The 57,671-nt window shown below is 67.0% G+C and carries 40 protein-coding genes and 1 pseudogene (2 of these 41 running past the window's edge); 20 read left to right on the top strand and 21 right to left on the bottom strand.

Annotated features, from left to right (window positions below; all coding sequences use genetic code 11):
* Nucleotides 1-591, top strand: partial view of an alkene reductase gene (locus MT347_RS12930; protein ID WP_243501595.1) — the 3' portion only. Its footprint begins 486 nt before the window's first position; the window shows 591 of its 1,077 coding nt (coding positions 487-1,077); its start codon lies off the left edge, out of view; the stop codon is at nucleotides 589-591.
* A gap of 84 nt (nucleotides 592-675) precedes the next feature.
* Here MT347_RS12930 and MT347_RS12925 read toward each other — a convergent pair whose 3' ends face one another.
* From MT347_RS12925 to MT347_RS12910, 4 genes are all read right to left on the bottom strand, one after another.
* Complete coding sequence (locus tag MT347_RS12925) at nucleotides 676-1,302, bottom strand: methyltransferase (RefSeq protein WP_243501594.1); 627 nt, start codon at nucleotides 1,300-1,302, stop codon at nucleotides 676-678.
* Nucleotides 1,299-2,315, bottom strand: a complete 1,017-nt coding sequence (locus MT347_RS12920; protein ID WP_243501593.1) for a tripartite tricarboxylate transporter substrate binding protein — start codon at nucleotides 2,313-2,315, stop codon at nucleotides 1,299-1,301. Before MT347_RS12920 ends, MT347_RS12925 begins: the two co-directional genes overlap by 4 nt.
* A gap of 80 nt (nucleotides 2,316-2,395) precedes the next feature.
* Nucleotides 2,396-3,913 (bottom strand): tripartite tricarboxylate transporter permease, encoded by a 1,518-nt coding sequence (locus tag MT347_RS12915; protein WP_243501592.1) that lies wholly within the window; start codon nucleotides 3,911-3,913, stop codon nucleotides 2,396-2,398.
* A gap of 1 nt (nucleotide 3,914) precedes the next feature.
* The gene (locus MT347_RS12910) at nucleotides 3,915-4,556 is read right to left on the bottom strand and encodes a tripartite tricarboxylate transporter TctB family protein (RefSeq protein WP_243501591.1); all 642 of its coding nucleotides are present in this window, start codon (nucleotides 4,554-4,556) and stop codon (nucleotides 3,915-3,917) included.
* Between the two features lie 139 nt (nucleotides 4,557-4,695).
* Between MT347_RS12910 and MT347_RS12905 the strand changes: the two genes are divergently transcribed.
* From MT347_RS12905 to MT347_RS12890, 4 genes are all read left to right on the top strand, one after another.
* Nucleotides 4,696-5,535, top strand: coding sequence for a MurR/RpiR family transcriptional regulator (locus MT347_RS12905; protein ID WP_055952498.1), 840 nt, complete (start codon nucleotides 4,696-4,698; stop codon nucleotides 5,533-5,535).
* The gene (locus tag MT347_RS12900) at nucleotides 5,532-6,719 is read left to right on the top strand and encodes an MFS transporter (protein ID WP_243501590.1); all 1,188 of its coding nucleotides are present in this window, start codon (nucleotides 5,532-5,534) and stop codon (nucleotides 6,717-6,719) included. The genes MT347_RS12905 and MT347_RS12900 overlap by 4 nt, the downstream gene beginning before the upstream one ends.
* A gap of 309 nt (nucleotides 6,720-7,028) precedes the next feature.
* The gene (locus tag MT347_RS12895) at nucleotides 7,029-7,313 is read left to right on the top strand and encodes a helix-turn-helix domain-containing protein (RefSeq protein WP_243501589.1); all 285 of its coding nucleotides are present in this window, start codon (nucleotides 7,029-7,031) and stop codon (nucleotides 7,311-7,313) included.
* On the top strand, nucleotides 7,310-8,635 hold the full coding sequence (locus MT347_RS12890; protein ID WP_243501588.1) for a type II toxin-antitoxin system HipA family toxin: 1,326 nt from the start codon (nucleotides 7,310-7,312) through the stop codon (nucleotides 8,633-8,635). Before MT347_RS12895 ends, MT347_RS12890 begins: the two co-directional genes overlap by 4 nt.
* 370 nt (nucleotides 8,636-9,005) lie before the next feature.
* On the opposite strand, the gene MT347_RS12885 is transcribed toward MT347_RS12890, so the two are convergent.
* The 4 genes from MT347_RS12885 to MT347_RS12870 all read right to left on the bottom strand — a co-directional run bounded on the left by MT347_RS12885 (nucleotide 9,006) and on the right by MT347_RS12870 (nucleotide 12,300).
* Nucleotides 9,006-9,620 carry a hypothetical protein gene (locus MT347_RS12885; protein WP_243501587.1) on the bottom strand — a complete coding sequence of 205 codons (615 nt, stop codon included), beginning with the start codon at nucleotides 9,618-9,620 and terminating at the stop codon, nucleotides 9,006-9,008.
* 314 nt (nucleotides 9,621-9,934) lie between these two features.
* A complete protein-coding gene (locus MT347_RS12880) occupies nucleotides 9,935-10,492 on the bottom strand; it encodes a dihydrofolate reductase family protein (protein ID WP_243501586.1) in 558 nt (185 codons plus the stop codon).
* Nucleotides 10,489-11,838, bottom strand: a complete 1,350-nt coding sequence (locus tag MT347_RS12875; protein ID WP_243501585.1) for a hypothetical protein — start codon at nucleotides 11,836-11,838, stop codon at nucleotides 10,489-10,491. Before MT347_RS12875 ends, MT347_RS12880 begins: the two co-directional genes overlap by 4 nt.
* A 288-nt stretch (nucleotides 11,839-12,126) precedes the next feature.
* The gene (locus MT347_RS12870; protein ID WP_243501584.1) at nucleotides 12,127-12,300 is read right to left on the bottom strand and encodes a hypothetical protein; all 174 of its coding nucleotides are present in this window, start codon (nucleotides 12,298-12,300) and stop codon (nucleotides 12,127-12,129) included.
* A 195-nt stretch (nucleotides 12,301-12,495) separates the two neighbouring features.
* On the opposite strand from MT347_RS12870, the gene MT347_RS12865 reads away from it, so the two are divergent.
* The gene (locus MT347_RS12865; protein ID WP_243501583.1) at nucleotides 12,496-12,966 is read left to right on the top strand and encodes a DUF6416 domain-containing protein; all 471 of its coding nucleotides are present in this window, start codon (nucleotides 12,496-12,498) and stop codon (nucleotides 12,964-12,966) included.
* Nucleotides 12,967-13,104: 138 nt separating this feature from the next.
* On the opposite strand, the gene MT347_RS12860 is transcribed toward MT347_RS12865, so the two are convergent.
* Nucleotides 13,105-15,213: a DUF262 domain-containing protein gene (locus MT347_RS12860; RefSeq protein WP_243501582.1), complete on the bottom strand. Its 2,109-nt coding sequence runs from the start codon at nucleotides 15,211-15,213 to the stop codon at nucleotides 13,105-13,107.
* Between the two features lie 446 nt (nucleotides 15,214-15,659).
* On the opposite strand from MT347_RS12860, the gene drmD reads away from it, so the two are divergent.
* Both drmD and MT347_RS12850 read left to right on the top strand, forming a co-directional pair.
* Nucleotides 15,660-18,791: a DISARM system SNF2-like helicase DrmD gene (drmD, locus tag MT347_RS12855; RefSeq protein WP_243501581.1), complete on the top strand. Its 3,132-nt coding sequence runs from the start codon at nucleotides 15,660-15,662 to the stop codon at nucleotides 18,789-18,791.
* Entirely contained in the window at nucleotides 18,779-22,837 is a 4,059-nt protein-coding gene (locus MT347_RS12850) for a DNA methyltransferase (protein ID WP_243501580.1), read from the top strand. The genes drmD and MT347_RS12850 overlap by 13 nt, the downstream gene beginning before the upstream one ends.
* 8 nt (nucleotides 22,838-22,845) lie before the next feature.
* Here MT347_RS12850 and MT347_RS12845 read toward each other — a convergent pair whose 3' ends face one another.
* Entirely contained in the window at nucleotides 22,846-24,123 is a 1,278-nt protein-coding gene (locus MT347_RS12845; RefSeq protein ID WP_243501579.1) for a type IIL restriction-modification enzyme MmeI, read from the bottom strand.
* Nucleotides 24,124-24,167: 44 nt separating this feature from the next.
* Here MT347_RS12845 and MT347_RS12840 point away from each other — a divergent pair, with 44 nt between their 5' ends.
* From MT347_RS12840 to drmC, 4 genes are read left to right on the top strand one after another with little or no spacing between them, the layout of a single operon-like run.
* Complete coding sequence (locus MT347_RS12840) at nucleotides 24,168-25,433, top strand: recombinase family protein (protein ID WP_243501578.1); 1,266 nt, start codon at nucleotides 24,168-24,170, stop codon at nucleotides 25,431-25,433.
* A 60-nt stretch (nucleotides 25,434-25,493) separates the two neighbouring features.
* The gene (gene drmA / locus MT347_RS12835) at nucleotides 25,494-29,207 is read left to right on the top strand and encodes a DISARM system helicase DrmA (protein WP_243501577.1); all 3,714 of its coding nucleotides are present in this window, start codon (nucleotides 25,494-25,496) and stop codon (nucleotides 29,205-29,207) included.
* On the top strand, nucleotides 29,207-31,237 hold the full coding sequence (gene drmB, locus MT347_RS12830) for a DUF1998 domain-containing protein (RefSeq protein ID WP_243501576.1): 2,031 nt from the start codon (nucleotides 29,207-29,209) through the stop codon (nucleotides 31,235-31,237). The genes drmA and drmB overlap by 1 nt, the downstream gene beginning before the upstream one ends.
* Nucleotides 31,227-31,937 carry a DISARM system phospholipase D-like protein DrmC gene (gene drmC / locus MT347_RS12825; RefSeq protein WP_243501575.1) on the top strand — a complete coding sequence of 237 codons (711 nt, stop codon included), beginning with the start codon at nucleotides 31,227-31,229 and terminating at the stop codon, nucleotides 31,935-31,937. Before drmB ends, drmC begins: the two co-directional genes overlap by 11 nt.
* 39 nt (nucleotides 31,938-31,976) lie before the next feature.
* Here the strand turns inward: drmC and MT347_RS12820 are convergent, their stop codons facing one another.
* Together MT347_RS12820 and MT347_RS12815 are read right to left on the bottom strand one after the other, a co-directional pair.
* Nucleotides 31,977-33,197: an exonuclease domain-containing protein gene (locus MT347_RS12820; protein WP_243501574.1), complete on the bottom strand. Its 1,221-nt coding sequence runs from the start codon at nucleotides 33,195-33,197 to the stop codon at nucleotides 31,977-31,979.
* Nucleotides 33,198-33,259: 62 nt separating this feature from the next.
* Nucleotides 33,260-39,784, bottom strand: coding sequence for a DUF3320 domain-containing protein (locus tag MT347_RS12815; protein ID WP_243501573.1), 6,525 nt, complete (start codon nucleotides 39,782-39,784; stop codon nucleotides 33,260-33,262).
* Between the two features lie 529 nt (nucleotides 39,785-40,313).
* Here MT347_RS12815 and MT347_RS12810 point away from each other — a divergent pair.
* Both MT347_RS12810 and MT347_RS12805 read left to right on the top strand, forming a co-directional pair.
* Nucleotides 40,314-41,375 (top strand): sigma factor-like helix-turn-helix DNA-binding protein, encoded by a 1,062-nt coding sequence (locus MT347_RS12810; protein WP_243501572.1) that lies wholly within the window; start codon nucleotides 40,314-40,316, stop codon nucleotides 41,373-41,375.
* 144 nt (nucleotides 41,376-41,519) lie between these two features.
* Nucleotides 41,520-42,182 (top strand): hypothetical protein, encoded by a 663-nt coding sequence (locus MT347_RS12805; protein ID WP_243501571.1) that lies wholly within the window; start codon nucleotides 41,520-41,522, stop codon nucleotides 42,180-42,182.
* Between the two features lie 175 nt (nucleotides 42,183-42,357).
* Here MT347_RS12805 and MT347_RS12800 read toward each other — a convergent pair.
* A pseudogene (locus tag MT347_RS12800) lies at nucleotides 42,358-42,831 on the bottom strand (DnaB-like helicase C-terminal domain-containing protein); the annotation flags it as partial.
* A gap of 68 nt (nucleotides 42,832-42,899) precedes the next feature.
* Here MT347_RS12800 and MT347_RS12795 point away from each other — a divergent pair.
* A complete protein-coding gene (locus MT347_RS12795; RefSeq protein ID WP_243501570.1) occupies nucleotides 42,900-43,298 on the top strand; it encodes a (deoxy)nucleoside triphosphate pyrophosphohydrolase in 399 nt (132 codons plus the stop codon).
* Here the strand turns inward: MT347_RS12795 and MT347_RS12790 are convergent.
* From MT347_RS12790 to MT347_RS12780, 3 genes are all read right to left on the bottom strand, one after another.
* A complete protein-coding gene (locus MT347_RS12790; RefSeq protein ID WP_243501569.1) occupies nucleotides 43,295-44,398 on the bottom strand; it encodes a hypothetical protein in 1,104 nt (367 codons plus the stop codon). The two genes, MT347_RS12795 and MT347_RS12790, sit on opposite strands and share 4 nt — an antisense overlap.
* A gap of 274 nt (nucleotides 44,399-44,672) precedes the next feature.
* On the bottom strand, nucleotides 44,673-45,242 hold the full coding sequence (locus MT347_RS12785; protein ID WP_243501568.1) for a dihydrofolate reductase family protein: 570 nt from the start codon (nucleotides 45,240-45,242) through the stop codon (nucleotides 44,673-44,675).
* A gap of 206 nt (nucleotides 45,243-45,448) precedes the next feature.
* Nucleotides 45,449-45,709, bottom strand: coding sequence for a hypothetical protein (locus MT347_RS12780; protein ID WP_243501567.1), 261 nt, complete (start codon nucleotides 45,707-45,709; stop codon nucleotides 45,449-45,451).
* A 196-nt stretch (nucleotides 45,710-45,905) separates the two neighbouring features.
* On the opposite strand from MT347_RS12780, the gene MT347_RS12775 reads away from it, so the two are divergent.
* The 3 genes from MT347_RS12775 (at nucleotide 45,906) to MT347_RS12765 (ending at nucleotide 48,809) form a co-directional block, all read left to right on the top strand.
* A complete protein-coding gene (locus MT347_RS12775; RefSeq protein WP_243501566.1) occupies nucleotides 45,906-46,313 on the top strand; it encodes a MarR family winged helix-turn-helix transcriptional regulator in 408 nt (135 codons plus the stop codon).
* Between the two features lie 93 nt (nucleotides 46,314-46,406).
* Nucleotides 46,407-47,690: an MFS transporter gene (locus MT347_RS12770; RefSeq protein WP_243501565.1), complete on the top strand. Its 1,284-nt coding sequence runs from the start codon at nucleotides 46,407-46,409 to the stop codon at nucleotides 47,688-47,690.
* A 132-nt stretch (nucleotides 47,691-47,822) separates the two neighbouring features.
* Nucleotides 47,823-48,809: an aldo/keto reductase gene (locus MT347_RS12765; RefSeq protein WP_243501564.1), complete on the top strand. Its 987-nt coding sequence runs from the start codon at nucleotides 47,823-47,825 to the stop codon at nucleotides 48,807-48,809.
* Nucleotides 48,810-48,843: 34 nt separating this feature from the next.
* On the opposite strand, the gene MT347_RS12760 is transcribed toward MT347_RS12765, so the two are convergent.
* Nucleotides 48,844-49,713: a helix-turn-helix transcriptional regulator gene (locus tag MT347_RS12760; RefSeq protein WP_243501563.1), complete on the bottom strand. Its 870-nt coding sequence runs from the start codon at nucleotides 49,711-49,713 to the stop codon at nucleotides 48,844-48,846.
* A gap of 205 nt (nucleotides 49,714-49,918) precedes the next feature.
* Here MT347_RS12760 and MT347_RS12755 point away from each other — a divergent pair, with 205 nt between their 5' ends.
* Nucleotides 49,919-50,899 (top strand): aldo/keto reductase, encoded by a 981-nt coding sequence (locus MT347_RS12755; RefSeq protein ID WP_243501562.1) that lies wholly within the window; start codon nucleotides 49,919-49,921, stop codon nucleotides 50,897-50,899.
* A 16-nt stretch (nucleotides 50,900-50,915) separates the two neighbouring features.
* Here MT347_RS12755 and MT347_RS18420 read toward each other — a convergent pair whose 3' ends face one another.
* A complete protein-coding gene (locus MT347_RS18420; RefSeq protein WP_243501561.1) occupies nucleotides 50,916-51,575 on the bottom strand; it encodes a 4'-phosphopantetheinyl transferase superfamily protein in 660 nt (219 codons plus the stop codon).
* A gap of 185 nt (nucleotides 51,576-51,760) precedes the next feature.
* Between MT347_RS18420 and MT347_RS12745 the strand changes: the two genes are divergently transcribed.
* Nucleotides 51,761-52,570, top strand: a complete 810-nt coding sequence (locus MT347_RS12745; protein WP_243501560.1) for a sugar phosphate isomerase/epimerase — start codon at nucleotides 51,761-51,763, stop codon at nucleotides 52,568-52,570.
* 94 nt (nucleotides 52,571-52,664) lie between these two features.
* Here MT347_RS12745 and MT347_RS12740 read toward each other — a convergent pair whose 3' ends face one another.
* The 3 genes in view from MT347_RS12740 to MT347_RS12730 are tightly spaced (at most 3 nt apart) and all read right to left on the bottom strand, a layout consistent with a single transcriptional unit that may run on beyond the window.
* Nucleotides 52,665-53,480: an alpha/beta fold hydrolase gene (locus MT347_RS12740; RefSeq protein WP_243501559.1), complete on the bottom strand. Its 816-nt coding sequence runs from the start codon at nucleotides 53,478-53,480 to the stop codon at nucleotides 52,665-52,667.
* Nucleotides 53,481-53,483: 3 nt separating this feature from the next.
* Nucleotides 53,484-53,717 carry a phosphopantetheine-binding protein gene (locus MT347_RS12735; protein WP_243501558.1) on the bottom strand — a complete coding sequence of 78 codons (234 nt, stop codon included), beginning with the start codon at nucleotides 53,715-53,717 and terminating at the stop codon, nucleotides 53,484-53,486.
* A protein-coding gene (locus MT347_RS12730) for a non-ribosomal peptide synthase/polyketide synthase (RefSeq protein WP_243501557.1) crosses the window boundary here: on the bottom strand, nucleotides 53,714-57,671 show its 3' portion. The gene runs 21,542 nt beyond the window's last position; 3,958 of the gene's 25,500 nt are visible here — the last part of the coding sequence; its start codon lies beyond the right edge, outside the window; its stop codon occupies nucleotides 53,714-53,716. Before MT347_RS12730 ends, MT347_RS12735 begins: the two co-directional genes overlap by 4 nt.

The following is a 57,671-nucleotide window of genomic DNA, read 5'->3' as shown; positions in this document are numbered from 1 at the left end:
GTGGATGCCGGCTTCGACGGCGTCGAGCTGCACGGCGCCAACGGATACCTCCTCCACGAGTTCCTCTCCCCCGCCTCCAACCAGCGCACCGACGGCTACGGCGGATCGCCCGAGGCCCGCGCCCGCTTCGTCATCGAGGTCGCCGAAGCCGTCGTCGCCGAGATCGGCGCCGGACGCGTCGGCATCCGGATCTCGCCCGCCCACAACATCCAGGACGTCTGGGAAAAGGACGAGGCTGAGACCCGCGCCACCTATGAAGCGCTCATCGGCGGCCTCGCCCCGCTGGGCCTCGCCTACCTGAGCGTGCTGCACGCCGACCCCGCCGGCGAGTTCATCCAGGACCTCCGCCGCGCGTTCGGCGGCACGGTCATCGTCAACACCGGCTTCTCGAGCATCACCACGCGCGACGAGGCCGTGTCGGCTGTCGACGAGGGCATCGCCGACCTGGTCGCCGTCGGTCGCCCCGCGATCGCGAACCCCGACCTCGTGACCCGCTGGCAGAAGGGCGCCGACGAGAATCAGGTCGACCAGCCCACCGTCTACGGCGGCGATGAGCGCGGCTACACGGACTACCCGTTCCTCCAGGGCTGACTGACGTTGAAGGGCCTCGCACGGACGGTGGATGCCGTTCGCGCGAGGCCCTTCCTCGTGTCCGGTGACGCTGGCTCGGTGGGGTCAGATCACCGACGCCCGGATGCTCGCCCGCTTCCGGGCTTCGCTCTCGAGCTTCTGCTCGGCGAGGTCGACGATCGTGTCGAGCTGTGCGCGCGGGATGAACACGACGCCGTCGGCGTCGGCGACCACGACGTCGCCGGTGAGCACGGCCACTCCCCCGATCGCGACCGCGCCGCCGATCACTCCGGGGCCGTTCTTGTACGGACCGGCGGGGGTCACCCCGCGGGCGAAGACGGGGAGCCCGAGCTCGCGGATGGCGTCGACGTCGCGCACGCAGCCGTCGACGACGAAGCCGGCCACCCCGAGGCTCAGCGCCCGCTCGGCGATGAGGTCACCGATCAGCGCCCTCGTCGTGTCGCCGAAGCCGTTGAGCACGATGACCTCGCCCGGCTGCACGACGTCGAGCGCCGCGTGGACGATCTGGTTGTCGCCCGCCGCCGTGAGCACGGTCAGCGCCGGTCCCACCAGGCGCGCACCCGCCCACGTCGGTGAGATGCCGGCATCCGGAGACCCAAGGCGCTGCATCGAGTCGACGACCGCCGAGGCGGCCAAGGGCGCGAGGCGCTCGCGCTCGGAGGCGCTGAGGGGAGCGCGCTCGATGACGGCTGTCGCCACGGCCGAGGTCACGGCGACACCTGCAGCAGTTCGTCGATGATGGGCGAGATCGTGGCTTCGCGCTCTTCCCAGAGCTTCGCGACCTCGGCTCCCGGCATCCAGGATGCGACGGTGGCGGCGTTGGTGAGCTTCTCGATGACCGCGGGGTCTGCCGCGGCGACCTCGAGGGCGGCCTCCAGCGAGGAGCGGATGTTCTCGGGCGTCTCCGCCGGCACAGACAGGGTGAAGCGGCTGTTCATCGGCGCCACCTCGAAGCCCTCGCCGGACAGCGTGGGCACGTCGGGCATGAGTTCGCTCTGCTCGTCCTCGACGATCGCCAACAGGCGGATGTCGCCGGACTTGTACGGGCCGTAGAAGCTCGACACCCCGCCGAGGGCGAAGTTCACCTCGCCCGACATGACAGCGGCCACCTTGTCGGCACCGCTGTTGTAGTGGACGATGTTGAACTCCAGGTCGAGTTCGTTCTCGAGGATCCGCAGGTTGACGTGGTCGTCGCCGGCGCGCGAGTCGGTGCCCGCCGTGATGGTGCCGGGGTCGTCTTCGACGGCGGCGAACAGGTCGTCGATGGTCTTGTACGGGCTGTTCGCGGCCACGCCGATCACGACCGAGTTCGTGGCGAACGAACCGACCGGCAAGAAACTCTCGCGATCGAAGGTGGCGTTCTTGGAGGGGTCGAGGTAGCGACCGAGGATGGACGGGATGTTCGTGTAGCCGAACGTCGTGCCGTCGGGTGCCGAGGTGGCGAGCTTGCTGAGGCCGACGACCTGGCTGCCGCCCTCGAGGTTCACGACCTGGATGTTGGCGTCGAGGGATTCCTGCATAGCCGGCGCGACGATGCGGGCCAGGATGTCGTTGCCGGCACCGGCGGCCGAGGGGACGATCCATTCGATGTCGGTTCCGGCGGCGGGCCAGGCCTCGTCGGCGCCGTCGCCGCTCGAGGTCGATCCGGTGGCGGATGAGCATCCGACGAGGGCCACGGCAGCCAGGGCTGCAACGGCGCCGAGGGTCAGGGAGCGGATTCGCATGCTGTTTTCTCCTTCTGGTGGGGATGACGAATGTGCGGGGATGCTGAATGTGTCGGGATGACGAGGGTGCGGGGACGGGGCTAGGCGTCGACACGTGCACGGGAACGGGACCGCGACCGCACGAAGGCGGCGAGCGCGGGGCGGCTCGCTCCGAGCGCGACGGCGAGGGCGCAGACCACGAGGAGGCCGGTGGCGATCGGGCTGCTCGTGAACACTCCCCAGTCACCGCGCGACAGGGCGAGCGAGCGCTGGAAGTTCTCCTCGAGCATCGGGCCGAGGATGATCGCGAGCACGAGCGGCGTCAGCGGCACGCGCAGCAGGTGGAAGACGTAGCCGATCACGCCCGCGGCGACCATGACGAAGATCTCGAAGGTGCTGCCGTTGATCGAGTAGGTGCCGAGGAACATGAACGCGAGGATCGCGGCCATCAGGTAGGCGAACGGCAGGCGGAGTACGGCGATCCAGACGCGCACGAGGGGCACGTTGAGGATCAACAGGATGACGTTGCCCACGAGGAAGCTGGCGATGATGGCCCAGGCGACCTCGGGGTTGTCGCGGAACAGCAGCGGTCCCGGGATGAGCCCGTTGACGGTGAACGCACCCGCCATGATGGCGACCGTCGCCGACGTCGGGATGCCAAGGGTGAACAGCGGGATCATCGACGACACTGCGAGGGCGTTGTTGGCGGATTCGGGTCCGGCGACGCCCTCCATCGCGCCCCGGCCGAACTCCGCGCGGTGCTTCTTCGAGAAGCGCTTCTCGGCGGCGTACGAGGCCAGCGAGGTCGCGGCTCCGGGCGAGCCGGGGAGCAGGCCCATGAAGAAGCCGATGATCGAGCCGCGGAAGAAGGGTTTCCACGAGCGGCGGAAGTCGTCGCGGGTGGGGTAGAGCCGTCCGATCGAGAGGGGCTTGGCGATGCCTGCGGGGCCGCGTTGGGCCTGGGCGAGGATCTCGCTGAGGCCGAACGCGCCCATGACGATCGCGACGAGGCCGATGCCGTCGAAGAGCTGCGGCATGTCGAATCCGAAGCGCACGATGCCGACGCCCGGGTCGAGGCCGACCGTCGCGATCGCGAGGCCGACGCCGGCGCTGATGAGCGCCTTGGCGGGGTTGCTGCCCGCGAAGCTCGTGATGAGCAGCAGTCCGAGGAACGACACGAGGAACAGCTCGGGGGCGCCGAACTCCAGCGCGATCCGCGCGAAGGGGGCGACGAGCACGAACCCGACGACGCCGACCAGCCCGCCGATGAACGACCCCACCGCCGCGATGACGAGCGCCGGGCCGCCGCGCCCGCGCTTGGCGAGCTCGTATCCGTCGAGGGTCGTCGCCACCGACGACGCCTCACCGGGGATCCGCAGCAGGACGGCGGTGATCGTGCCGCCGAAGGCCGCTCCGTAGAGGATGGCGGCGAGCATGATGATCGCGGTCGTGGGCGAGAGCCCGAAGGTGACCGGGATGAGCAGCGAGACGGCTGCTGCGGGCCCGAAGCCGGGCAGCACGCCGACGAGCATGCCGAGCACGCAGCCGAGGAGGGCGAAGAGCAGGTTCTCGGGAGTCAGGACGGTGAGGAGTCCTTGGAAGAGAGCGCCGAATTCCATGTCAGAGGCCGATCATCCGGAGCACGGTGATGCTCGAGTGCGGGAGGGCGGTGCCGAGCAGGTCGGCGAAGACGAACCGGCTGATGACGGCGACGCCGACCGCGATGAGAAGGGCGACCCACCAGCGGCGAGCGCTCACGAGGGTCATCACGCTGAAGAGCAGCAGCGTCATGGTGAGGAGGTACCCGAGCACCGGCAAAAGGATCGCGGCGAGCACGAGCGATCCCGCCACGATGGCGACGCGCAGGATGCCACGACGGTCGGGGAGGGCGATGTCGTCGTCTTCCTCATCGATGCCATCGACGACGAGCACGCCGATCGCGGTGTCGGTGGGCGGGTCGACGCGGTTGCCCTCGAAGGGCGTCCGTGCGTCGTGTTCCGACCGGTTCGCCTCGCGCCGCTGCGCCGCAGCCGCACCGAGCAGCTGCAGCGCCCAGAGCACCGCGCCGAGGGCGATCGTGGCTCCCGCGACGACCGGGAAGAACCCGGCGCCCACCCCGGTCACGTTGGTCAAGCCGTAGCCGAAGCCCGACACCATGACCGCGATACCGGCGACGGCACCGATCGCCACGACAGACCACTCCAGGTACTGCCGTGCCCTCGTCGGGGACGAGGTTTGCACCACATCAGACGCCATCGTCATCCGCCTCTCTGCGGGTTTCGTGCTAGGTGTGTGTGCAAGACCGTTGTCGCAACTTGCGCACTTGCACAGGATTGCAGGATGGTCCAGACTTGTCAACAACCGACCCGCTCGATCGGCGTCGTGCCTCGAAGGAGAGAACATGAGCTTCCGCGCCGTCGCGACTCGTAACACCGCCGCCCTGAGCACCACGGAGCAGAAGGTCATGACGGTGCTGTTGAGCGCCGCGACGTCGTCGACGACGGCGGCCGACGTGGCAGCCCAGGCCGGTACGCACGAGTCGACCGTGGTGCGTCTCGCGCAGAAGCTGGGCTATCGCGGATACCCCGACCTGCGCCGCGACCTCCGCGCCGACGAGGTGAACCCCGCGCTCTCCGGGGCGCCGATGCGGCAGGAGTCCGGGGCCGACCTGGCATCCTTCGTCGCCGACGAGCGGGCCGGTCTCGAGCGGCTGTCGGAGTTCGTCCCCCAGTCCGCGATCGACGCCGCCGCCCGCGACATCGCCGGCGCCGGGGTCGTCTACATCTTCGCGAACGGCGACGCCCGATCGCTGCAGGAATTGCTCGCCCGCCGCTTCCGCCGGTTGGGGATGGTCGTGGTCACCCTCTCGCCCCAGGCGAAGGACCTCGCCGAGCGCTTCGTGCCGTTCGACTCCACCAGCATCCTGATCGGCTTCGCGTTGCGCGAGACCCCGCGGATGCTTCCCGCCCTCATCGCCGAGGCGCAGCGCCGACGCGGACGCAGCCTGCTCATCACCGACGTGCCGGGCGCGCAGTTCCGGCCTGCGCCCGACCACCTGATCGCGGCCCTCCGCAGTGCCGACAGCGAGTACCGCACCCTCTTCGTGCCGATGGCCATCTGCTACGCGCTCCAGCTCGCGGTCTACCACCTCGACTCCGAGCGGTATCACGCCGTGCGCGAAGACATCGACGGACTCACCCGCATGCTCGGCGGCACCGACGAGATCCCCCTCCGGCCGTGACCGGCCCCGCCTGGCGGGCTGCGCTCAGCACCCAGGCGGCGCTGTCGCAGGCCTCGTGGGTCGGTGTCCGGCTGATGGTCGGCTACCGGGCGCTCGAGCTGGGCGGGGATCCGCTGCTGCTCGCCGCGCTCGCGGCATCCTTCGCCGTTCCGACGATCGTCGCGGCGCTTCCCGCGGGCCGCATCTGCGACCGGGTCGGCGGCAGCACCGTCGCCTTCGCCGGCCTTCTCATCGCCTCGGCCGGCGCGGTCGTCGTGCTCGCCCTGCCGTCGACCGTCCTTCTGCTGTTCGCCGCGACCCTGACGATCGGCTTGGGCCACCTCTTCGTGATGATCGGCCAGCAGACCTTCGTCGCGCACGCGAGCCGTGGGGGCTCGATGGACAGCGGCTTCGGCACCCTCAGCGCCGCGGCATCCATCGGTCAGCTGATCGGTCCCCCGGCCGTGACCATCGCCGCGACCCTCGCCGCGCGCGATGAGCCCGACACGACCGCGGGCTTCGCCGTCTGCCTCGCCTTCACGGTGCTCGCTCTACCGCTGATCCTCTTCCTGCGCCGCGGCGATACGCACCGCCGAACTACCGCCGCGAAGGCCCCGCGCGTTCCGCTCTCAGCGGTGATGAAAGCGCCCGAGCTGTGGCGGGCCCTCGCCGTCAGCGGAGCCGTGCTCGTGACGGTCGACCTGCTCTACACCTTCGTGCCGCTGTGGGCGGTCGAGAAGGGCATCGCCCCGGTCACCGTCGGCCTGCTGCTCGCCCTGCGCGCCATCGTCTCGGTGGTGAGCCGCCTCGGCCTCGCCCGCATCGTCGCGCGATTCGGCCGCCGCACCCTGCTCGTCGTGGCGATGCTCCTGGGCGTCGCGAGCCTCGTCGCCCTGCCCTTCGCGAACCAGTGGGGCGCGATCCCCGTGATGATCGCTCTCGGCATCGCCCTCGGCCTCCCCCAACCCCTCACGATGGCCTGGACCACCGCGATCACCCCGCCCGCGGTGCACGGCGCCGCCCTCGGCCTGCGCCTGACCGCCAACCGCGTGCTGCAGGTGCTGATCCCGGTGAGCGTGGGCCTCGTCGCCGGTCCTCTCGGACTCGTGGCGATCTTCTGGTCTAATGCGGCCGTGCTCGCCGTGGGGGTGGCGATCGTCGCGACGTCGCGTACGAGTGATCGCGATGGGGAGGGTTTGGAATAGCGGGCTGGCGCTACGAGACTGCTCGGTAGCGCCGCATGTTGAACTCCCGGCGCTCGATGAGCTCGAGCCGTACATGATCCCGGATGCCATCGAACAGGCGCGGCTACTGGTCGCCCCTGCGTGATCGATATGCACAGACGGAGAATGGAGGTCGCGAGGTGCGGCGAGCTGGGCCGAGTTGTCGCTCCACGGCATGCCCGGATTTGTCGGTGTACGCGTTGACGTACACGTCGCCGCATGTCAGAGTTCTCGTACATCAAAGGATGTGACTGAGATCTCGTACATGGCGTGAGCAAGGGAGGGCTACTGGTGCTCGTGAACGTCTCGCACGACTGGGGGAACATCGTCCGCGACCGCCGCTCCGACCTGGGACTCACCCAGGCGGAGCTGGCGCGGCGGATCGGGCGTGCCCGCCAGTGGGTGGTCCGGTTCGAGTCCGGTCACACCGGAAGCGCGAGCGTGGACAGCCTGATGGCGGTGCTCAATGCACTTGATCTTTATGCCGAGGTCGACACGGCGGAGGACGAGACCGACTCGGATCCGATATTCATGGATGTCGTCGACCCATGGGACAAGCCGAGGGCGCAGCCGTGAGGCTCACCGCGTATCTGGACGGGCGCCGCGTCGGCTGGTTCACCCAGCGCGACGGTGGCGACGTCTCGCTGGAATTCGATCCCGCCTGGCAGCGTGATGCCGGCCGCCTCGAACTGTCGCTGTCGTTGCCGAAGAGCCGACGCCGACACGAGGGCACCGCGCCCGGCAACTTCCTCTGGAACCTTCTGCCAGACAACGACGACGTGCTGGCGCGGTGGGGTCGGACGTTCGGAGTCTCCCCGCGAAACCCGATGGGGTTGCTTGCCAACGTCGGACGGGATGCGGCGGGCGCCGTGCAGCTCATCGACTCGGCTGAGTGGGACGATTCGGTCCTCGACGGACCGGGCGAAATCGAGTGGGTCGATGACGCGATCATCGCGTCACATCTGCGCGAACTGCGAGCCGACCCTGCCGCGTGGGTGGCGACGGGGTACGAGGGGGGCTACTTCTCGCTCGCCGGAGCACAGTCCAAGTTCACCCTCGTCCGTGGCCCCGACGCCTGGGGGTTCGCGACCGGGAGCGCCGCGTCGACGCACATCGTCAAGCCTGGCGTGGCAGGGCTCCGCAGGGGCGATCTGAATGAGCACCTGACCATGCGCGCTGCGCATCACCTGAACATGGATGTCGCACGCAGCCGACTGGTGAACTTCGACGACGAGAGCGCGATCGTGGTCGAGCGGTTCGACCGGCATCGCCGCGCTGAGCAAGCTAAGGGAACGTCAATCGCCCGCGCGCACCAGGAGGACTTTGCGCAGGCAACGGGCACGCCCCCGACTGCGAAGTATCAGAACGAGGGCGGCCCAGGCATCGCCGCGATCTCACGGCTCATCATCGACAGATTCGGTCCCGCGGGCCCCATGCACGCCCTGGGGTTCTTCGACGCGACGATCTTCAACTGGGTTGCGCTGGGAACCGATGCTCACGCGAAGAACTACGCGTTGCTTTGGCCGGCGGTTCGAACAGGATGGCCTCGCCTTGCGCCTCTCTATGACCTCGGCTCGGCACTGGCGTATCCCGAGATCAACAATCGCAGAGCAAAGCTCGCGATGTCATTCGACGGCCGTTATCGCACCTTCGAGATCGAGCCTCGGCATATCGTGCGCGAGGCGAGTGTCTTCAACGGCATCTTGGGGCAAGAAGCCACTGCGGACTGGGTGTACTCGCGCGCACGGACGTACGTCGATGGGTTGCCGGAGGCGCTGAGCCTTGCCGCCGAGGAGGCCTCCCTGAACGGGGAGGAACGACAGTTTGCTGAGTCTCTGATCGATCGAGCCCGCGAGCGCACACAGCATCTGCGGCGGGAGCTGGACCGGCGGTCGTGACCACTCCACCGCCGACTTCAGGATGCCGGCCGATATTCCCCGATCCGACAAGGTCGTCCTCGGCCTGGGCGCCGCCGCGCTTCGACGTCGCGTCGATGACCCGGCGAACGGGAGGTCACCGGCATCCATCCAGTCGGGCCACGCCCCTGACTCGGGCCGGCGCCACGCGTCCCGCATCATCTTGTAGGTGACGCGCCCGTAGAGCAGGGCGTCGGAGCGTCGGACCTTGTCGGCCCAGGACGTCACGGACTCGGCGTCCGGCGACAGCCCGGCTTCGTGGTGAACGCAGCTGTCGAAGGTAGCGTTGATGTCATGGCGGATCGGGTGAGTCACCGTCAACCAAGGTCCGCCGCCACGACCACATGATGGCTCATGGAGCGGCGGTTGCCTTGTCTGGAGTCGACGCGGGTTGGACGTGCCTGACGGCTTCGCGCCCAAAGGCGATGCGGCTGCCATCGGGGGTGGTGACGTTCCAGTTCTCGGCGCCGCCCTTCCCGAACCGTACTTTCGTGTACGCGGATTCGACGTTGCTGCTCCACGCATCGATCGCGTTGATGACCTCCTGCAGCGTGAATCCGTCCTGCCCGATCCGTTCGGAATACTCATCGAAGACGTAGTGCATGAAATGCGCTGCCATCAACCGCTTCTGATAGCGCGTCGCTTGATCGAGTGCCGCGCGAGCCAGATTCAACATCCCCCAAAACAGTGCCACCAGGGCTCCAGCAAACGCGGTGGCGCGGAGGATGACGAAGACTCCCAGAACGATGTTCCCCTCATTTTCTTTCAGCTCCGCAACGCTGTGGTCCGTGAGCACGGGCAGCTGGAAGAAGCCGACGATGCCTATCGCTGCGGCCATCGCGAACACGACGCCAGCGACGATCCAGTTCGAGATCATCGCGTTGCTCAGCCCAGCTATTACGACACCGAACTCCGCCGACTTCATGGGAGTCGCGTCCGCCTCCGCGGCCTCTCGCTTCTTCTTCATAGCTGGATTCTGTATGACCAAGACCTACTGCTGCACGTTGATGACGTAAACCACTAAAAGCTCAGCAGCACCACGACGATGAGCCCGTCGTGCCTCATCGAGGCCGTCGGAGCGAGCGGAACAGGTGCGGTCGTGGTCATGTTCCGATCCTCGCGTCGCCGCCGCGGTCGCGCCCGACCGTTCATCCCCGGCATCCGACACTTCGTCCGGGGACACGCGGTACCGGGCCACGCAGCGACACGGATCGCCCGTTCCTCCAGGACTGAGATCCGGATGCCAGCGCCTCGCGCAGTTAGCTCGCGCGGGGCCCCGGGCTATGCGACGGGCCGGTAGCGCTGCGCGACGGCACCCGAGCGGAACTCCCGCCGCTCGATCAGCTCGAGCTTCAGGTCCACGCTGTCGAGCAGTCGCGGTCCCCGCCCGGCGATCACGGGATGCACGACGAACGTGTACTCATCGATGAGCCCGTGCCCCGCGAGCATCGCCGGCAGCGCGACGCCCCCCAGCGCGATCCCCCGCCCGGGCCGCTCTTTCACGGCCCGGACAGCCTCGACTACATCGCCGCTGATCAGTTCGGCGTTCCAGTCGACCGCGTCGAGGGTTCCGGATGCCACGACCTTCCGCATCGGGTCCATAACCTCCGAGAACGCGACCTCGCTGGCATCCATCCAGTCCGGCCACTCCCCCGACAACGGTCGACGCCACGCGCCCTCCATCAGCTCGTAGGTGGCCCGCCCATAGAGGAGCGTGTCGGAGCGGCGCAGCTCGTCGGTCCAGAACGCCATGGACTCGGCATCCGGCGGCAGGCCCGCTTCGTGCGAGCAGCAGCCGTCAAGGGTGACGTTGATGGCGTAGCGGAGGGGCTGGGTCATGGAGCTTTGTCCGTTGCGTCACTTACGTCTGGATAAGCGGGCGCGGCGATTTCGGGCTGCGCCGCTGGAGGGCGCTCTCCACGACCTGAGGGGGCGTCATCCTCCCTCTGCAGCCGCCTTGCAAGCTTCTCTGCAAATCTGCCCGCCGTCGACCGCGCGTTCTCGAGAACGTCCTCACTGAAGCGGCTGACAGCCTGCGCACCGTCCGCACCCGCTTCGAAGACGTCATCGCGGACGTCTACCGCGGCAGCGACCCAGCTGCGGGCCTCGACCGAACTCGCATCTTCGACGAGACCGAGACGGATGTGGAATTCGCTGACACCTTCGGCGATCTCGTTTCGCGCGCGGACGACCGCTCCCGCCGAGAAAGGGTTCAGAAGAACCTTGGTGTTTGCGCGCTCCGCGCCGGCATCCATCCTGGACAGCAACGAATGGGTAGCGCGGAAGATGACCTCGCGTCGACGGTTCCGCGCAGTTTGAAGAGCCAAACGGTGGTCGTCGATCTCCGCTGGGCTGGCGGTAAGGACCCGATCGAGTTCGAGCACGCCGAGGGCTTCCTGCAGTTGGAAACACCTCGCGATCACACTCAGCCACTCGTTCACGGAAGACTGCGCGTCCTTCGTAAGATCGGCCAGCTCGCCGATTTTCGCCGTTCGTTCGACCTTCTCTGCGACAGCGTCAAGCTGCCGCAGAGCGTAGGCCTGCGTTCGCGCGATCGTGGACGCCTCCCCCTGGATTTTTGACCACGTGACCGCCGAGACGTGTCCGACCGTGTCTCGGACCACGAGGGCCTCGTCGATGAGCATCTCCACGCCAATCATCTCGGAGAGGATTGCATCCTTCTGAGCACGGAGGACATCGTCGACCTTCGCGTCGATTTTGGCCAGGTAGTCGGTGATCTCGTCCATCGTCTGCTGCATGGCGTACTGCGCCATGAGCCCGCCTACCCCGGAGAGAATCGCGGGGTTGGTGAGGAACGCGCCCGGCTTTGCGACGAATTGCAGGTTCTTTGCGAACTGGCCACTGGGACCGCGGGTGGTCGCGTGCACGAAGTGCGTGGTCGAGTTCTTCACGAGGGGCAGCACTTGAGCAGCGCGAGCCGACTCCTCCGTAAGCTTCATCCAACGGCCCGCATTGGCGGACACACTCGAGGCGGCGTTTAGGACGGCACCTCCCACCGAGGCTGCCGGAGCCAGTTTGCTCACATCGAATGACGTTGACGGCAAACCAACTGACGCCACGAACTTCGCGACCTGCTCGGGATCACCCACGAACACGAGACCCTCGCCGTCGCCGACGACCTCGATCTCGCCGAATTCTTCGTCATCTGCCTCGACGCCGCTCATCGGGCGTACGCCGTGTCGTGTTTCATTGACACCGAGATCTCCACTGGCAGCTCCCCTTGCTCGTTCTAGGTAAATGCGAGCATCTCATAGCCATCTCCGCGCGGCATTGTGTGTGCAACTCGGTGCGACGGATTCGCCGCAGCCTCAGCTTCCTGCCCGCGCAAACCGCCCCGCCTGCACCGCGAACGCCGCTGTCAACTCCGCCGGCCCCACCACCTCCATCGCTACCTCGAACCGCCCGAACGACGCGGCGAGCGCGCCCCACGACCACGACCCGACCTCGAGAGTTCACAGCTCATCGTCGACAGCGGTGACGGTGCCGTCGCCCGCGGAGGGCAGCACGTCGCGGGCAGGGGCGTGCAGGAGCACCGTCCCCCGACAGGGCCACTCGTTCGTGGCCGGTCCCCTGAACCGCGCCGAGACGAACGCGTCGACGTCGCCGCCCGGCACCACTCTCGGCACGAAGGGCGCACCGTGCGGCACGCGAGGGCGCACCCGGTCAGCGGAGAACAGCCGCCAGTCGTCCCGGTCGAGACCTCCAATGACAACCCCGCCGGCCAACTGTCGATCGAGCTGTCTTGTGAGCTACCTTGCGCTTACCACCCACCCGTGCCAAGCTGTGGCGCAAGATACCTCAGAAGCTAGCTGGAGCATCCCATGATCCCAATCACCGTCCACGTCCGCGCGAGCAGAGTCGAGGAGTTCTACGTCCGTTTCGCCGAGTTCATCGTCGAAGCACCCGACGTCGCTGCGCCCCTGATCTTGCCCTCGGGCACCGTTCCGACCTGGATTGAAACCGATGACGCGCCTGCGCTGGCATCCCGACTCATGAGCGAACTGTCGCCGATGGGTTACTTCGTGTTGAGACACCTAATCGACGGCGCTCGCAAGCAGACCGTCCATCTCAGCCCCGATGAACTCGCATCTCTTACGCAACACCCTCACGGTAAGTCGGGCGTCGCGGGCATTCTCGGCGGTGTGGGAAAGTCGATTCGTCGGGCCGGCTTACCGATGTATCGCACACCTAACGGGCGTGACACTTGGCACTACGTCTGGGGCTGGGACGGCGTCCGCTACTCGATGACACCTGAGGTAGCCAAGCTGCTCAAAGCCGCTCGCCCTCGGTAGTTCGTGGCATAGCGACTCGGCCGAGGCCCACATTCATCTCAAGTGGACATGCATCGCTCGGCGTTGAATCCAGGGGCAATTCCTTCGATGCGCCCGCCTCCAATATCGTCAGCCCGCGCCTACGCGGTCCTATCACAATTAGCCGATGTCCGCCGGCATCGAGTTCTGGAACTCCGCCCGTACATCCCGAAGCCGACGCCCGTCCCGCACGGCCCAGAAGTACCACCCGTTTGTGGCCTTCCGACGCAGGGCGAATCCCGCTGCGGACGGCGATGTGTAGCGCTTACCGTCGAGCAGGATCGCGCCGTCAGCAGTGACCGTCGCCTCGCGCCCCTTGAAGTCGCGATGCGTCGCGACGATGCTCTCGTCCGCGGCGAGCATTCCACCCTCGATCAAGTGCTTCAGCTCGACCCAGTCGCCGGCTTTCGTCTGCGGGTCTACCACCTTTCCGTGATGCCCCTCGGGAACCGGCCAGACCCGCAGAAGAGTCTCGATGAGATCGTTTGTCCGCTCATCGATGAGCTCTTCGTCCCAGGGCTCGGTCTCAGTCCGCTTGATGACCCGGCCGGTGAGCGTGATGGTGTTGTGATCCTGCAGAGCTGACCGCTTGGCCGGCCAAGCACTATTCGACACCTTCGAATTGAGGGATCGAGTCAACAGCGTGAGGTTGCCTAACCGGTGCACGTGAGCCTGACGCTCTTCAGCCTCGTCCCGGCCTGCGATTGGCCAGGTCTCCGCCCACGCCCGGGGCAAGAGATGTTCGATCGGATATCCCAGCCGCTCAATCTGCGGCTGACCCGTCGCTCGGCGATACTCGTCCTCCGCCGCCTCAAGGATCATCCGAAGCCGTCCGCGCTGGAAGCGCGTGTACGCGGACTCTGTGGCGAGCGTCTGGCGGATCTCCTCGTCGCCTGGCCAGTAGGTGCTCGTGACATTGAGTCTCGCGAGCTGGCTCACGACGCGATCAACGAGCTCGGTCTCGGATGCCTCGGAGTTGGCGGCTATGACGTCGGTGACTATTCGCCCAAGATCGCTTCCAGTCAGGCGCAGGAGTTGCCGGCGGACCATCCAGCTCTCTGCGGCGTTGAGTATCGCGTCGATCGTCTTCTCCAACAGCCCACGGCTCGGTTCGTGCAACCAGATGAGCAAGGGCTTCAAAACCTCTACGCCTGCCGCCTGCATACGGTAAACCGCCATCTCCGTGCGGGTCAGGCTTCCACCTGGCCGGCCGGCGGCTTCGGTCCAAGACTCGTACTGCGCGGCCTGCGCCTTGATGGCTCGCAAGAGTTCGGCCATCGACGCTGAGCTCTCCAACTCCACATACGACTTGAAGCGGGTGAAGGTCGACTGCGGGCTGACGTCCTCGCCGGTACGTGCGACGAGCCACTGATTCAGGAACACGGAGCTGCGACTCAGCAGGTTGCGACCAACGCTCACCTCCTTGGACCAGAACTTCGTCTCGAATGGCCAGTCCTCGTCGTAGGCCTTCGCCATGTCGTCGCCCTGCTCGCCCAACAGCTGGAAGACGAAGTTGCGCACGAGGTCTGCGGCGGTCAAAGGGGTGCCGCGGGCGTTGAGGGTCTCGAAGATCTCCTGCGAGTTCTCGGATGCCTCGAGCTCGATCGAAACCAATTGCAGACCATCAACGAGCACCGTCGCGAGTTCCTTAGCCTTGGCGGAGAAGTCGTCGGAGTCCGCAGCCCCGAGCCACTGTTCGACCACGCGCGAGAAATATGCGTGCGCGAGAACGATCTGCGATTCGTGGTGGACGAGGCTGCGGTGGTCGACCGGCGGTTCCGCCGTCATCACCTCGTCGAACGCGGCTCTGTCCTTGTTTAGGTGACGCACCTTGAGGCGGCTGCCGCCCTCTTCAACGAAGATGTCGTCGTTATGAGTGAGCCGCTCGAGCTGAGCGGCAAGCCGCAGGTCGCCTGCGTCGGCCAAGATCGCCGAAGTTGCGTCAGCCAGAAGCTGCAGCGTGGTGAGCCGCTGTTGCCCATCGATGACGTTCCACGTGGCAAGACGACCGACGCGCGCTTGGTGGCTCTGCAGCACCACGGCCCCGAGGAAGTGAGTAGCCGTCGACCGCGGATCGTCGATGCGGCGTTCGGCGATCCGGCGAATGTCGCTCCACAGCGGAGCCCACTGCTCCTCCTCGCGCCACACGTAAGGACGTTGGAAGAGCGGGATGAAGAAGTGCTGCGGAAGGTTGAACAGCTGCAACGGCGTCCGTTTGAAGGTCTCCACGTGCCGATACTTGCGCACGAGTCGCCAGGTTCGCGAACTTAGGAAGTTTGCGAAACAGACGGAGCCTTGGTCGGTGTCACGAGACGACTGCGCCTCACGTGGCGCAAGGCACATACGACCATCCCGCGCGCTCGCTACAAGCAGAGCAGACCCTAGCGAATGATGGGCCCCTGCCTCGTCGAGGTGATTAAGCGCCCGCTGACAACTCCAACATCTCAGCCCATGAGATGCCTTGCGCTCGAACAGCGAGAAGTTCTCGGCGTACGGCCCGTCGGGTTCAACAACCCACCAGGCAGAAGAGCGGACAGCTGGATCACTCCGAAGCCCCCGACCACCCGGAACACCCGCAGTGCTGGCAAAGTTGGACCGTATAGCCGTGTGCGCTATGCACATTCCGTCCATGATCACGTCCGTCGGGAGCAACACCAGTGACAGCTAAAGCCGCGATGCCCACGCTTCCTGACCCAGGACAGGTTGTCGAGGTCCGCGGGAGCACATGGGCGGTTTCGAGCGTCCGGGTGCAGGGCCTACCGCGTAGCCCCGCCGACGAAGCAGTCGCGCAGCTCAGCCACGTCGTCGACCTTCAGTCGCTCGATGAGGGGAGTCTCGGCGCACAGCTCAGTGTCGTGTGGGAGTTGGAGGTCGGGCAGACGGTGACGCCTGCTCAAGGGCTCCCCGACGTGATACGCACGGATGGCTTCGATGAACCGAAGACTCTTGCCGGATTCATCGACGCGATGCGATGGGGCGCCGTCACGAGCGCGGATCCGAACCGCTACCAGGCCCCGTTTTGGTCCGGCGCGAACGTGGAGGCGTATCAGCTTGAACCGCTCCGCCGCGCACTCGGGGCTCCGCGTGCGAACTTGCTGCTCGCTGACGACGTGGGCCTCGGCAAGACGATCGAGGCGGGTCTTGTCATCCAGGAGTTGTTTCTGCGGCACCGTGCCCGCACTGCGGTGATCGTGTGTCCGCCTAGCCTTGCGCTGAAATGGCAGGACGAGATGCGGGAGAAGTTCGGCCTGGAGTTCACGATCGTGAACTCTGAGCTGATGGCTGAGGTCCGCCGCACGCACGGGCTTCAGGCGAACCCGTTCCAGATTTTCCCGCGGGTAATCGTGAGCATGGCGTGGTTGCCCCAGGTGCGTGCACAGCGCCTGCTCCGCGACGTGTACGCGCAGGCGAGCAATCCGAAGACCGGCAGTCGGTACGCGTTCGACATCCTGGTGGTCGATGAGGCGCACCATGTCGCTCCGTCGAGCCCATCGGCGATCGCCGGTGGACGAGGGTATGCCGTCGACACCCAACGCACGGTCGCGGTGCGCCAGCTCGCCGAGAGGTGCGAGCACCGGCTGTTCCTGAGTGCGACGCCGCACAACGGCCACCCCGAGTCGTTCACCGCGCTGATGGAGATGATCGACCCCCGTCGCTTCGCCCGTGGCGCGAACCTCGACTCGACTGCGCTCAAGGACGTGACGGTTCGCCGGCTGAAGACCGACTTGACCGGGAAGGGATTCAAGAAGCGCAGGGTCAGCATGATCCCGTTCGATCCGGCTGACGACGAGCAGCGGATGTTTGCCCTGCTCGATGAAGTTGTGACGAGGAGCGCGAAACTGAATGGCACGAAGCCGACCGGCGACATCGTGACGATGCTGTTGAAGAAACGCTTCCTTTCGAGCCCGTTCGCGTTCGGGATGACGCTGAGCAGTTACCTCGCCTCGAAGGCGAGTCGCAGCCTCTCCGAGGACGAGTACGACGACATCTTCGGCGAGGGGCAGTCCGACGAAGAAGAGGGCCTGTGGGAGCAGGGCGAGTCGGAGAAGCTCCGCGAGTCCAAGGAGTCCGATCCGCTCAGCGCCGCCGAACCGGGGCAGCTTGAGACCCTAGCGAACTGGGGCCTGGGCTATGAGAGTCGCGAAGACTCTCGCCTCGACCAGCTGATCAGATTCCTTGATGGCGTCTGCCGCCCCGACGGCAGGCTCTGGTCGAACGAGCGCGTCGTGGTCTTCACCGAGTACGCCCACACCGTCGAGTGGCTCACTCGCGTGTTGCGGCAGAAGGGGTACAGCGAAGATCGACTCGCAGTCATCCAGGGCTTGACCCCACCTGAGGAGCGCGAGTATGTCCGCTCTCGGTTCACCGCCGACCCGTCCAAAGAACAGGTGCGAGTGCTACTCGCCACTGACGCCGCAGGCGAGGGCATCGACCTGCAGACCTACTGTCACCGGCTGGTGAACTTCGACATCCCCTTCAACCCGTCGCGTCTAGAACAGCGCATCGGACGCATCGACCGCTACGGCCAGACTCAGCAGCCCGAGGTCTACCACTTCGTGCCCGAACAGGAGTCCTCGACCTACGATTCGGACCTGAGGTTCATGGAGATCATCGCTCGTAAGATCGCCCAGGTGGAGTACGACCTCGGCTCAGTGAACCAGGTTGTCGGCGCTGAGGTCCAGGGCCACTTCGGCAGGCGCGGCGCGACGAAGGCGACATTGAAAGGCGTGGACACCAACGAGGTGATCAACCAAGCGCTGGCAGGTGGCATGGAACTCAACGCCCGCCTGACGCAGCTGGAGCAGGGCTACGACGCGTCCCGGACCGAGATGCACCTCGATCCAGCGAACCTGCGCCGCGTCGTCGATACCGCACTGCGAATCAACCACCAGTCGCCGCTCGTACCGAACTATGACTTCGCGCAGGACACCGAAGCCGAGGTCTTCACCATCCCGAGCCTCACCGCCGGATGGCGTGACACGCTGCGCGGCCTCGACACCCGACTCGACCCGGGTGTGCTTCGGCCGATCACCTTCGACCCTGACGCTGCCGACGGCCGAGCGGATCTTGTGTACGTGCACCTCGGGCATCCGATCGTTCAGAAGGCGCAGCGTCTGCTGCGGCGCTCCTTGTGGAGCACCGACTCCACGCTGCGCCGTGTGACCGCGGTCGTTGTCGATGACCTCGAGGAGTCCTTCGTCGCTGCCGTAACGCGCATGGTGCTCGTCGGCCGCGGCGGCGTCCGACTCCACGAAGAGGTGTTCCTCGCCGGTGTCCGCCTCCACGGTCGACGCGCGATGGCCGAGGAACGAGCGGAGGCCTCACTCGATACCGCGCTCGACCAGGAAGATCTCGCCCTCGCCGACGACCGCGTGCGTGACCAGCTCTGCGACCTGTGGAATGTGCCCGACGCGCCGCTCCGCCTTCGTTTGGAGGAATCCATGCGAGCGCGCGCGGAACGGAAGCAGGCCCAGGTGACCGAGCAGCTTCAGCGACGCGAGGCCGCCGACGTGCAACGCGCACGGGAGATCTTCGCCGCGTTCCGGGGAAACCTCCGCGACTCCCTCGTGCGGCTGCGCGCCGAGGAGACCGAAGCGCAAGGCCAGCTTTTCACCGACGCCGACCAGGAGCGCCAGTGGCGACGCGACCGGGAAGCTATGCAGCGCCGCCTCGACGAGCTCGATGACGAAGAGGCTCGCGAGATCACTGCGATCAAGGACAGGTACGCCGACGTGAAACCCCACACGACCGCCGCAGCTGTGGTCTTCGCGCTCACCCGGAACGACGCAGACGGGTGGCGCGACTGATGGCGCGCCCATCCGTACGCAACCGACCCGCCAAGAGCGCCGCGGACCTGCACCGCGCCTGGCTCGAACTCGTCGACATCGAGGGCCCGTTCCTTGCCATCCCACCGCTCAAGCGCGTCTGGCCCGAAGGGATGCCGCAGCTCGCCAAGGCTCGCAAGTCTTCCCTTTCCGACGCTCGCAAGGATTTCGAGTCCGCCTGGGAGCGCTACGACCGCAGCCACGGATCCGACACTGCGCTGGACGCCTACCGCTCGGCCCGCGACAAGTGGGTCGAGACCGTGCTGCGCGACGTCGCAGGTTGGGCCGAGTCGCTCACCTGGGGTGACGTCCCCGGCGTCGCCGCGCAGTCGCCAAACCGTGCGGTAACCGTCCGCGCGCAAGCTTCCCTCAATGGAGATGACAGGATCGGCGCGATCGTGCACGTTATCGACCCGGTCGACTCGCTCCGCGAAGTGCCGGGCGACCTGTGGGCGGCCAACCCCGTTGATCGCGTCGAGGCGATGCTGCGCGAGAGCAGGGTGCCAATCGGAATCGTCACCGACGGCCGATGGTGGGGGCTCGTCTGCGCACGCGAGAGCGCGATGGCAGCCTCCGGCATCGTCGATGCGCTCACGTGGACCGAGGAACCGCGCACCCGCGATGCGTTCCTGGCCCTGGTCGGACGCCAATATCTCATCGGAGGTGAGCCCGCCGAGCGGCTCCCCGTGCTCTTCGCGGAATCGGTCGCAGCCGCCGAGGAGATCACCGAGGCGTTGGGTGCCCAGGTGCGCCGCGCGGTGGAGTTGCTCATCCAGTCCTTCTCCGAGTCGGCGGCCGATGCGAAGCGGCGCGGTCTGCCGGACCCTCTCCCGGACCGCGCGCACGACAGCTACGAGGCCGCCGTCACCGTGATGATGCGCGTGGTTTTCCTGCTCTTCGCGGAAGAGCGAGGGCTGTTGCCGCAGGGCGAGCTGTTCGACCAGGGCTACGGCATCGCCCGCGAACTCGCCCAGCTCGTCGCCCGCGAGTCTGCAGAGAGCGAAGAAGCCCTCGACGCCACCTCGCTCGCCTGGCACCGGCTGCTGGCTACCAGCAACGCCCTCTACCGCGGCGCGACCTTCGAGAACCTGCGCATGCCCGCGTACGGTGGCTCGCTGTTCGACCCGGCTCGATTCCCGTTCCTGACCGCGACGAGCGACGTAGGCCCCCTGGGCGTGACCGTCTCAGACCGCGTCATGCTGCACGTCCTCCGGGCCGTGCAGCATGCCGAGATCAAGGGCGAGGCCCGACGCATCTCGTTCCGCGACATCGACGTGGAGCAGATCGGATACATGTACGAGGGCCTGCTCGGCTACACGGCGACAGTCGCCCCCGAAGTCGTGCTTGGCATCCTCGGCACTCGCGGAGAGGAGCCCGAAGTCCCACTGGAGAAGCTGGAGGAACTCGCCAACGCAAACAGCGACCGCAAGAAGCTCGCCAAGGCCATCCGCGCCTGGATCGAGGCCGACCAGCCCTCCGCGAAGCCTTCCTCCGAGGCCGCCATCGCGAAGGCCATCGACTCCGCAGTCGACCCGAGCATCGTCAGCGCCCTCACGCAGGCCGTTGGCGACGACCTGGACCTTCGCGAGCGTGTTAAGCCCTGGCTGGGCCTAGTCCGCCTTGACCTGCGCAACCGCCCCTTCGTCGTCCTTGAAGGTGCGCTCCTGGTCAAAGAGACGCCTTCGCGCAAGAACGCCGGCGCGCACTACACGCCCAGGTCCCTGGCAGAAGACGTCGTCAAATACACCCTCGAACCCCTCGTCTATGCTCCCGGCCCGCACCAGACCGCCAACCGCGACGAGTGGAAGCTGAAGTCACCGGCCGACATCCTCAACCTCAAGGTCGCAGACATCGCCTGCGGCTCAGGAGCATTCCTCGTGGCAGCCGCACGTTTCCTCGCGGACCGCCTCGTCGAGACCTGGGTCGCAGACAACCCCGCATGGGCGGGCCGCAAGGACCTGCGCACCCTCGCGATCCGCGAGATCGTTGCCAAGTGCCTCTACGGCGCAGACATCAACGACATGGCCATCGAGATGTGCAAGCTCTCGCTTTGGCTCGTCTCCCTCGACCGCGACCTGCCGTTCTCCTTCGTTGACGACAAGGTGTTCCTTGGCAACTCTCTGCTCGGCCTCACCGACCTCGCGCAACTTCGGGCCATGCACATTGACCCGGAAAGGTCGAATCGCCAGCAGGGCATGCTCGATATTTTCCAGGTCGACACCGACTCGATCGTCAAGCGCGCGGTCGAGCTCCGGGAAGGCCTCGCGTCCCCGGTCGAGCCGGCCGACAGCCCAGCGCGATCGGCGGCTGCCAAGCGGCGGCAGCTCGCCCAGCTCCATTCAGTGACGGCCGACCTCCGCAAGCTTGCCGACGGGGTTGTCGCCACTGGGCTGGCACTCGGTGGCAAGCCAGGCCGCGCCCTCGACGCCGCCTATGAAGATCTACGTGAGGCGGCGCGCACGGCATACCCCGGAGCGGGAGGTGAAGCCGACCCCACCTGGCTGCAGTCCAAAATCGATCAAGGACTCACGCCGACTGTCGAGACCGACTACACCCGCTGGCAGCCGCTCCACTGGATTATCGAGGCCGCCGACGTCATGGTCGATCACGGAGGCTTCGACGCCATCATCGGCAACCCACCTTTTCTTGGTGGCCAGAAGCTCACCGGCGCAATGGGAACCAACGTCCGCGACTGGTTCGTTAACGTGCTGGCACAGGGACGCCGCGGCAGCGCCGACCTTGTCGCCTACTTCTTCCTGCGTGCGACCTCGCTCTTGCAGACGAACGGCACGCTGGGTCTGATTGCGACGAACACGGTCGCGCAGGGGGACTCGCGCGAGGTGGGGCTGGACGCGATGGTTGCCAACGGATTCACGATCACTCGGGCGATCCAGAGTCGGTCGTGGCCGGCGGCGAGTGCGAACCTCGAGTACGCAGCCGTCTGGGGGACCCTTGGTCTAGTAGTCGAGGGGTCACCGCGATTCGCCGATGAAGTGGTCGTCGGACGCGTCAGCACGTTGCTCGAAGCCGAAGGCCGGACCGAGGGCCACCCCGTGCGATTGCCAGAGAACGTTGGGGTTGCGTTCCAGGGTTGCATCGTCCTGGGGATGGGCTTCGTACTGGAGCCGGAGGAAGCGCAAGAGTGGATTGCCGCCGATGCCCGCAACGCTGAGGTGCTGTTCCCGTACCTCAACGGTGAAGACCTGAACTCGCGCGCGGACGCTTCCGCCTCGCGGTGGGTCATCGACTTCAATGATCGGCCGGAGGCTGAGGCCGCCGGTTATCCACTGCCCTTCGCTCGGTTGAGGGATGAGGTCAAGCCCGAGCGTGCGAGGAAGCCGAAGGCGGTGTCGAGCGCGCCGTGGTGGCAATTTTTGCGAACTCGGCCCGCGATGCGCCATGCCATCGCGGAGTTGTCTGAAGTGTTGGTCCTCGCGCAGGTCAGCAACACTGCGCAGCCGATGCTCATCCCCCGCGGGGTGGTCCCAAGCCACAAGATAGTCGTATTCGCGTCTGATAGTCGCGCGCTATTGGCGTTGCTGTCCTCCACGCTGCACTACTTCTGGGCACGCAAGTATTCGGGCGCGATGAAGAATGATCTCAGCTACTCGCCGTCGGATGTATTCCTCACATTCCCCGTGCCCGCGCTGACCAAGCGACTGCGCGACGCTGGCCTAGCTCTTGAACATGAGCGTCGTGAGATCATGATGAGGCGTGGACTTGGCCTGACGAAGCTGTACAACCTCGTGAATGATCCTGGCACCGTAGATGCCGATGTTGAGAGGATCCGGGAACTTCAGGTAGAGATCGATTACGCAACCGCCGAAGCGTATGGATGGGATCTCCCGCTTCGGCACGGATTCTATTCGTACCGGCAGGTTCGGCGCTGGAGTCCTGACCCTGCGGCTCGAATCGAACTCCTCGACCGGCTCCTCGAGTTGAATCACTCACGAGCGGCCTCGACAAGAGAGACGGCGAGCGTCGGCGCCGAAGCATCGGCAGAGCCGCATGACACGTTGTTTGATTGACCCGTTCGTCAGTCAATCAGCGTGATCTCGTTCCCCGGGCCGCGGTCTGCTACTTCCCCGGGTACCTGCTGGTTGAGGGCACGACGGCGGTTCTCCTCAAGAAGCCGGTCGAGCAGTTCCACGCGTGCTCGAGGACAGACGGTCCATCGAGTAGCTTGCCGGTACTCGTTGAACCCATGGTCGAGATCGAGGTCGGTCCAGCCGTATGCGAACACGACGGCCTCATCGATCGCGACCTGAAGCTCGCGCATGCGCGCAATATCGCGATCGCCGCGAAGAGTGTCGTCATTGACCATGCCGTAGAGCTTCGTCGCGCCAACTCCACGGCGGTTCATGATCTCGCGGCGCTCAAGGTCCAGGGCCACTCCCACTTCTGTTAGCCGGACCGTCGACTCAGGTCTAGGAAGAGATCCAAAAACAAGGTCGGGCGTGTAGGTTGCATCGCTTCGAAGTGTGGTGCCGTACTTGATCGCCCACAATTGATGAAGACTCGAAGAGAGAATCGTCTGCGTCGGATATGAGTCGGTGGCGAAAACGACTACCTTCTCGTGGAACACCTGACCGGTTGGGACACGGAGCGGCATGACCGTCTTGCTGACACGCGCGATGACCAACACTTCAGACAACTCCGCAATCGCCTTGCGCAGCGCAGGACGCTTCTCTGCGTATTGCCACCAGCGCTCGGGGAGCGGCTTGCGGAGCGCGTACTCGCCATCCGGCTTCTTGCGCTGACGCTCACCCTTGACACGCTCGACCAGACGTTCGTACGGCGATTCGAAGGAGCGCGCCCGATCCTCGGACCAGTCGTTGAAGTCGATGACCCAACGAGAGGCGGTCGCATCCGGGCGTTGATTCAGGTCTTCACCGTTGAGGTACGGGAACAGCACCTCAGCGTTGCGGGCATCGGCGGCAATCCACTCTTGCGCCTCCTCCGGTTCGACCACAAACCCCATGCCGAGCGCGTAGCACCCGATGAAGGCAATCCCCGAGTTCTCCGGCAGACGAACGGGATTGCCGGTCGTGCGGCCCTCTGCCTCAAGGAGCGTACTGATGCGGGCGACAGGCATGTCATCGGCATCTCGGGGCACGGCTTCACTTACGCGCGCATAAGTACCCCATATCGCTGCGTACTCGAGGTTCGCGCTCGCCGCCGGCCACGACCGACTCTGGATCGCCCGAGTGATCGTGAATCCGTTGGCAACCATCGCGTCCAGCCCCACCTCGCGCGAGTCCCCCTGCGCGACCGTGTTCGTCGCAATCAGACCCAGCGTGCCGTTCGTCTGCAAGAGCGAGGTCGCACACCGTCGAGGAAGCCCGATGGACTAGCGAGATGAATCTGAAGCAAGTGCATCGATGTGTCCTTTACGCCCGGCTTAGTGTCACGAAGGAAGAGTCCGTCTCGATCTCACGGCAACTACAGTCGTGTCGACGTTACGCGGAGGCCCGCGGTTGGGAAGTCGTTGGTGAGTATGTTGATGACGGCGTCTCGGCGACGGCGAACCGCCCGGAGGAACGGCTCGGGTGGAAGGCATTGCTTGCGAATCGTGACTTTGACGCCGTCGTCATATGGAAAGTCGACCGGCTCGCCCGACGGGTGCTCGACTTCCTTCACGCCGACGAGACCCTACAGAAGCGCGGCGCGGGCCTGGTCGCCGTCGACGACCCGATCGACATGACCAGCCCCCAGGGACGCGCGTTCGCGGTCATGCTCGCCGTCTTCGGCGAGATGGAGGCCGAAGCCATCCGCGCCAGGGTACGAGCTGCTCGCGCACAGATCCTTAAGGACGGCCGGTGGCCGGGCGGTGGCATCCCGTATGGGTACCAGTCCGTCCCAAACCCCGACGGTCCCGGCCGCGTGCTGGCGAAGGACGACGAGCGCATCGGGTGGCTCTCCGAGGCGGTTGCCAAGGCGCTGAGTGGCTGCGCAGTGAACGCGATCACTACCTGGCTCACTGACAGCGGAGCCCCGCTTCCCGCGCGCCGCGCCGAGCGGACGTCGGGCGGGACGAGGTGGAACAGGCAGACCGTGGACGGCCTGCTCCGGAATCCCGTGCTGGCCGGGATGACCCCGCACAACCCGGGCCGCGCCAAGAGCGCCAAGCGGGTCGACCCGTTTGCCGTGCTTCGCGATGAACGAGGACATCCAGCCGTCAGCCAGGCGCTCGCCATTATCACCACCGAGGAGTTCGCGACCCTGCAACGGCTGCTCGATGCCCGGGCTGTGCCTCAAGCCCGCAAGAAGGCCGAGCGCCAGTCCACGAGCGCGCTCCTGTCGCGCGTGGCTCGATGCGATGAGTGCGCGGTATACCTCTGCCGCGGCACGAACCAAAAGCGACCCGTGCTCTACTGCCCGAAGTGCCGCCAGACGATCGGACGCACTGCGCTCGACGCCTACCTGATCGACCGGCTCCTGATCGAGCGCGCGAACGAACTCATCGGCGACCTCGCGGTCAACGAGGCATGGACGCGCGCCGGTTATGACGACTTGGCGCGACGCGCGGTGCTCGTCTCACAGCTGGACAAGCTGGTCATTCGACGCGGAGTCGTCGGCCGCTACTTCGACGAAGACCGAGTTCAGTTGACGTGGTCGTCGTAGCGGCCACGTCGGCGCGGCCAAGACAGATCAGCGTCGGCGGTCTGCGGCAGACTGGTGCCCATGGCAGAGAGCACGGACGCGCCCACCCCAGCAGACACGGGCTACGTGCTCAAATTCCCGACCGATGGCACCTCCTTCGGCGTACGAGAGAACCTCGTGGACATCCTGGAACGCGAGTTGCTCGGACCGATCCACGGCGAGGAGGAGTTGCTGCCATTCAGCCCGAAGCAGATGTACCTCGTCGGGCTGATCGCGCCGGTCAAGCTCACGACCACCGATGGATCGGGGATGGACCAGGACGACGCCGACGACCTGGCCGAGGTGCGTCTCGACGAGGACGGTGTGACCGAAGGGCGCGGAGTCCCGACGGTTGCGTCCGACGAGAACGAGGCGGATGCCCAAGAGGACGATGTCGAGGATCGAGCACCCAAGCAGGGGTTGATGATCCCGGCATCGATGGGGCTGCGATTTCAGGTGCCCAGCGATCTCAAGTCGTTCGACATCACGGCGTCGTGGGGCACCTACGAGACGGTCGAGACCAAGGAGGTGTCGAAGGCCGGACGTCCCATTCGGAAGTACCAGCGCACGCCGATCGAGGAAACCCGGACCATCACTCTCGCGGCGCTCATTCCCGGTCGCACCGAGACGGTTGCGTTGCGCGATGCCATCTGCCTGCGGATCGATCGCTACGACGACGCCGACTATGGTCGGGTGCTCGTGGAGATCGCGCTGTGCAACGACCGCGAGACGCCACTCCCTATCCCGTCGAACATGTGGATGTTCCAAACGAAGCTCCTCATCGACGCCGGTGGCACCGATGCTTTCCTTCCGGTGCGAGACGCGCTGGAACAGGTCTGGCCCGAGCACGACGACGAGGTGTGGCGGCTCGACCTCCAGTACAAGGACCGGCTCGAGTTCGCAATCGGCCGCACCTGCTCGGCCGACTGGGTCGTGCGCAAGGGTTCGCGGCGCGCGACGTCGGTGTCGACGACATGGTTGCCGAAGGCCGAGACTCCGCAGACCAGGGCTGGCGAGGTCGAGGGTGCAACGCTGTCGATGAAGGAGTTAGCTGCTGCCGGTGCTGACGAGCTGCGCGGCGGGCTTGCCCCCTTGGTCTCCGGCTATGGGGCGTGGCTCGACCGGCAGGAAGGGGTGGCGGCGCAGCTTCCCGAGCACTTGCAGGAGATCGCCAACGTGGTGCTGTGGGAGGCGCGGCAGGCGCACCAGCGTCTCGTTGACGGGCTGGAGTTTGTCGCCTCCGACGTAACTGGGCTTCAGTGTTTCCAGTTCATGAATCGGGTTATGCGCGATCAGCGCCTCGCTTCGCAGGTCGCTGAAGCGCGGAAGTCCGACTCGGCGGTGCCGATCGCGCAGGCGCGGCAGGACCTTGAATCGGCCGAGGGTGACGGAAAACCGGTCGCGGCGTGGCGTCCGTTCCAGCTCGCGTTCATTCTCATGCAGCTCGGGTCGTTGACCGAACCGACGGCCGCGTTGCGCAGCGCGGAGCACCAGGCCCGCGTGGAACTGCTCTTCTTCCCGACTGGTGGTGGTAAGACCGAGGCTTACTTGGGCCTGGCCGCCTATACGTTCGCGATCCGCCGTCGGCAGGCGGTCGTGCAGTCGACGGACGGCGCTCTGAACGGCAGCGACGGCGTGTCGGTGCTGATGCGCTACACGCTGCGCCTGCTGACGGCGCAGCAGTTCCAGCGTGCGACCGCACTCGTCTGCGCCGCCGAACTCGCCCGCCGCGAGGACGAAGAGGCCTGGGGTACCGAACCGTTCCGCATCGGCCTCTGGGTCGGTACCGATGTCAGTCCGAAGCGGTTCGAGGAAGCGGACGAGCAACTCAAGAAGGTCAACGACGGTGCCTCGCACCGCCTGACGGTCCTTCAGATTCAGCGCTGCCCGTGGTGCGGAACCGAGATTTCCCCAGCGAACGTGAAGGGTGACGCCACCAGTCGTCGGGTGTTCGTGCACTGCGGTGACGAGCTGGGCCGGTGCCCATTCTCCAAGGGAGGCGGCGTTCCTGAGGGACTTCCGGTGCTCACCGTCGACGAGGAGATCTACCGACTCGCGCCGGCATTCGTCATTGCGACCGTCGACAAGTTCGCCCGGCTCGCGCGCGAGGGCGAGGCCGCCTCGCTGTTCGGGTTCGTCAGCAGACGCTGCGGGCGACACGGCTACGTACACCCCGACTACACCGGCTGCACCGTGCAGTCACACCCGGCGAACAACGGCCATCCCGCCGCGACAATCATGCCCGTCGGCCGACTGCGCCCGCCGGACCTGATCATCCAGGACGAGCTGCACCTCATCACCGGGGCGCTCGGCACGGCCGTTGGTCTGTTTGAGGTCGCCGTCGAGACGCTGTGCTCGTGGAAGACGCCCGAGGGCAAGCCGGTCAAGCCGCTGATCGTCGCCTCGACTGCCACCGTACGCAACGCGGTCGAGCAGGTACGACAGCTCTACGGCCGCAAGGTCGAGATCTTCCCGCCGCAGGTGCTCGACGTCGCCGACACCTTCTTCTCGCGCGAAGTCGAAGTCTCCGCGCAGAACCCTGGTCGTCGCTACATCGGCGTGAACGCTCCTGGTGTTCGCCTGTCGAGCGCCGAGATTCGCCTCGCCGAGGTGCTGCTGCTCGCAAGCCAGTTGCTGCTCGACCGCACCGGCGTCGAGGCAGACCCGTACATGACTCTCGTCGGGTACTTCAACGCCACCCGGGAGTTGGCCGGCATGCGCCGCTACGTCGATGATGACGTCAGCACGCGGGTCGGCAACCCCCGTCGCGACTCGGGCTTCCCGCGGCGGTATGGCACCGCGTTCGGAAACCTCAACGTGGCGGAGCTGACGTCACGGATCTCGGGTGCCGACATCGGCAAGACCCTCGACAAGCTCGGGCTCGAGTTCGACCAGGGCTATGACACGACCGCGGCGTTCCAGGCGCGGATTGCGTTGCGCCGAGAGGACAAGGCGGCGCCCAAGCGCGACGGGGACGCGCCCTTCGACGTCGTCCTTGCCACATCGATGCTGCAGGTGGGCGTGGACGTGCAGCGCCTCGGACTCATGCTTGTGATCGGCCAGCCAAAGAACACCGCCGAGTACATCCAGGCGTCGTCGCGAGTCGGCCGCGACGCGGCACGCCCGGGGCTGGTCGTGTCGCTCGGGAACTGGGCACGGCCACGCGACCTGGCCCACTTCGAGCAGTTCCGGCACTACCACGACACCTTCTACAAGCAGGTCGAGGCGCTCTCCGTCACGCCGTTCTCGCCGACTTCACTGGAGCGAGGCATCGACGGGGTACTGGTTAGCGCCGCGCGCGTCGCCCAGGCGACCGTAGCCGACGGTCTGTCGCCCGAGCGTGAGGCGGGCAAGATCGCCTCGCAGCATCCCGCAGTCGTCAGGATCATCGACCGGTTGAAGGCGCGGATACTCGCCGCGTCCCAGGACGATGACCTCACAAAGAAGGCCAGCGACCTGCTGACGAACCGGGTCGACCGGTGGACAAGCCGCGCCGGGTACGCCAGCGAGCGGCACCAGAATCTCGTCTACGAGCGCACTGGCGAGGGCGACAAGTACCTGCCGCTCATTGTCAGCCCCGAGAACCACCGCGCCAACGTCGGCAGTTCCCGTGAGGCGCCGTTTGTGATCGCCAACTCGATGCGCGAGGTGCAGCCGGAGATCAACATTCTCGTCTCGCCCGTGCCCGACCGACTCTTCGCGAGAACTCCCGAAGGCGTTGACAACTGGGCGCTGCCCGCCGAGGAGGACGACTAATGACCGACACCACCACCGCGCCGTTGGCCGACAACAACGACGCTCTCGACCCGCTCGGCGACGCGGACGAAGGCCTCGCGAAGAATCGGGCCAAGGTCGGGTCCGCGCGTCCTTCTTCGCTCCTGTACACCTACGGTCCGGGCGCGATCATGGACTTGCCGAACTTCTCGGTCATGCCCGCCGGACTCGACGACTGGGAGCCGATCTGGAAGCGCCGCGAGGTCGTCCCGACAATCCTCGAACCGCGCTTGCTCAACGTCGTCCGTCTGCACCTCGGCCCCCAGGTCGACGCGCTGCGACCGTTCCCGTGGCAGCCCAAGAAGGGCTCGATGTCGACCGAGGGGTCGGACCTCGGCCTGCCCGCACGGGTGTTCCCGCAGTGGTTCCGATGCACCGGCTGCGACTACCTCGGCCCGCTCACCCGGTTCACCTACACGAACACGCATCCGTTCCGGCCAGACCTCGCCCAGTTCACCCACAAGCCCTGCCCTGGCCGCGGCGGACGGGGGCGCCGCGAGGGCAGTCCGGCCGTACCCGCACAGCACCTGCTCACCTGTACCAACGGACACCTCGACGAGTTTCCCTACACGCCCTGGGTTCACCGGGGTCAGAAGTGCCCGAATGCTGAGAACCCCGACCTCAAGATGCGCGACGCCAACGTCGGCAAGAGCGTCGGCTCCACGGTTATCTGCCAGTCGTGCAACGCCACACGCGGCATGGCCGAAGCCCAAGGGGTGAAGGGGCGGCTCAAACTGCCCCAGACGTGCCGCGGACGCCATCCCCACCTCGGCGCGTTCTTTCCCGGCTGCAAGGCGCAGCCCGCGCTCATCATGATGGGCGCCTCGAACCTGTGGTTCCCCTCAACGCAGAGCATCATCGTCATGCCGCGCTCGGACGCCGAACAGAAGGAAGCACTTGCCGACCATCTCCGCGTCGAACTCGGCATCGACCAGATCCGGCAGTTCGCCGACCAGATCGCGGTGATCCGCGCCCTGGCTGGGGCGCGCAACATCGACGTCGCCGGGCTCACCGACGCCGACATCGCAACTGCCATCGCAGACGTGATCGCACCGCCTGAGTCCGAGGCGGACCGAGAGGAGCGCCGCGCCAACTGGGACCCGATCGAGTTGCTCATCCCCGAGTGGCGCTACCTCCAGAAGCCGACGCTGTTCCCCGAACAGCAGAACAACACCGGGCTGATGGTCACCGAGATGCAGCGCGGCCCGGATCTGCACCCGCGCATTCACCGCGTTGTCGGAGTCAACCGGATGAAGAAGGTCAATGCGGTGCTTGGCTTCACCCGCCTCGATGAGATGGACCGGGTCAACGACGTCGCCTCACGCCTGGTCGAACTCACCCGGAACGGCAAGCCCTCCTGGGTACCTGCAACCGAAGACCGCGGCGAAGGCATATTCTTGCAACTCGACCTCGACGCCGTCGAGCAGTGGGAACGACACATCGAGTCCACCCCGCTGTGGGACGCCCACGTCGAGGCGCACCGTCGCAACTTCGCTCGGCGCTTTTCCGAGACCGCCGCCGCCGTCAATCCCGACACCCGACTGCCCGGTCCCCGGTATTGGCTCGTCCACACGCTGTCGCATATCCTCATTCGCGAGATGGCAATGTACTCCGGCTACGGCGCCGCCAGTCTCACCGAGCGCATCTTCGCCTGGCGGGAAGAGCCCGGGCGTGAGGCGGCCGCGGGGCTGCTCATCTGTACGACCGCATCCGACAGCGACGGAACGCTCGGAGGTCTGGTGGCGCTGTCGGAACCGGCAAAACTCCAGAGCATCGTGCTAGCGGCGCTGCGCCGGGCCACGCGGTGCTCCTCCGACCCGGTCTGCGCCCAACGCACCCCATCGGACCCGGAGGACTTCCTCCACGGTGCGGCCTGCCACACCTGCGCCTTCGCCTCGGAGACCTCCTGCGAGAAGGCCAACCGATTCTTGGATCGCCGGTTCCTCCTCGACCTCCCGACCGCGAACGGCCCGGTCGTCCCCGGGTTCTTCGGCAGCATCCATGGCCTCTGACCCGCTCAACCAACTCGGCAGCTTTCTGACCGCCACTGAAGCGGAACGGCTCGCGCTGCGGTTCGAGGTCGGTACGCCAGCCATCGTTGCCGTGCGCGAGATAGCGATCAGCCGACGCGACCAGGCGAAGGAACTCCTCGCCGCCTGCGGGTTTGGGCCTGGCGACCGCGAACGTTCCGTCAGTGTGCTGCGTGCCATTGCCGGAGCCAAGACTGTCCTGCGTGAGCTGGTTCCGGTATGGACGATGCCTGGCAACGAAGCCAACATGGGCCGCCTGACCAGCGAGTTCCACCGCATCATCGGTTCTGCACGACAATCGGTCACGGCCGCGACCTACAACTTCCAGGACACATCTCGGATGTGGACGGCGCTTAAGACGGCCTCGGAGCAGCCGGGCGTCGTCGTCACCGTCTACGTTGACGCTGCGGTCGCTGACGCCACGACGATCAAGACGCAGCTCCGACGAGCCACGGTGTACCGGTCAGCGGTCCTGTCGAGCGGCAAGCTGGTCGTCAGCCACGCGAAGTTCATCGTGGTCGACCACGAGCTGCTCCTGATCACCAGTGCGAACTTCAGCTACTCAGCCGAGAACCGCAACGTCGAGTTCGGCATTCTTGTCCGCGACGGTGCCCTCGCCACGTCTGTCGAGGCCATGATGACGAGCAAGCATGGGACGCTCTACGAGCTCATCGACGCGTGATCTGCACCCGTCGCGTCGTTGCGAGGTGGTCGCTCACCGCTACTCGACAGCGACCAGCCCCATCAACCTCTCCAGCCCGTCCTCCGTGATGATTGGAATCCCCCACGCCCGCGCCTGCCTCGCCTTCCCCGACATCGAGTCGGGGTCGGCGGCCACGAGCACCTTCGCCTTCTTCACCATGCTGTCCTTCGGGATCAGACCTCGCTGGGCGAGTATCTGGAACCACGCCCCTCGATCTCGGCGCGTTTCGCCGGTGATGACGACGGTGTCGCCCGGTGACAGGCGGAAGCCGGTGGTGAGAGTCGGTGCCGCGGCATCCGGTTTCGAAGCGGCGCCGGCGATCGTCTTCGCGTCGATCTCGAGCAGGCCACCGATCTTCTGGATATCAGCCCACTCGTCAGCGGTGAGCTGGTCGTCCGCCCAGGCCGCCGAAACCAACCCGTCGAAGTAGGCGCGGTGGATGCGGCGAATTGCCGTGCTCGGAAGATTGAGCTCCGCGGCGAATCGAATGAGGTCGTCGGTCTCTGTCGCGGACATGTACCGGTCGAGGAGGACGCGATCGAGCAGAGCGAGGTAATCGAGATTCAATGCGCCGTCGTCGATGGCGGCATCGGTCGCGACGTTCACATGCAACCGCTCGAGAACCGACCGTGGCGCCGTGTCGGCGTCCGTACGCGCCAGCCAGGCTGTCGTATCGAACGGCTCACCCGGCCACTCCCCCGGGGTCGCGAGCCATCCGTCCCACCATGCGGGATCGTGACCCGCGCCGATGTAGGCGCGAAGGAGCGCCGCCGCAGCGAGAGCATCCGCCGAAGCGCGGTGAGCGTTCTGCATCGCATATCCGATCGCCGCGCTGCAGTCGGCGAGACTTCGATTGCCCGGCAGGAATGTGCCCGCGAGCTGCATCGTGCACATCCAGTACTCGTACTCGGGACACACCAGACCGGATTGCTCCATGGAGTGGCCCAGGAAGCGCGCGTCGAAACTCGCGTTGTGCGCGACAGGCACCCGGCCACGCAAGAGCGAGGCGATGGACGGTGCGAGAGCACCGAATTCCGGAGCTCGCGCGGCCGCAGCGGCACTGATGCCGTGGATACGCTGCGCTCCCATGTCGCGCATCGGATTGACGAGTGTTTCCCAAGCCCCCTCGACGACTCCTGTCGGTGACACATGCACGATCGCCACCTCGACGATGCGATCGTGCTTCTGCGGAAACAGACCCGTCGTTTCGAGATCGATGACTGCGAATCCTCGCCCCATATGGCGCCCCCCAAACTTGATCGAGGTCACTTTATCCGTCGTTTGGATTCGATCGTCGTAACTCAGAAACGCGCGAGATAGGCTCCCGACGGCGCGAGCTCCACCCGTCGGGTGGCCACCGCCACCGTCAGAGCTTCGGCAAGTCGCTCGGAGATCTGCGTTGTCATCCGCTTCCCACCGAACAGCCGCAGAGCTTCTCGTTTGATCTCGTCCTCGCGCACCCCACCGCCGAGCTGAGCGACAACGGCCATCGCGTTCGCGATCTCTTCCAAAGCGACAGATTCGAGCGGTCGACTCTCCCCTGGAGTGCTCGTGCGAACATCCCGCCATGTGGCAACGTCCACGTCCACCGGCCAGAGGAACTGCTCGTCGCCGGGGCGAGTGGAAGTAGCCGGGATCAATCGGAGGATCGCCGTCGCCCGGGCGCCTGACACGCGAGACAGTCCGAACGCTTCCGCGACCACTCTCGCCAAACGCGCTCGCGAGATCGGCCCCTCTGCGGCGATTGCCTCCACCACAACAGAGCGAACCCGCGCAGCGGCAGACGGGCTCGGAAGCGCATCGAGCACAGCGATTCCCCCAGACGACGTGATCGGCCAGGGCACGAAGGGGCGGACGTGCGGATGCGTCGAACCGACGACTTCCTCGTCCTCCTGCACCGGCGGCGTCCCTCCACGCAGAAGCTCTGCCGGCTCCTCTGCCGCGAGTGGATCGAGATCGTCAACTCGTTGCGCACCACTCTCGACCCTCGCGGCTGGAAGTGACGAGCCACCGGCCTTGGCGGTCTCCACCGCCGCGACGAGTCGGTCGGCCGTGGCATCCGGATCGTCGAGCCATTCCGGCAGCCACACCCTTTCGATCCCCGGCCAACGCATCAACCCGCCGAGCACATCAACGGGCAGTCCATCACGATCAGCCACCGTTCGGCGCGCGCGCCAGCCTTCTCCGTCGAGCAGGACGGCGACGAGCGGCTGGGCGGGGTCGGACGCGGATGCGAGCGTGAGATCGATACGGAAGTCCGAGAGCCCGACGTCCGTCTTCACGACGACTCCGCGCTCGCTCAGGACCGCGGCGATCTCGTCACGGTGGCGATCGATCACGGGCACACGGGACGTGGAATCATCCGTCGGTGCGACTCCGCGCGCGGCGAGTTCGAGATAGGACTTCAGATCTTTGAGTCCACGGGCCGAGGTCTGCTCGGCGCGAAGCTCAGCAGGATCGAAGCTCGCGTACAGCACGACCTGTCGTCGCGCGCGAGTGACGGCGACATTCAGCCGACGTTCTCCCCCTGCGCGGGACAGCGGCCCGAAGTTCAGCGGAAGCATTCCGCGGTCGTTCTTGCTGAAGGCGACCGAGAACAGAATCGTGTCGCGCTCGTCGCCCTGCACGCTTTCGAGGTTCTTCACGAACAATCCATCGCGCTCGTCGAGCGCGCGACCGATGCGTTCATCCGAAGCGTCGCGCAGCATGTTGTCGATGAGGTCGCGCTGCTGAACGTTGAACGTGATGATGCCGATCGACGGCGCGGCGTCGCCGGCAGCAGCGAACCGACGGATCACCTCGTCGACGATCGTCTGCGCTTCGACGCGGTTCGTCCGAAGGACTCCGCGCCCACCCGAACGCTCGAACCGACCGTCGACGCGCACAAGCGAAAGCCCGTAGTCGGGCTTCTTCGCGGCGAGCGTGTCGGGTGCAGACACCGTGGAGTCGCGTAGCGGTGCCGGAAAAGACGACAGGCGGCTCTCGTAATACTGGTGGTTGCTGAAGGCGATGAGCGCCTCATCCTGGCTGCGGTAGTGCCACGAGAGCCACTTGCTCGGAACTCGCGCTTGTGTGCACTCCGTGAGGATGGATTCTTCGTCCGCAACGAGGCCCGCATCTGCCTCAGCCTCGTCGACGTCGGCCGTCACCTCGGCGAAGGTCGACGGAGGCATCTGCTTGGAGTCCCCGACGACCACGACAGAACGCGCTCGTCCCATCGCTCCCACGGCATCCGCGACGCGAATCTGCGAAGCCTCGTCGAACACCACGACGTCGAACATCCCGGCGCGCGCGGGGAAGAACCGCGCGACTGATTCGGGGCTCATGAGCATACATGGCGTGATCTGGGTGATCAGATCGCCGTACTTGTCCATGAGCGTCCGCACGCTGTCCCCACCGCGCTGCCTCGAGAGCTGACGTTTGAGCGCGCCCATGTCGCCGCCATCGAACTTCGGGTCGAATCGCCGCTGAGACAGGATGTCAGCGGGCAGAGCCCGCGGAAGTTCACCGCGGATGGCTGCCGAACTCGCGGCGAACCTCTCGATCGTCCGGTTGTGCGCAGCGGGATCGAAGTCGCTGAGCGCGGTGGCGTCTTCGCGTTCACCGAGGGACGCCGCTGCGACCCCCTTGTCGAAGGCGAGCGCCGCGTCGTCGGCACGGACGCGCCCGGACAGAATCGCCTCCCGCGCCTCGTTCATCCCAAGGCGCCGAAGAAGTTCCACGTGCCGTAGCAGGTCGATCCAGCGGCCGAGCGTGACCGGGTCGGTCGTCGCCAGGTTGCGCGCCGTACGGGTGCGTTCCCAGGTCGATGCGATTCCTTCATCCCCGGCCCAGATGCCGAGCTGGTCACGTGACGCACCGCTGGTACCAGCAATGCCCGCCGCAGCTGCCACTGCCCGCCACGCTGCGGCGAGCGCCGCATATCGTTCGGCCGACGCCGTATCCGGGGCCGTGGTCTCGTAGACACGGCGCAAGTCCGAGCGCAGGTCTCCAGCAGCCGAGGAATCGGACGCGAGCGTCCTGGAGAGCCAACTCACCCACGTGAGGGCGGCTCCTACCTGCTCCGCCGCGCCAGGCATGTAGGGATTGACGTCAAGGGGCGCGACCACGACGGGCTGTCGCTGCAGCTCACCACGCAACTCATCGACCTGTGCGGCCGTCTCGGCCATGGCGCCGGTCAGTGTCGACAGACCGCGCAGGTCGATCGCTGTCTGCTCGACGCGCAGGTCGGTCGCGAATTGGGCCAGCACCGCACGCCGACGCTTCTTGCGCCCGAAGAACGAGGACGCATCCGCGGCCAGGGAGGCTGCGTGAATGTCGCGAACGTTCCGCGAGAGCACCCGCGGATCGACCTGGGTGAGCCATGCGGGCGGCTGCGCGGCCACCGCTGCAAGCCGCCGGACGAGGTCATCAACCGACTCGGGCTGGACACGGTCGAGCGCGTGGAGAGGATGACGCGGCGCGCGAGCGACACCCGCCCACGCTTCCATCTGCTGCGGCCCCTGCACGCGGGACAGCAGGTCACTTGGACCGACGGTTGCGAGCGCCTCTTCGAAACCACGGGCCGCGCTGTGCAGAGAGGCCGCGTCGATATCGGGATCGTCGACGAAGCCCCAAGGATGCGTCACTGCCGGGCGGGCGAGATCACTGACCGCGGGCAGCTCCCGCAGAGTCGCGCGCAGCTGGTCGATGTGATCGCCCGACGCGACCAGGGAAGCGGGCACATCCAGCGGCGGGACGTCTGCCGCCGATGCCAGCAACTGCGATCGAGCCGAGTACAGGGACAGACCTGCCGCGTTCGGTTCGTGTACCCGCTGCGCATAGCGCGACAGCGCGCCACGACTGGACTCCGCCGCCTCGCGCCGCGCTGACAACGCCGCTCGATCGGGCCGGGCGGTGGCGTCGAGCGCCGCGCGGAGCTGCTCGCGAACGGCATTCGGCCGCGCGCCCTTGTCATGCAGATCGAGTAAGAAGGAGCCGAGTCCGACGGCATCCAATCGGTCTTTCACGACCTCCAGCGCCGCGCGCTTCTCTGCCACGAAGAGCACGCGCTTTCCGGAGGCCAACGATCGCGCCAGCAGGTTCGTGATGGTCTGCGATTTGCCGGTGCCCGGGGGGCCTTCGAGCACGAACGTGCGGCCCTCGACGGCCTCGACCACGGCCTCGAGTTGCGAAGAGTCCGCTGAGACGGGAACCTGCGCCGAGAGCGCATCGAGGTCGACGTCGACCGGCGCCGGTACAGCGTCGATGTACGCCTCATTCGGCGAACTGATGAGGTGGGTGACGAGCGAGTTCGTCGCGAGCTCCTCCCAGTTGTCGTCGAGGTCTTTCCACAGCCGGAACTTCGCGAACTGCAGGATGCCGAGATGAACGGTGTCCTCCACGACGAAGGGCCGCTTGGCGTCGACCATCGCCTGGCGCACCGCATCGAACGCGGCGCCCAGGTCGATCCCCGCGGCATCCGTCGCCGGATTCGCGAGCCCGGGCACCTCGATACCGAAGCTCACCTTCAGCTTCTCGAGGAGGCAGTAGTTCGGCGTGGAAGCACCTGCCTCATCCAGGACGAGTCGGAAGGACTGGCCACGCGACACGCTTTCCAATGTCACCGGGACGAGAACGAGCGGCGATTGGAGCTGCCGGTCGTTGAACTCCCATCGCAGGGTGCCGAACGCGAGGTACAGGTTGTTCGCCCCGGTCTCTTCGGTGACGGTCTTTGCTTTCGCGGCCAGAGCGCGCAGCCTCGTTGTGTAGGCCGCTTGTGTGACGTCAGTCAGGTGCGCCTGCCTCTTGTCGGCCAGGAGCGCTTCTCGGTCGGCCGAATCGCGGTCGCGACCGAAGCGAATGCCACGCTCGCGCGCGATCTCGGGAACGTCGTCGGACGCGAGGAGAGTGACGCCTGCTCCTCCGTTGATCATGTCCTCGAGCCGACCGAGTGCCGCACCCGGCACCGCGAGTTGGTATCCGGCGCGACTCGTGAAGTTGATGAGGCGATTGCGGAGACTCAGGTCGAGCAGAGCATTCTTCCACTGCGCCACCCTCGGCGGAGCCAGTGCGCGGCCCTGCGAATCGCGCTGGTCGGCGACGAAAGGCGCCAGGACGCGGTCCAGCGGTCGATACTCGACGACGGTCACCTCACCGTCGGGGCCCACCGTGCGGCTGGGGAGCGGAAGAATCCCGTTCTCACGGGCTGCACGCACGTCAGTGATACCGAGGATCTCGTCGCGGCGCGCTTCGAGGTACGCCGCGGGCGTGGCGCGGGCGACATTGAACGGGGCGGATGCTGCACCGCCCGTCAGCTGCGTCGTCTCGAGCAACGAGATTCGGCCCAGCTTCGCGAGATTGACCGCTTCTTCGATGTCGGTGGTCGCTGGCACCCCGAGGCTGCCATCCTCACGCCAGTACCCGAGGAAGATGTGCCCGTCCACCGCCCACAGCGTCGAGTTGATCTCGACCTGCTCGAGCAACGCGGCGAGCGTCAGCGTCGTGTCGAGACACGTTCCAAGCCGTCCCTCGAGCACCTCTTGCGGCGTGCGAACTTTCTGACCTCGCAGGCCCCAACTCGCCGGAGGCTCCGCATAGCGTATGTCGAGTTCGCGCACGGCATCCCAGATGGCCGCGACCATTGCGTCCACCCTCGCCGGGTTGTCGCTCTGATAACCGTCGAGCTCTGTGCGGCCGCTCGACCGCCCCAGCACGTCCGAGGCACGCTGCAGGACGGGCGTCAATGCGGTCGCCTGCGGCTGAGCGAAGGATGCGAGGAGCTCGAGGCCGAGGTGCAGCTCCCGGGCGATCCACTGGTTCGCAGCAAGCACATTGACGGGATGCCGATGATCGGCGATCGCGGCGCCGTCCGGTCCGCGCAGAGTCAGAGTGATGGAGCCAGGCTGCTCCGTATCGACCTGGAGCATCGGAGCCGGATCGAGGGACAGCAGGTCGAGCCCAGCGAGTGTCTTGAGACCGGGCGCAAGGTCGAGAATCACGACTTTTGGTGCTCCCAGGGAGCCACTTGCCGTGGCGGCCTCGATCTCGAGCGATGCTCCGCGAAGCTCGGGCCCGGCGTACGCGACCCGAACCTCCTGCACAGGCACGATGCGCGCGTGCGCCATGGCGTAGCTGAGCTCGGTGACCGCGTCGAGGGAAAGACGAGCGCTCGGAGCCGGAGCGGGTGGGGTCGTCGACGCGTTCGTCTCGGGCTGTTCGCGCCGTTGACGGCGGGTGAGGGGCGATACCGCCGCCGCGTCCGACTCGGTGCATTGTGAGGTGGTGGCCGCCGGCGCGGTCGAGGAAGGAAGCGGGAGAGCAGATGGCACGGAAGGCCGCGCGACCGGTGGCGCGGGAAGCGGCGCGCTCGGCGGTGGTGGGAGCGGGCGGCTGGTGGCCCCGCCGCCCAGTGCCGACAGCACCGCCGGCTTGCGCGCCGCGATCCGCTGCGCTTCGTCAGTCGCGCCGACTTCGCGGAGGAGCAACTCAGCCGAATCGAGCGCCCGATACGTCTCGGCGAGACTGAATTCGACCTGGTGTGCATGCTTGTTGCGCACCTCGCGCATCTCACTCGCCCAGTTCGTCGCTTGCCGCGAAATACGCCCGTCGAAGGGGTAGCCGAGGTTGCCCAGCTTCTCGGTCATCACTCGCAACATCAGTCCGACATCATTCGCATGATGGTGTGAGGTGGGTCTGCCCGCGAGCTCGTCTTTGTGAGCGACGATCCGCACCCACGACGGCCCCTGGGGGAGACGCTCCGCGAACACCCGCTCGATGAACGGACGGAGGCCTTCTGCCAGGTCGTCGACGGACCCGCCGATGATCTGACGTGTATCGATAGTCATGACATTCCCCCCAGCGCGCGTTACGAATCGGCCGTGGTATCGGAGCCTAGAGGATCGTGTGCACCCGCTTTGCGAACCCAAGCTCCTCTGCCTTGCTCGCATCGACTAGCGGCTGGATGAGCGCCGGCGGTGCCGCTGCTTGCGCGAACTCCCGCCCTGAATTGGCGCAGCTCCCGGACTAAGGCGCGGACCTATGGCCGTCGGGCATCGACGGCTTCGGCAGGTGCATGGCCCATCGGTACCTCGGCATTGGCCGAGCTGACTCGAAGCACTGCAGTGACCGTACTGCCAGGCGCTGGCAGCGCTAGAAACCTCAGCGAGAACGAGCTCGTGCATTCCTCTGCCGTCTCGACGCGATTCGGACGCTTCGTACCTTCCCCGTTTCTCCGAATGTCGCACGTGCATTGGAAGATTGCACTTGCATTGACAGCCCGCGCATCTCCCCGCGCACATGAACGACGACAAGACTTAGCAGGACACACGTGACCTGCTCTCGACTCCGCAGCAAATTCTCGATGAAAGGACCCTGGTGACTGCGAAGACCATCAGCGAACGAGACGCACGCATCCTCGACTGCTACGCCGAGGGCGATACCCTCGCCGAGATCGGAGAGCGCGAAGGCATCACGCGCGAGCGCGCTCGCCAGATTGTGGCGAAACACGGTGGTGCCGCCGCCGAAGACGCTCGCGTAGCTCGAAAGCAGGCGAAGGATCTGGCCCGGGCAACGCAGCGTGAAGAGTTCCTCGACCAACATGGGACCGCCGCCAGCGCCCTCTCGCACCAGGGATTCACACGACCCGAGGTCATCGCGCGCCTGGCTCTGCTGTATCCGGCGATCAATCTCGAGCTCGCAGAGGAATCGCTGAGAGAGTCAACGATCGTCTTCGATCAGGCCAATCAGGCGGCAACTTTCTCGGATGCTGCGCTGCAAGCGGGCATCTGGTACCTCCTCGGATCCGAGCTACGCCTCAAGCCCGATCACGAATGGGCGGCGGTGAATCTGTCGCAAGAGCTGCTCGCCGAGCTCGAGCCGCTTCTGTCTGAGGCCTCGGTCACCCCCGACGAGCTTGCGACCATCCTCGGAGTGATCGGGGCGGCACAGAAGCGTGCGCTCGAAGACCCGGCGCTGACCATCACCGGCGGGCGCTACAACGAGCTACGCATCGAACTCCTTGATGCCATGGGCTTGCAGTCAGCGAAGGGCGCGAAGCCGTGGCCGCCGACGCGACAGACGATCTCCAAACGGTTCAGCGGGTGGAATGATGCGCTGACGTCCATGGGTCTTGCGACTGCGAGCCGTGGCCGCACCAAAGGCCTCATCGCGTTCACCGAAGACGACTACGCCGTCGCCGTCGCGGACTTCGTCGACGACGCGAACGAGTCGGGCGTCGGCCATACCTTCGACGCGTACGACCGGTGGGTGCTACTGCGCCGCGACCTGGGCGAACGGCGTCCAGCGGGTGCGTCGATCCGCAATTTCTTCGGGTCGTGGTTGGGCGCTTTGCGGGACGGGACCCGCATCGCCGCCGGCCTCGACCGTGACGCAGTTCGGGAAGCGCAGACCAATGCTCTCGATTCCGAGACCGACTGAGGTCGCCGCGTGCTGATCACGAGAGTCGATATGCCGAGTGGGTGGTCGCCGGCGAGCGAACGCGAGGTCGCTGGACAGTGGGAATGGTGCTGGGCAGTGCCGCTTCCGTACCGAGTTCTGGCAGCTCCGGAATCGGGGATGCCTATGCCAACCGAGCCATCCGCTCCAGGCGACTTCATCCACTATCTCGGCTACTGGGCGAGCCTGCAGTCGTTCCTGGCTTTCTCGTTCGGATGGTCCCGGCACGACCGCGGGCTCACTTGGCTGCTGACGCAACCGGAGCTGCCGGATGACCCCCGCTTCGCGGTGCTTGATACCGTCTGGGGGCGTAACGGCGACCTCGAGCGCTACTTGGAGTGGTGTTTGCACGTCGGGGCACAGAACTCTGCGATTAGATTCCTTGGCTGCGACGCCGACCTAAGTCCGCTCATCGTCGAGGGTGCACTGAGCATCAAACTAGCCGGCATTCGCCGAGAGATGCAGCAAACAGCGTTGCCGCTCACCCCACACGGCAAGCACCTCGAGCGGGGCGACCACGTCAAAGGCCCCGCCGAGCGGAAGGCAGGGGACGCGGGGTGCCTGAGAACGATCAACGGTTCTCCGCCACGCGCGGTCTACGTGCGCCAACATTTCGGCGGTTGGTACACGGGACTTGCTGAGGCCGCAGCGGCGCTCCCGCCATCGTCGAGGTCGTGGCGAGTGGACGTGTTCGTGCGGAGCGTTGGCTTCCTCGGCACCTACCGCAAGTCGCGCACAACGGGCTTGTGGTTCTCCGGGCGCCACAGGTATCACTCCGTCGGTAACTGATCGGCCGTCGTATCCGAGCTACGTGGCGCTACCTCGCTGGCCGATGCGGTCTCGTTCGCCATCACTGCCTAGTAGGCCCAGTTCCCTCCCAAACCGTGCGCACGTCACCGTCGAGGAGCACGAGTAACTCCGTCGCGAACGGCTACAGTCCCAGCCGGAGCTTTCGGCGGGGAAGTCACATCCCCGGCGCCATGTCCGCGAACCGCGAATAGTGCCCCTGGAACGCCACCAAGATAGTGTCCGTCGGCCCGTTACGGTGCTACGCGACGATCAGATCGGCCTCGCCCGCGCTGTCTTTCTCATGCGCGGCCTCGCGGTGCAGCAGCACCACCATGTCGGCATCCTGCTCGATCGAGCCCGACTCACGCAGGTCGGAAAGGGCCGGCTTCTTGTCGGCGCGCTGCTCGGCGCCACGGTTCAGCTGCGAGAGGGCGATGACGGAAACCTGCAGCTCCATCGCCATCAGCTTCAGCGCGCGCGAGAACTCACTGACCTCCTGCTGACGCGACTCGACGCGCTTACCGCTTGTGAGCAGCTGGAGGTAGTCGATGACGACCATCTTCAGACCCTCGCGCTGCTTCAGGCGTCGGCACTTGGCGCGGATCTCGACCAGCGTCATGTTGGGGCTGTCGTCGATGAAGAGGGGCGCACGCTAGTCAGCCGCGGAGGCTCGAGGCGGACAGCACGTGGCGCTGCAGCTGCGACTACGGTCTTGCCATGGTCAATATGCTCAAAGTTGTGGCAGCCGTCATTCAGGATGAAGACCAGTTCCTCGTATGCCGCCGCCGCCCGGAAAAAGCCGCGGGCGGACGCTGGGAATTCCCCGGAGGCAAGGTCGAGGACGGAGAGAGCGCAGCCGACGCCCTACGCCGCGAGATTCAAGAAGAACTGGCCGTCGGCATTCGCGTTCTGGGGGAACTGACGACCGACGACACGCTTGTCGGCGGTCTTGTCATTCGGTTGACCTGCCTTCGCGCTGAACTAGAAGGCCCCCGGCCCACCCGGAGCACCGATCATGACCGCCTGGCGTGGGTAGCTGCCCAAGTTCTTGAGCAGCTGCATTGGGCGGAGCCAGACTTGCCCGCCGTGAAGACACTGATCGCGAGCGGAACCTAAGGCTTAGATACCTCGAAGCCGTCCTCGATTCTCCATATCAAAGTGATACCGACGGTATGCATCAACTCGCGGAGGTCGTCCTCCGGGAGCCCCGGGAGAAGAATGACGGGAGTGGCATCCAGCCCCGCCTTTCGAGCCACGTGCGCGTAGTCCAGAACCTGTCCGATCGCCGTCCGCACGTGTCCTCGCGCGATCGATTTCTTCGCCTCGACGATCCAGTTGCGTTCTGGGACGAACATGTCTGGCTCGATGAGCGCACTCCCTGCCCGGAGCGGAAGCCGTCGCGGTGAGAGCCCCTGCGTTCTCAGCCACTCGCCGAATGCGGCCTGCAGTTCGAACTCGATCCGCGAAACGAGGCGGTCGCCGGGAGCAGTATCCGCCGCAGCAACGACCACATCGTCATACTCAGGGGGTGTCCACGACCGCGGTGCAGCCGAGTAGTCGATCAGAGCCTCCGGTCCCAAACCACCCCCGTACGCAGGTAAGAGCTCCACACGCGCAACTGTCGGGAGGAGATTGAAGATGATTCCTGCGCGGGGGTTTCCGGACGCGTCGGGAATCGTTTCGATCTCATAAGTGGGCGTTCCTGTTGTGAACGCACCCACGTACGTGGCGGACGTTCCATGCGTTCTGAAGAGCCGGATGGTCTTCCCATCTTTGGCGCAGTCACGCAGCGCACGGTTTCCCCGCACGAATTCCTGTGGTCCGTACTGCCCCTCGCCGGTGTAGGAGTAGGAGCCGTCCTCCCGTAACCCCTCAAACTTGTCGTATCCGTATCTGGCTCCGGACTCCGGGTCCGTGAAGATAAAGATGTCGTTCTGACCCCGCGGTGTGGAGATCCCACCTTGCTGCTGACCGCCGTAAGCATCGTGCATTGATCGCCTACGGACGGTGTCGCCCGGCTCAAGCAACCAGTCACCCCGCCTTGCCCGGCGATCATCGCGGAAACGTTCTCGGATCCCCTCCGCCTGCTCTTCCGACAGGAGCCAGCGTGTCGAACCTTCCGCGAGAGTCCCGTACACCGAACGCAGATGGTCCCGGATTCTTTTCTGCGGCACTTGAAGCTCGATGGAAAGTTGGGCCGGGGTGATCGTAGCCATTCATGAAAGCTATCGGCCGGCGAGCTGGACCCTGCAAAGCGGGCATTCATTCGCCGAAATTCACGCCGTGGAGATGGCTAACAGCGCCAACCCCGCCGAGCCCCAGCCCGCCCCATTCCTCCTCGCCGACACGGCGTTCCGCAGAGTCGTCGATCAGCCTCGATCCGTCGGTGAATGGCGGCGGTGCTGCGTGTCCCGCCGGCCGTCGAGCCGCCGACCGACGACGAGACCCAGCTGATGTGCGCGCTGGGGTTCTGAAAGTCCTGACCGACCGTCAGGCCGAGGCCACCGGGCGATAGCGCTGCGCCGTCGCTCCCGACGCGAGCTCGCGCCGCTCCACGAGCTGAGACACCATCTGCTCCCGCACACCCTCCAGCAACCGCGGCCCGCGGCCCGCGACCACCGGATGCACGACGAACGTGAACTCGTCGATCAGCCCGAGGTTCGCCAGCGCCGTCGGCAGCCGCACCCCGCCGACCGAGATCCCCCGCCCCGACTGCGCCTTCAACGCCACGACAGCCGCCCCCAGCTCCCCACGAACAAGCGACGCGTTCCAGTCCACGGCCTCCAGTTCCGTCGACACCACGTGCTTCCGCATCGGGTCCATGACCTCGGAGAAGGCGACCTCACTGGGATCCATCCAGTCGGGCCACTCCCCCGACTCCGGGCGCCGCCAGGCCGACTCCATCAGCTGATACGTGACGCGGCCGTAGAGCAGCGAGTCGGAGCGACGCAGTTCGTCGGTCCAGAACGCCATGGACTCGGCATCCGTAGGCAGGCCCGCCTCGTGGTGGACGCACCCGTCGAGGGTGACGTTGATGCCGTAGCGAAGCGGTTGGGTCACGGCGGTCTCCCTCGACGCGAGCGGTGGTGGCGTCAGGCTAGCGCGACCGTGGGAGCGCCGACAGGGCACGGGCGGTCGCGCCCGTTCTCACCCTTAACGCCGCCCCGCGACATGGCCGCGACACGGTGACTAGGCCTCTCCCGAAGGCCCCTACTCCGACGACTCGGACGACCTGGCATCCAATCCCTGGTGCGAGAAACCCCGCTTCAGTACGACATGATCGGCGGCTGGTGAATCCGCACCCGCTTTCCGTTGACGATCATGACGACCCACGTGCATCCAGACCCCGTGGCTTCGAGCACCGTCTCGACGTCCATCCTGAATCCACCGTCGAACGCAGCGTCTTTATCGCTCATCTGCTCGAGCGCTTCCTCCATCACCGCCGCAACGATGCTGCGCCCGAAGGATTCATAGTTGTGTGCGCCCAGGTGCTCCTCGACGTACTGCCTGTTCAGCGTGTCGGCCATCGTCCCCACTCCCTTGTGTGACAGGAAGGACGCGGCGTGGTCTCTGATCGCACGCACCTCACGCGCTCCGAGAAGAGCATCCACCCGGCTGACGTCGCGGTCAATATGCCTCACTCGCTGACACCCGCGACGCATTTCTGAGGGGAGAAATGGAGAGAACCCCGAACCGTCCCAATGCGTGTATATGCTCGCTTCCATGGAAACGGACTGCTACTGCACCAGCCTCCGCGTGGCTGCCCGGCGTGCGTCGGCGATCTACGATCGCGCGCTGGAGCCGGTGGGGATCAACGCCGCGCAGTGGAGCCTGCTGCGCCGCGTGCCGCAGCCCGGTGCGGAGCCGATCACGATCCAAGACCTCGCCGACCGGACGGAGCTCGAACGCTCGACGGTCGCGCGCAACATCCGCGTGCTCGAGAAGCGGGGGCTCGTCGAGATGACGACCTCGCCGACGGATCGCCGGGCGTCAGCCATCGTCCTGACTCCGGATGCCGTCGCGGTGACGGCCGCGGCCCAGCCGCTCTGGCAGAGCGCGCAGCGTGAGATCGAACAGGCCCTCACCGTCGAGTCCGCCGCCGAGTTGCGGCGCCTCGCCCTCTCCGTGTGACGCCGTGTACGTGGCATCCGGAATCGAGAGGACCGTGACCCGTCCAACGGAAGTCCCACACGCAGCCTTCAGAACCGGCATCCGGGAGCGGAAATGACACGCATCGACCCCTCTCGCGACGACACCCGCGCCCGCATCCACCCCGCGTGGGCCGTCGCGGCCGTCGCCTTCGTGGCGCTGCTCGCCGCGGCCGGGTTCCGCGCCGCGCCCGGTGCTCTGATGGTTCCCCTCAACGAGGAGTTCGGTTGGTCGACGAGCGTGATGTCGCTCGCCGTCAGCGTCAACCTGCTGCTTTACGGTCTGACCGCGCCGTTCGCCGCCGCTCTCATGGATCGCTTCGGCATCCGCCAGGTCGTCGCGACCGCCCTCACGCTCGTCGCCCTCGGCGCCGGGGGCAGCGTGGTGATGACCGCATCGTGGCAGCTGCTGGTCTTCTGGGGAGTCCTGATCGGCCTCGGCACCGGGTCGATGGCGCTCGTGTTCGCCGCCACCATCGCCAACCGGTGGTTCGTGCGCCGCCGCGGTCTCGTGATGGGCATCCTCACCGCCGGCTCCGCGACCGGACAGCTGATCTTCCTCCCACCCGTCGCCGTCCTCGCCGAAGACACCGGCTGGCGGGCGGCGTCCCTCGTCATCGCCGCCGCCGCTCTGCTGGCGGTTCCCCTCGTCTGGTTCGTCCTGAGAAGCCATCCGAGCGACCGCGGCGTGCTCCCGTACGGCGCGGATGCCCCTACCTACAGCGCACCGCCGGCCGTCACGGGCGGCGCCGTGAAACGCGCTCTCGAGGGGTTGGCCTACGCGTCGAAACGACGGTCGTTCTGGGCCCTGGCCATCGCGTTCGCCATCTGCGGAGCCACGACGAACGGGCTCATCGGCATCCACTTCATCCCCTCCGCCCACGACCACGGCATGGCCACCACGACGGCGGCCGGCCTGCTCGCGGTCGTCGGGGTGTTCGACATCGTCGGCACGATCGCGTCCGGCTGGCTCACCGACAAGTTCGACCCTCGCAAGCTCCTCGTCTTCTATTACGTCTTCCGCGGGGTCGGACTGCTCCTGCTGCCCTGGCTGCTCGCCGAGACGATCCACCCGAGCATCGTGCTGTTCGTCGTCATCTACGGACTCGACTGGGTCGCCACCGTCCCGCCCACCGCCGCCCTCTGCCGCGAACTCTTCGGCGAGCGCGGCACCATCGTGTTCGGGTGGGTCTTCGCCGCCCACCAGATCGGCGCCGCCATCGCCGCCCTCGCGGCCGGCGTCATCCGCGACATCTTCGGCGAGTACACCTACGCGTGGTGGGGAGGCGCGGCGCTCTGCGTCATCGCTGCGGTGCTGTCGATCGCGGTGAAGAGGGCGAAGACCCCGACCGCGGTGTGACCGTCGGAATCACGATCGAGGGATGCCACACGGGCACGCTCATTGCCAGGGACTCCCGATGCGAGCGATAGGCGCCGACACTCGAGACGTACGCACACCCGACGCAGGCACAGCACGGAGAAAGGACTGAGAATGCGCACTCGCACACTGGGGCAGGGACTACAGGTCTCGGCGGTCGGACTCGGCTGCATGGGCATGTCGCAGAGCTACGGACCCAACCCCGGAAGTCGCGACGAGATGATCGGCGTGCTCCGCGCTGCCGTCGACCGGGGAGTCACGTTCTTCGACACCGCGGAGGTCTACGGCCCCTACGTCAACGAGGAGCTCGTCGGCGAGGCGCTCGAGCCCGTCCGCGAGCACGTCACGATCGCGACGAAGTTCGGGTGGGACATTCAGGATGCCAAGAGCGTCGGGCTCAACAGCCGGCCGGAGCAGATCCGCGCCGTCGCGGACGCCTCGCTGAGACGACTGCGCACGGACGTGATCGACCTGTTCTACCAGCACCGAGTCGACCCCGACGTTCCCATCGAAGACGTCGCCGGCACCGTCGGGGAGTTGGTCGCCGAGGGGGAAGTGCGGCACTTCGGGCTGTCGGAAGCGTCCGCCGCGACGATCCGGCGAGCGCACGCGGTGTTCCCCGTGACCGCGCTGCAGAGCGAGTATTCGCTCTGGACCCGCGACCCGGAGGCCGAGGTGCTGCCGACGCTGGCTGAACTCGGTATCGGGTTCGTGCCGTTCAGCCCGCTCGGCAAAGGGTTCCTCACGGGCACCGTCGACCAGACCACGTCATTTGCGGATGGCGATGTGCGATCGACCATCCCCCGCTTCACGGAAGAGAACCGCGAAGCCAACCACGCCCTCGTGACGCGCATCGCCACGGTCGCCGAAACGCGAGGAGCCACCCCCGGGCAAGTCGCACTGGCCTGGCTGCTGGCTCAGCATCCGTGGATCGTCCCGATCCCCGGTACGCGACGCGTCGCCCGCATCCAAGAGAACGCGGGTTCGACGGAGGTCGCGCTGTCGGCGGATGACCTCGCCGACCTCGACACCCTCGCCCAGAGCGTGGGCGTGCACGGCGATCGCTACAACGCGGTGCACATGGGGTACGTGGGGCGCTGACGGGCGCCGACCGACGAGCCGGCGCCGACACCGCTCAGTGCGGGAGGGGCGCGCGGGTTTCGGCCCAGTTGGCCAAGAGCTGCAGGCGCTCGTGCGTCGCTGACCCGGGTTCGGCGGAGAAGACGATCATCTGCAGACCGCGATCGGATGCCAGGTCCATGGCGTGGAAGGTGAGGTCGAGGTCGCCGACCACGGGGTGGTGCAGGAGTTTGAGGCCTGCGCGGTGCTCCCGGACGTCGTGGGCTCCCCACAGCTTTCGGAACAGGTCGCTGCGGGTGGAGAGTTCGCCGACCAGGTCGCTGAGCTGCCGATCGTGGGGCGAGCGACCGGCCTCAGCGCGGAGGACCGCGACGATCTGGCGGGTCTGCGACTCCCATTCCCGGTAGAACGACGGTGCCCGGGGATCGAGGAACAGGAATCGAGCGGCGTTCGCCGGCGGTCGGGCATCGTCGAAGAGCACGGAGTACAGGGCACGCCCGAGCTTGTTGGCGGCCACGGCGTCGAGGCGGCCGTTCTGCACGTAGACGGGCACGGTCGACATAGCATCGATCGTCTGCCGCAAGCCCTCGGTGATCTGCGACCTCCGCGCCGTACTCCGGCGGGGCTGCGGATGGGCATTGACGTTCGCGGCACGGATCAGGTCGAGCAGGTGCGCGTGCTCCGCATCGTCGAGCTGCAGCGCGCGACTGACCCCGTCGATGACTGCCTCGGACACCCCCGTCGCGTTCCCGCGCTCGAGACGCTTGTAGTACTCCGCGCTCATCCCGGCCACCAGCGCGACCTCTTCGCGCCGGAGTCCGGGTACCCGCCGGCGGCCACCGAAATCGGGCAATCCCACCTCGGCCGGGGTCAGCTTCGCGCGCCTCGTGGTGAGGAACTCGGTGATCGCGTCGGTGGCATCCATGTGATCGAAAGTACGCCGCCTGCGGGGTCTGAGAGGGTCCCTGCCGGTGCACCCATAACCGGGGCCACGCTCACGCGCGTGGATGCGCGTTGACTCTTCGTGGGCCGAGAAACGGGACAGCTGGAGCCGCTCACTCGGTTTCGAGGCGATGCACGCCTCACCGGCCCGGCCCGGCCCACCTCACGAACACGAACAGGACACGACCATGAAGAACGCTCACCTCGGAAATCTCGCCGTCTCCCGCATCGGCCTCGGCGCGATGACCATGGCCGGCACCTACACGACCGGCGGCGGCCTCGACAACGACGAGTCGGTCCGCACGATCCACCGTGCGCTCGATCTCGGCGTCACCCACGTCGACACCGCGGAGATCTACGGCCCCTCCCTCAGCGAGGAGATCGTCGGTCAGGCAATCGCCGATCGCCGCGACCAGGTGAAGATCGCGACCAAGTTCGGCCTCGTCTCCCACTCGGGCGGTGGCCCCGGCACGATCGACAGCAGCCCCGCGAACATCAAGGCGGCGGTGGAGGGGTCACTGCGGCGCCTCGGCACCGACCACATCGACCTGTACTACCAGCACCGCGTCGACCCGAACACGCCCATCGAGGAGACCGCTGGCGCCGTCGCCGATCTGATCGCCGAGGGAAAGGTCTTGCACTTCGGTCTTTCTGAAGCGTCCGCCCAGACTATCCGCCGCGCACACGCCGTGCAGCCGGTGACCGCTCTGCAGACGGAGTACTCGCTGTGGACCCGCGACGTAGAAGCGGAGATCCTGCCGGTCCTGCGTGAGCTCGGCATCGGCTTCGTTCCCTACTCGCCGCTCGGGCACGGCCTGCTCACCGGGCAGATCCGCTCGGCGGCGGACATCCCCGACGACGACTGGCGCAAGACCAACCCCCGCTTCGTCGGCGAGAACTTCGCACGCAACCTTCGTCTGGTCGACGAGGTGCGCGCGATTGGCGAGGAGATCGGAGCCACCCCGGCCCAGACCGCGCTCGCCTGGATCCTCACCCGCGGAGAGGACATCGCCCCGATCCCCGGCACCCGCCGGGTGGAGCGGATGGAAGAGAACACCGCCGCGGATCAGGTCGAACTCACCGAAGACCAGATCACTCGTCTGACGAGCCTGGAGCCGGCCGCGGGCGAGCGCCACGACGAGGCGAACATGGTGTCGATCGACAGGTGAGTTTGCGCGGTCGAGGTCAGCCGGCCACCCACGCGGCGGTGAGGATGTGCTCGCCGTCGATCGCCCAGCGGCCGGCGATGTGCCCGAGTTCGCGTGCGCCCACGACGGGGCCGGGCACGAGGAGGTCGCCGCGGAAAGTGCCGTCACGCTCGATCGTCAGGTCGCACTCGGTGAAATCGAGCCAACGTCCCGCGAGCGGAAACCAGGTCTTGTAGATGCTCTCTTTCGCGCTGAACAGCACGCGATCCCAGGCGATGTTCGGCACGGCGACCTGAAGCGCCGCCAGGCGCGGCAGTTCGGCCGCAACGGCGACGATGTCGAGCGTGTTCTCGGGCAGCGGCTCGTGCGTCTCGGCGTCGATGCCGAGCGAGCGCATGTCGCCCGCTCGGGCGACCGCGGCGGCGCGCAGCCCCGCGCAGTGCGTGATGCTGCCCACGATCCCCTCGGGCCACACCGGCTCACGGTGCGGCCCGGGGACGATCGGCACGGCCGCGACACCGAGCCGTGCCAGCGCCCGATGCGCGCACGCACGGCCGGTCGTGAACTCGGCGACGCGCGACGCAACGGCGCCGGCGACGGCGGCGTACTCGGCGGGGAAGAGAGCGTCGACGGCCGCCTCGACCCTCGTCTCCTCGACGATCACCCCGGCGGGGAGAAGCGCGGCGAAGCCGGTCACCGTGCACCCCCGCCGTCACCGAGGACGCGTGCGAGGCCGGGGCCGCGGCATCCGCTCTGTCTCGTCGGCATTCGTGCTTCCTCCGGCATCCGGGTCCCGTTCTTCCCGTGAAAGTAAGGACAGGCTATGCTAATTCTTATATCGACCAGGGCGACGGACGGACAGGGCAGGCTATGAAGACGAGCATGGCGACCGTATCTCTGGGCGGCAGCCTGGAGGAGAAGATCGCCGCCATCTCGGCCGCCGGCTTCGACGGGATCGAGCTGCTCGATGCCGACCTCACCGGCTCGGGCATGACGCCCGAGGAGTGCGCGCTGCGCTGCGCCGACGCCGGGTTGAGCATCGATCTGTACCAGCCGTTCCGCCGCGCCGAGGGGGTCGCGCCCGAAGAGTTCGCCACGGTGCGGCAGCGGTTGCGCAGCGAGCTGTCGACCATGCAGCGCCTGGGAACCGAGGCGATCCTCGTGGTTTCGAACACCGACGCCGACGCGATCGACGACCGCGACCTCTCGATCGCGCAGGTGAGCGCCCTCGCCGACGACGCCGCCGCCCACGGCATGGCCGTGATGTTCGAAGCCCTGTGCTGGGGCACGCACATCGCCTCGGTCGCCGATGCGTGGGAGGTCGTTCGTGCGGTGTCGCGCGACAACGTCTCGCTCGTCATCGACACCTTCCACCTGCTGGCCGGAGGGGAAGATGCGGCGGCTCTCGCCGGCATCCCGTCATCGAAGGTCGGCTTCCTCCAGCTCGCCGACGCCCCGCTGCTGTCGCTGGAGCTCATCCAGTGGAGCCGCAACCACCGCTGCTTCCCCGGGGAGGGAGAGTTCGACCTCGACTCCCCCGTCGGCGCCGTGCTGGCCTCGGGGTACGACGGCCCGGTGTCGCTGGAGATCTTCAACCCCTCGTACCGCGCGTTGCCCGTGGGCGAGGTCGCCCAGCGCGGCGCCGACGCGCTGCGCGCGCTGCTCGACGGGGTCACCGCGCCCGTCGGCTGAGCACCCGGCGCGGGCGAACACCCTCCGAAGACGGAGCCCGGTAGCGCGCGACCCTCCGACGTTCGTGGGCCGGCACGCCCGGGCACGCGGCGGGTCACTCCGCGAAGAAGTCGAGGACCAGGCGATTGACCTCGTCGGGCCGCTCGAGATAGCCGTAGTGGCCGGCGTCGGGCACCTCGGCGTACCGCGCGCCGGGCACGAGCGCGGCGACCTCGCGGGCCAGGTGCGGAGGCGTCATGCGGTCATCGGCGAAACCGATCGCCAGCAGAGGGGCTCGGATGCCGCGATAGGCGTCGGAGCGGTCGCCGAGGCGTTCGCTCGCACCGAGCTGGCCGCGCTCGCCTGACGAGATGGGCGCGGCGGAGTACTCCAGGATGTCGCGCCAGTCACGGACGCGCTCCGTATCGCGCAACGTCGCGGGCGACAGGTTGAGCTGCGCACTTATCGCCGCCTGGTAGGCGGCGGGCAGCACGATCTCGTCGTCGAACAGCTGCCGCTCGCCGGCGGTGAGCAGCAGTCCGGCGTCGTCGACGCGGGCGTGCGCGCCCATCGCGACGACCCGCCGCACCGATCCCGGGTGGGCGAGGGCGAGCTCTTGCACCACTCGCGCCCCGAGCGACGTACCCACCACGTGCGCGGGACCGCCGAGGTGCGCGATGAGGCCGGCCAGGTCACCGACGAGATCGGCGACCTCGATCGGAGGGCAGAAGCGATCGGTCTGGCCGGGGACCGGGCTGATGCCCCGATTGTCGACGGTGACCACGCGGTAGCCGGCATCGACCAGCGCGGGCACCTGATGCGCGCGCCAGACGCTTCCCGGCGCGCCCGTGCCCATCACGAGCACGACGAGCGGTCCGGCACCGTGCACCTCGTAGGCGAGGTCGATGCCGTTCACGGCGAGCGTCGGCATCCGTCAGCTCCGCCCGGTGGTCAGCACGTCGATCCAGTGCGCGAGGCGCTGATCCTCGGCGAGCGCGACGTAGTCGATCTTCGACGCGCCCGTGCGCCGCCATTTCTCGACGAGCTCCATGATGCGCACCGAGTCCATGCCCTGATCGCGGAGGTCGAGCGTGGGATCGACCTCGGATGCCGGCACGAGAAGCACCTCGGCGACATCGGCGCGAACGCTCTCAGCGGTGATGGTCATGAGTTCTCCTGTTCGGTGTCTCCGCGGAGACTGGCGTCGAGAAGTCGCGTCAATCGCGACCCCCATTTCTGCAGACCGGATGCCCCGGCGATGACCGACGCGTGGTCCTCGTCGTCGATGCGCACGAGGTCGAGGTCGCGCACGTGCGTACCCCAGCCCAGGTCGTGGCGGGCGTCGTCGGGCACGTCACCCGAGTCGGAGAGGTCGTCGGTGGCGATGACGAGCGCACGGGTGTCGAGGTGGCCTTCGGTGCCGGTGGACATGACCCGGTCGCTGCGCAGCGCCGAGATGGCGATGGCGGTCAGCACCTCATCGGCCGACGGGTCGCCGGCGTCGAGACCCAGGATGCCGAGCCACTCCGCGCGCGACCCGTCGAGGAATCGTGCGTGCGCGGCGCTGTCATCGTGCACCGGGATCGCCCCCGGCCCGGGCGCCGGCGCCTCCCAGCCGTGGGCGGGGGTGTCGACGATCGTGAGCGATGCGACCTCCGCCCCGCGGTGGGCGAGCTCCTGGCCGACCGAGAACGCGAGGTAGGCGCCGAGCGACCAGCCGAGCAGGTCGTAGGGACCGGTCGGTTGCGCGCGCTGGATGGCGTCGGCGTACACCGCGGCCACCTCCGCGCGAGTGTCGAGGTCGGCCTCGACCCCGCCGTGCGCGGGGTCTTGCACACCGGTGAGGCCCATGCCCTCGGGCAGGTGGGCGGCCAACGAGGCATAGGAGAACGCGAAGCCGCCCTGGGCGTGCACCGCGAACAGCTGCCGACCCGAGCGCGACGCCACGAACGGCACGAGCACGGCATCGAGCAGGGCTTCGTGCTCGGGATCGTCTCCGGCGTCGTCTCCGGCGCGGGATGCTGCGGGCGCGGGGGCGGCGTCAGCCGTCACGGGTGCGGCGTGGGGTGCCGCACCGCGCGCGACCTCGTCGCCCACGCGGGCGAGCGCCCGCATCCACAGGTCCGCGAGCTCGTGCACGTCGGCCTGGTCGATCGCGAGCGCGGCGAACTCGATGCTTCCCTGCAGCGCGATGCCCTCGCCCGACGGGTCGGGTTCGGCGGCCACGTTGATGTCGAGCAGCGACGGCATCGGCATCGACGGGTCGGAGAAGCCCGAGAGGCCGGGCGCCTCGGGCGCGAACGACCAGTCGGCCGCCGCCTCCTCCTCCGTCCCGCCGCCGCCGAACTGTCCGAGGTAGTTGAAGCTGATCTGCGGCCGCACGGCATCGAGCACAGCGGCATCCGTGACCGCACCCGAGCGCAGCACGCCGAAGCCGATGCCGCGGTTCGGCACCCGGCGCAGCTGGTCGCGAGCGCGCGACACCGCGTCGGCGGCACCGGTACCGGCATCCAGCGCGACGGGGAACCAGCTCGTGAACCACCCGACGGTGCGTGAGAGGTCGCTGCCGGGCACGAAGCCCTCTTCGCGGCCGTGGCCTTCGAGCCCGATCAGCACGCGCGAAGCGTGCTCTCCGCGGCGCGCCCGCCATTCGCCGACCGCCCGAGCCAGGGTGCCCAGCAGCACATCGTTGACCTCGACCCCCAGTACCGCCGGCACCGCGGTGAGCAGGCTCGCCGTCAGCGGCGCCGGCACGTGCACGGGCACCCGCCCGGCGGTGTCGAGCAGGTCGAGCGACCGGTCGAGGGGGCGCGCGCCCATCGGCGCATCGGCCGTCGTGGCCACCCCGGTCCAGTACTCCTGTTCGGCGATCAGATCGCGGTCCGCGGCCCGTGCAGCCAGCGCCTCCGACCACGAGGGCAGGCTCGTCCTGACCGCGAGGAGCTCGTCACGGGCGGCGCCGGTCTCGAGCTGCCAGGCGTGCTGCAGGTCTTCTTCGAGAATGCGCCACGAGACCCCGTCGGTCACGAGGTGGTGCACGACGAGCAGCAGCCGACTGGTCGTCTCAGCGGCGTTCGTCACCCACAGCGCCCGCCAGAGCATGCCGCCACGGGGGTCGAGCGCGGTGGCCAGGGCCTCGGTATGGCGGTCGAGGCTCAGCATCCATTCCGTGCTCGCCCACGCGTCGGTGGTCGTGGCGACGTCGCAACGCTCGATCGCGGCGTCCGAGGCACCCAGCTCGAACCGGTCGCCGACGAGGCGTCCGCCCAGCGCCTCGTGGTGACGCACCACACGCCCGAGCACGCGGTCTAGCACCGCACGGTCGACTCCGGCGGGCACTGTGAACAGCGCCGACTGCGCGAACGAGTCGAACCCCGCAATGTCCACGGCTCCGGCGGCGATCGGCCATAGACGCGACGAGCGCACCTCGGGCACGGCCGGCACCGCCTGCGTCGGGGCCGCGCGCTCGTCGGCGATGACGGCGAGGGCACCGATCGTGCGGGCGGCGAACACATCGGCCGCCGACAGGGTCACCCCGGCACGACGGGCGCGCGAGACGACCTGGATCGACAGGATGCTGTCGCCCCCGAGACGGAAGAAGTCGTCGTCCATCGACACCGCCGCCGCAGGCCCCAGACGCAGCACCTCGCGGAAGATCCCGACGAGCGTGCGCTCGGTGTCGGTCTCGGCCTCGCGCACCTCGTCGGTCGCCGCGGCGAACTCGGGCGCGGGCAGTGCCCGGCGATCGAGCTTGCCGTTCGGGGTGAGGGGGAACGCGTCGACCGAGGTGAAGGTGGCCGGCACCATGTAATCGGGCAGCTGCTGGGCGACGTGCGCGCGGATGCTCTCGCGCTGCGCGACCCCGTCCGCGGCGTCACCCGCCGGCAGCACGTACGCGGCGAGGAACTTTCCGCCGCCGGGGTGATCGAGGGCGATCACCGCCGCGCTCACCACCTCGGCGTGCGTCTCGAGCACCGCGCGGATCTCGTCGGGCTCGATGCGGTAGCCGCGGATCTTCACCTGCTCATCGGCGCGGCCCAGGTAGTCGATGCGGCCCTCGGCGTTCCACCGGGCGAGATCCCCGGTGCGGTACATGCGCTCGCCCGGCTCCCACGGGCAGGCGACGAACCGCTCCGCCGTGAGCGCGGACTGTCCCCAGTACCCGCGCGCCGTTCCGGCCCCGGCGAGGTACAGCTCGCCGGGCACACCCGGCAGCGCCGGTTCGAGGCTGTCGTCGAGGATGTACGCCCGGGTGTCGAAGATCGGCCCGCCGACGCTGGGGGTGGCACTGTCGGCCAGGTCGGCGCCGAGTGCGTTGATCGTGTACTCGGTGGGCCCGTAGAGGTTGTAGGCCTCGACCCCGGGCGCCTCGCGCAGCTGCTGCCAGAGCCGCTCGGGCACGGCCTCGCCGCCGAGCGAGACGAACACGACGCCGGGAGCGTCGGCCGACACCGACCGCCCGGCGGGGCGGTCGCGCTGCAGCAGCCCCTCGTCGACGAGCACCTGCCCATACGAGGGCGTGACGTCGAAGCCGTCCATGCGGGCGCGGTCGTAGTAATCGACCAGCCGCTGCGGATCGCGGCGCAGCGCCTCGTCGATCACGTGCACCTCGTGGCCGTTGAGCAGCCAGAACAGCTGCTCCCACGACGCGTCGAACGAGAACGACGTCGTGTGTGCGATCTTCATGCGCCGCCCGCCCTGGTGGGCGACGACACGATCGAAGATGCGCTCGACGTGGTTGGCGTACATGTTCGTGAGGCCTCGGTAGCCGACGGCCACGCCCTTGGGCCGACCGGTCGATCCCGACGTGAAGATGATGTACGCCAGGTGGTCGAGCGAGACGGGCCCGCCGCGGTCAGCGTCGGTGATCGGGGCGGGATCGGATGCCGCGAGTCGCCGCCGGACATTGTCGCCGTCGAGGTCGATCACCGCTCCGGCCGCGGGGCCGGAGCGCCCGGCATCCTTCGTCGTCACCAGCGTCACCGTGGGCTCGGCGACCTGCAGCATGTACGCGATGCGGTCATCGGGCAGCTCGGTGTCGACCGGCACATAGGCCGCCCCCACCGCGAAGACGGCGAACATCGCGATCACCATGCGCTCGTCGCGCGGCAGCAGCAACGCC

The organism is Microbacterium sp. VKM Ac-2923 (assembly GCF_022815605.1).
GTDB lineage: Bacteria > Actinomycetota > Actinomycetes > Actinomycetales > Microbacteriaceae > Microbacterium.
The sequence above is the reverse complement of the archived record's forward strand: the minus strand, read 5'-3'. Positions and strand labels throughout refer to the sequence as shown.

Coding starts and splice junctions, on each gene's coding strand:
- MT347_RS12765 (WP_243501564.1), top strand. CDS start 47,823: ATGCGCACTCGCACACTGGGGCAGGGACTACAGGTCTCGGCGGTCGGA.
- MT347_RS12905 (WP_055952498.1), top strand. CDS start 4,696: ATGAGCTTCCGCGCCGTCGCGACTCGTAACACCGCCGCCCTGAGCACC.
- MT347_RS12875 (WP_243501585.1), bottom strand. CDS start 11,838: ATGAGCGGCGTCGAGGCAGATGACGAAGAATTCGGCGAGATCGAGGTC.
- MT347_RS12795 (WP_243501570.1), top strand. CDS start 42,900: ATGGTCAATATGCTCAAAGTTGTGGCAGCCGTCATTCAGGATGAAGAC.
- MT347_RS12770 (WP_243501565.1), top strand. CDS start 46,407: ATGACACGCATCGACCCCTCTCGCGACGACACCCGCGCCCGCATCCAC.
- drmD (WP_243501581.1), top strand. CDS start 15,660: ATGCCCACGCTTCCTGACCCAGGACAGGTTGTCGAGGTCCGCGGGAGC.
- MT347_RS12885 (WP_243501587.1), bottom strand. CDS start 9,620: ATGAAGAAGAAGCGAGAGGCCGCGGAGGCGGACGCGACTCCCATGAAG.
- MT347_RS12820 (WP_243501574.1), bottom strand. CDS start 33,197: ATGGGGCGAGGATTCGCAGTCATCGATCTCGAAACGACGGGTCTGTTT.
- MT347_RS12745 (WP_243501560.1), top strand. CDS start 51,761: ATGGCGACCGTATCTCTGGGCGGCAGCCTGGAGGAGAAGATCGCCGCC.
- drmA (WP_243501577.1), top strand. CDS start 25,494: ATGGCAGAGAGCACGGACGCGCCCACCCCAGCAGACACGGGCTACGTG.
- MT347_RS12815 (WP_243501573.1), bottom strand. CDS start 39,784: ATGACTATCGATACACGTCAGATCATCGGCGGGTCCGTCGACGACCTG.
- MT347_RS12735 (WP_243501558.1), bottom strand. CDS start 53,717: ATGACCATCACCGCTGAGAGCGTTCGCGCCGATGTCGCCGAGGTGCTT.
- MT347_RS12865 (WP_243501583.1), top strand. CDS start 12,496: ATGATCCCAATCACCGTCCACGTCCGCGCGAGCAGAGTCGAGGAGTTC.
- MT347_RS12755 (WP_243501562.1), top strand. CDS start 49,919: ATGAAGAACGCTCACCTCGGAAATCTCGCCGTCTCCCGCATCGGCCTC.
- MT347_RS12915 (WP_243501592.1), bottom strand. CDS start 3,913: ATGGAATTCGGCGCTCTCTTCCAAGGACTCCTCACCGTCCTGACTCCC.
- drmB (WP_243501576.1), top strand. CDS start 29,207: ATGACCGACACCACCACCGCGCCGTTGGCCGACAACAACGACGCTCTC.
- drmC (WP_243501575.1), top strand. CDS start 31,227: ATGGCCTCTGACCCGCTCAACCAACTCGGCAGCTTTCTGACCGCCACT.
- MT347_RS12920 (WP_243501593.1), bottom strand. CDS start 2,315: ATGCGAATCCGCTCCCTGACCCTCGGCGCCGTTGCAGCCCTGGCTGCC.
- MT347_RS12840 (WP_243501578.1), top strand. CDS start 24,168: ATGAATCTGAAGCAAGTGCATCGATGTGTCCTTTACGCCCGGCTTAGT.
- MT347_RS12760 (WP_243501563.1), bottom strand. CDS start 49,713: ATGGATGCCACCGACGCGATCACCGAGTTCCTCACCACGAGGCGCGCG.
- MT347_RS12910 (WP_243501591.1), bottom strand. CDS start 4,556: ATGACGATGGCGTCTGATGTGGTGCAAACCTCGTCCCCGACGAGGGCA.
- MT347_RS12775 (WP_243501566.1), top strand. CDS start 45,906: ATGGAAACGGACTGCTACTGCACCAGCCTCCGCGTGGCTGCCCGGCGT.
- MT347_RS12805 (WP_243501571.1), top strand. CDS start 41,520: ATGCCAACCGAGCCATCCGCTCCAGGCGACTTCATCCACTATCTCGGC.
- MT347_RS12740 (WP_243501559.1), bottom strand. CDS start 53,480: ATGCCGACGCTCGCCGTGAACGGCATCGACCTCGCCTACGAGGTGCAC.
- MT347_RS12790 (WP_243501569.1), bottom strand. CDS start 44,398: ATGGCTACGATCACCCCGGCCCAACTTTCCATCGAGCTTCAAGTGCCG.
- MT347_RS12880 (WP_243501586.1), bottom strand. CDS start 10,492: ATGACCCAGCCCCTCCGCTACGCCATCAACGTCACCCTTGACGGCTGC.
- MT347_RS12780 (WP_243501567.1), bottom strand. CDS start 45,709: ATGGCCGACACGCTGAACAGGCAGTACGTCGAGGAGCACCTGGGCGCA.